A 57,671-nucleotide genomic window follows, 5' to 3' on the forward strand; every position below is an offset into this window, starting at 1 on the left:
GCCAGCCGGCGCGCCTCGATCTGGGCCGGGTCGCCGCCCGCGTACACCGTCTCCTCGCGTCGCCACCGCTCCAGCAGGTAGAGGGAGGCCGCGTCGCAGAAGCCGGGCGTCAGCGCGTGCACGACATGGCTGCCGGTCAGGCCCAGGTCGAGTTCCGAGCCGATGACGTCGGCCGCGGGGGAGAAGGCCGTCCGACGGGGCGTGGGCAGGGCGGTGGGGGTGTCGTCGGAGGGGCTGTGCGGTTCGTTCCGCAGGATCGTGGTGCCTTTCCGGGTGGGGGTCCGGGCGGGGACGGGGACAACTGATCGCCGGGCGTGAACGGCAACTATATGATGAGGCGTCAAGTAGCTTGACCGGAAAGGACGTTCTGGTGAACGACACGGATTCACTGCCACCAGGGGCCGATCCGGACAAGGCGAGCGTAGCCCGCATGTACGACGCGATGCTGGGCGGGGAGCACAACTTCGCCATCGACCGCGAGGCGGTGGCCGCCGTCACCGCCATCGACCCCCAGGTGCGCATGCTGGCCCGGGCCAACCGCGCCTTCCTCGGCCGCGCCGTCCGCTTCCTGGTCGGCGCCGGGGTACGGCAGTTCATCGACCTGGGCTCCGGCATCCCCACCCAGGGCAACGTCCACGAGGTCGCGCAGGCGGAGCACCCGGGGGCCCGGGTGGTCTACGTCGACAAGGACCCGGTGGCCGTCGCCCACAGCACCACGCTGCTCGCCGACAACCCGGACGCGGGCATCGTCGACGCCGACATCCGCGACCCGGCCGGCGTGCTGTCCTCGCCGCAGGTGCGGGCGCTGATCGACTTCGACGAGCCGGTCGCCGTGCTGATGGTCGCGATCCTGCACTTCGTCACGCCCGAGGAGGACCCGGCCGGCATCGTCGCCGCCTTCCGGGACGCCCTGCCCGAGGGCGGCTGGCTGGCCCTGTCCCACGCCACCGACCAGGACCGCCCGGACACGGCCGCCGCCGTCACCCAGCTGTACCGCTCCAGGGCCACCTCACCGGTCACCGTGCGCTCCCACGACGAGATCCACGACCTGTTCACCGGCTTCGACCTGGCCGAACCGGGCCTGGTCCACGTCCCCCTGTGGCGCCCGGACGCGCACGAGCAGGTCCCGGAGAACCCGTCGGAGTTCTGGGTGTACGCGGGAGTGGGCCGCAAGAGCGGCTGACCCGACGGGGCGTTCAGCGCTCGGAGTTGAGCGTGTCCACCGCGCCCCGGGCGTCCCCGATCGTCGTGTAGTCGACCGCGACGAAGTTGACCGGCCGGCCGCGCTCCCGCTCGCAGCGGTGGACGCGGTCCAGCACGTACCGGCGGGCGTTGACCTCACCGGCGTCGATCCGGCTGCCACCGCTGTTCGTGATGAAGTGGTTGAGCAGGAACAGCCGTTTGCCGGTCCCGCCCCGATGCGGCACACAGCTCATCTCGCCGGGGCTGCGGAAGGCGAACGGCGTCTCCATGCCGTACCGGTAGAAGTTCCGGTACCAGGCGGCCGGACCGTCCGCCTGCTCGGCGAAGACCACGAGCCGACGGCCGCTGTCGATCATCTCGCCCAGCGTCGGCCAGGCCCGGTCGGGATCGGGGTCCGGGGTGCGGACCAGGTCCGTGAGACCGGCCTGCTCGAACGCCTTCGCCGTGTCCTCGGCGCTGATCGCGTCCTGGACGATCAGCGTCACGACCTCGGTCGGATGGTCGCGCATCCAGTCCCCGATCTCCCGCAGGCTCGGCACCAGTTGAATCGCCCCCGCCCGGCACACGGCATGACACAGCCACAGCCCGTCGCGCGGCGGGTTGACCTTGTTGACGGCCGCGGTGATCAGGGTGCGCTGCTCGGGCGAGAAGTCGGAGTCGGCCAGCCGGGCGGTGATCTGGTCGGGGCTCTCCCAGCGGTAGGTGTCGAGCTGGAGGCCGCGCACCCCGTCGTCGAGCTGAGCGGTGATGCCGGGGTCCTGGAGCGGCCCGATGAACTGGTCGACGGTGGTCGACATGGCGTTGTGCGAGGTCAGGTAGGCGACCTCGTCGTAGGGCCGGTCGCACAGCTCCGCGCTGCCCTGGCACCGGCGGGGCGCGGAGGGGCTGGCGGCCAGCGGTACCAGGACCAGCCCGGCCAGGACCACGGCACTGGTGCCGACCGCGAGGAGACGAAGACGGGAGGAGGGGACGCTCAGGTGCGGCCGTACCTGGAGGAACCAGCCGGCCCCGACCAGCAGGGACCCGGCCGCCAGCGGGACGAGTGCCGTGGCCAGCGCCGCCGCCGTCATGTCGTCGAACGCGGTGTGCTGGAGGTCGTCGACCAGCCGCCGGATGCTCGGCGCCCCGCCCGTGGGCGGACTCATCACCCGCCCGCCGCTGATCAGCCGCGCGAGCACGGCCAGGAGCGCGGTGAGCAGGCCCCCGGCCGCCAGCGACCAGCCCAGCAGCATCGACTTCCGGCCCGCCGAGGCAGGACCGGTCACCCACAGACACGCCAGCGCGGCGACCAGCAGGGCAGCGCCCAGGGCCTCCACGAGCCCGAGCCCCGTCGAGGTGTAGGCGCGCACCCGGTGCAGGGCCGGGAGGTCTTCCCCGGAGGAGTCCAGGGTCCGGGTGACGTTCCAGTCGTAGCCCCCGGCGACCGCGCGCAGCCGAGCCGCCGCCTCACGGGTGTGCTCGGACACCGCTACCGGTGCCACGGTGGCCAGCGCGGTGGCGACGTCCCCGCTGCCCAGGGCCACCTCGACATCGGCACGCAGTGCCTCCCGCTGCTTCTCCGGTACGACGAGCAGGACGCGCTCGGTCGCCGTGGCGGCCTGCGTCCCGGAGAGCGGGAGAGCGGGCAGCGCCTTGGGCACGCGCCCGGCGACCAGCTCGTGGAGAGCGGTGTTCAGGTCGGTCGAGAACGCCGCGAAGTCCGGCTCCTTCTTCTGCTGCACGGAGGAGACGAGGTCCCCGAAGTAGGTGTGCGCCAGGTCGTTGAGGTTGGCCAGTACCGGTCGCAGGTCGACGTTCAGGGTGAGGGTGTCGCGGTCGCCGTTGAGATAGCCGACCACGGCCTCGATCTGCTCGTGGGTGAGTTCCCGGGCCGTCTCCGGCGGCAGCACCAGCTTGAGATTGGAGGTGATCACCGCCTCCGGCACCGGCAGCCGCGCCAGCAGGCCACGGGTCACGGGGGCCGTGCCCGGATCGACCAGCACCTGGTCGTAGAGCCGGTCATAGGCCGACTCCTCGTCCAGCACGGACTGGTAGAACGCCGGTGAGACGAGCGTGGCGCGGGCCGTGGCCGCCGCCGTGACGATCACCGTGCAGAGCACGGCTGTGACGAAGGCGGCGACACGCATCCACCTTCGGACTCTGACGGCACGGACGGTCTCGATGCCATCCATCGTCACCTCGCTCCCCGCGGGCCGCCACTGTTCATGTCCTTGAACATTGCTCATGTGGGTGTACAGCTGTGTCACGGCTGTGCAAGGCTCGGCCAACTCCCCAGCCCCGTCATCGAGTTGGAGGCGTGACCATGAGTGTTTCCCGCCGCACCCTGCTGGCCACGGCGACCGGTGCCGCCGTCGCCGGCGGTTCCGCGACACCCGCAGCGGCCGCACCCGACCCGCACGCCCTGCGCGCGGCGGCCGACTACGCCGTCGAGAAGCTCCGCACCGTCGCCCCGACCGTGACCGCCTTCCCCGTGGGCACCAGGTTCGAGAAGTGGACCTACTCGCAGAACGGCGACTGGGTCGGCGGCTTCTGGCCCGGCACCCTGTGGATGGCCTGGCTCCACACCGGGGACGACGCCTTCCGCACCTGGGCCCTCGACTCGGCGCGGAAACTGGCCCCGCGCCAGTACGACACCGGCACCCACGACCTCGGCTTCCTCTTCACCCCCTCCTGGGTCACCGCCTGGCGGCTGACCGGCGACGAGACCTGGCGGACCGGCGCGCTCCGGGCGGCCGACTCCCTCGTCCGGCGCTACAACCCGCGCGGACGCTTCATCCGGGCCTGGGGCGCGCTCGCCGATCCGAAGAACGCGGGCCGGGTGATCATCGACACGATGATGAACCTCGACCTGCTGGCCTTCGCGAGCCGGGAGACCGGCGACGCCAGGTATCTGGACATCGCCGTCGAGCACGCGAGGACCGCCCGGCGGGTCTTCCCGCGCCCCGACGGCTCGACCCCGCACGTCTACGACTTCGACCCGGACACCGGCGCCCCGATCGGCCCGGGCACCGTCCAGGGCTACAGCCCCGACTCCTGCTGGTCCCGCGGCCAGGCCTGGGGGATCTACGGCTTCACCACGATGTACCGGCGCACCGGCGAGCGGGAGTTCCTCGCCACCGCCCGCGGACTCGCCGACTTCGCGGTCCGGGCGCTCGGCCCGGACCACGTCCCGGTGTGGGACTACCGGGCACCGCAGCAGCCGTACGACATCAAGGACGCCTCCGCCGGAGCGATCATGGCCTGCGGCCTCCTCGACCTGGCCAGGGTCTCCGGCAGGGCCTCCTACCGCGAGGTGGCGCTGCGGCTGCTCACCGCCCTCGCGGAGACCTGCCTGACCCGGAACTCCGCCCGCGCCGAGGCGGTCGTCGCCCGCTGCACCCGCAACCGCCCGAACGAGGACGGCGTCGAGATCTCTCTCCCGTACGCCGACTACTACCTGCTCGAAGGCATCCTGCGGGTCCTGCGGCCCCACGACCTCGACCGGGCGATCGACCTGTCCTCGGTGGGCTGACAGGACCTTCGGCCGACAAGGGCCTCGGGTCGACCGGGGCCGGGCCGGTGGGCTGACCAGGGCTTCTCACCCCGCGATGGAGTCCAGCTGTTCCGCCGCCGGACGCAGCGCCCACAGGTCACCGCCGGGCGGCGCCTCCAGCGACGGAACGGCCCGCCGCGCCCGCACGTCACCCGCGTCCGCCGCCGCGTGCACGACATCGGTCGCCGCGTACCGCAGGAACTCCAGCTCCGGATGCGGCCAGGCGGCGGCCCCGGTCGCGGCGGGCAGCAGATAGTCCACCGCCTTGAACAGGCTCTGCCCGTCCGGCCCCCGGTACGCCCACAGGTCCACGCCGACGTGCCGTCCCACGGCCGCGAGCCGCGTGTAGGCGACCAGGTCGAAGGTCGAGTAGTGCCAGCTCCGGGTCCGGGTCAGCTCCTGGGGCTGGCTCCCGTCGGCCGCGATCTGCGGTGCGACGCGCTTGCCGCGGGCGTCCAGGACCGTCCGGCGCGCCAGGGCCCGGTCGCCGGTCGCGTAGGCGAGACCGGCGAGCAGCATGTCGTAGAACGTGCCGTGGTTGTTGGCCGCGGCGCCCTCCTGCTTGCCGAACTCGCCGTCCTTGAGCCAGCCGAGGAAGTCGGTGTTCCAACGGGCCATCTCGGTACGGTCCTTGCGACTCCAGCCCGGTGCCCCGGTCTCCAGCAGGGCGACGGCGTCGAGCACGCTGGTGTACGACTGCGAGAAGTCGATGATGCCGATGGCCCGGCCGTCGTACTTGCAGGGGATGAACTGCGCGTGGTTCAGGTTCGGGTTCATCCGCGTGGCTGGGTCGAGGAACCAGCTGCGCAGCACCTGCCCGGCCTTTCGGGCGTACCGCTTCTCGCCGGTGTAGTACCAGGCGAGCGATAGGTCGTAGGCCGAGTCGAAGGTCTTCTCCACGTCCTGGCGGTCGGTGCCGGAGTCGACCTCGGGATTGCGCTCGCCGTCCCGCTGCACGTACGGGCAGCCCCACGGGTTGTCGGCGGTCGGTGTCCGCGACGGCCACCAGTAGGGTGCCTGGCTGAGGTAGTCGTGGACGTCGCCGCCGGGAGCGGGCCGGGGCTTGTCGACCACCGTCCAGGGGCCCTGGTCCAGCCACTTGTCGGCGCGGGCCGTCAACTGCGCGACGGATCGCCGTAGTTGCCGGTCACCGTGGTCGAGGCGGACCTTCGTCTGCTGGAGGCGGACGCCGTCCAGGACCGCGGTGTGCGGGACGCGGGGCGGTGGGGCCTGCGCCACGGCGGGCGCGCCGACCCCGGTGGCGGCGAACGCGGCCAGGGCGGTCAGGAGCGTGCACAGGCGACGGCGTGCGCTCATCGGTCCACTCCGTTCGGGAAGGCGGCCCCGCGGACGATCCCGCGCTGGGCCTCGTGGAGGTTGCGCGGCCGCACCGCGCCCGGACTGCCGTACGACTCCAGCCGCGTGTGCAGATCGCCCGTGAAGTCCGGCACGTCGATCTGGTCGAACTCCCTGACCTCGTCGATGCCGACGGTCGCCGAGTACGGCGCCAGACCGTCGATCCGCACCAGCCCCGCCCGGCCGTTGGTGACCCGCACGTTCCAGTGCGTGAACCGCGCCCCGAACAGGGGACCCGCGCTCGCGTCACCGCCGTGCCGGCCGTTGTTGTTCAGGGTGATGTCGGTGCGGACATCGGCGAACGGCAGACCGCGATGGCTGTCGAAGGTGCCCATCCGCATGTCCCCGCGCGACCAGACGTTGTACGACGACAGCCCCTCCACGTTGATGCCGTGCAACTGGGTGCCCGCGGGCGCGGGGCGGGTGCGCTCCTCGATCGTGAAGTCCTGGACGAGGTTGTCGTGCGACCCCTCGCGGCAGAAGTAGGGGTGATGGGAACCGCGCCCCGCGACCCGTGTCCGGCGCAGCGTGCACGCGGAGGCGGCCACCAGCCCGAACCCGTTGTCGACATGACGGACCGTCACGTCGTCGACCCAGCAGTCGTAGGCGCACTGGAGCACGACACCGTTGTGCCCCTGGTCCAGCAGATGCGGCTGCTGCGGGGTCTCCACCGCCTCCAGGGTCAGCCCCTCGACACCCGAGCCGCTCAACTCGGGTACGTGCGTGGTCAGCAGCGGCCGCCACTCCGGACGCAGGTCCAGCGGGAGCGGACGCTCCAGGGTGACCTTGCGGCCGTGGACGCGGGCGATGCGGACGGGCCACTCGTAGGGGACGTACGACGTCAGCTTCGTCTTGTCGTCCCAGACGTAGGCCTCGGGTCCCGGACCGCCCCCGCACATGTGCTCCAGCAGGGTGTGCCCGGGGTCGTCGGAGAGCCGCAGCAGCACCAGCCTGCCCGGACGCAGCCGGGACGCGTCCGCGACCGTCACCGTCCAGGAGCCCTGCCGGGCCGGGGCGAGCGCCGTGAGCGTGCGCCATTCGTCCCGCCGGTTCCCCGTCCAGCCCTCGAACGGCCAGGCCCTCGCCCTGATCGCGGTGACCAGCGACTCCCAACGGGCCCTGGGCGCCGGCCAGATGAGCCCGCCCGCCCACGACCACGACGACTTGTCCCCGCCGTAGCGCGAGCCGTACACCCCGATCAGTTCGGTGAGGTTCTTCGTCGCGTACAGAGTCGTACGACCGCTGCCGGCGCCCCTCAGGACGACGTTCGAGCGGTCCACGCGCACGACGTCGTCGATGCGGAACGTGCCCGGCGGGAGGGTGACCGTGCCGCCGCCGGCCCTTCCGGCGGCGGCGATGGCACGGTTGATCGCGGGGGCGGAGTCGGTCGTGCCGTCCGCCACGGCGCCGAAGTCCCGTACGTCGGCCACGACCGGGCGGCGGGGGAAGCGCTCCGCCCCGCCGTGGCAGCCCGCCCGGCCGATGTACGGGATCTGCGGATGGGTGAAGGGAGTCCGGGTGAACTCCCGCCACAGCCGCGGGACTTCGGCCGCGTGCGCGGTCGGCGTGGCCATGGTGCCGGCCGCGACGGCGACCGCGCTTCCCAGCAGGGTCCGTCTGGTCATGGCGGTCACGGCGGTCGCGGCGGCCATGTCGGCCGTTGGGGTCATGCTCATGACATTCAGGGGTGCAGCGGTACCCGTGTGCGCATTGCTCATGTCCGTTCGCCCTTCCCATGCGGTTTCATGGATATGAACGACGTTCAGAAGTGCGTTGGCCGGTGAGCATGCCACGGGGTTCGTCAGCGCGAAAGAGGTTGTGCACGGGTTGATGGGCCACGTCCGTGAACAGGCACCAACGCCGAGCCCCGCCGACGAGGTGTCTGTCGGCGGGGCTCGGCGCTGGACGGGCCGGGGTCTAGCGTCGGACCTGGCCCACGGAGACGGTCCCGGTGATCTTCGATCCGGTGGTGTTGTCGTAGACGACGTCTCCGCCGGACTTCTTCCAGATCCTGATGCGGAACGTGTCCGGCTTGTCGGTGGCGGTGACGCGGAAGGCGTAGCCGCGGGTGCCGTTGACGGTGCCGGAGCCCTGGTACACGGCCTGGGAGCCGCTGACCACGAGCCAGTCGGAGCCGGTGGACCGGAACTTCAACTTGGCCGGGCCGAAGTCGAAGGTGACCTTGCCGACGGGTGCGGCGAGAGCCTTCGTGTAGAGGGCGGCGAAGGAGAAGGTGGCCTTTCCGGTGAGCTTCGGCTTGGCGGGACAGGCCCCGGCCGGGGAGGTGAGGAGCCCGGAACCGTTCGCGGGGCCCGCGGTGCGGTCGTAGACGATCAGCTCGGGCAGCGTCCTGCTGTCCGAGGCGCCGTCGTCGTCGGTGACGGTGACCACCGGGCGGCGGATACCGGCCTTGGTGTAGACGTGCTCGGCACGGCAGCCGGACGCGGTGACCTTCCCGGCGCGCGGTGCGCCGCCGTCCTTCCAGTCGACCACACAGGTGTGGGTGTCGCTGCTGCCCGGGTCGGTGAACTCGGCCGTGACGACCGTGCGCTTGCCGACCTGTACCGGGGACTGCGAGCCCTTGGCGGAGACGACGACCGGCGCCGCGTTGGCCACCTTCACCGTCACCGTGTCACTGCTGCGGCCACCGGTCAGGGTGAGCGTGTAGGTGCCGTTGTCCGTGCAGGTCACCGTCGTGGCGGCGGAGCCGGGGTCGGCGACGGTGCAGGGTGCTCCGGCCCCGACCTTCCACTTCGGGCTCCCCGCACCGGAGATCGTGCCCTTCAGCGCGATCGCGGCGCCTTCCTTGCCGCTGTTGTCCGGGCCGGCGTGCACGATGCTCACCGGGTCGATGCTCGTGAGGGTGGGCACGACCTTCTTGATCAGGCCGTTCGAGTCGAACTCCAGCTTGTCGACGGTCGTTTCACGGTGCATGCCGTCACCGCCGGGGATCGCGAACCGGTGGTAGGCGATGTACCAGTCGTCGGTGCCGGGCACCTGGACGATCGAGTGGTGGCCGGGACCCTTGATGCCGAGCGAGAGGTCCTTCTCCAGGATCACGCCCCGCTTGGTCCAGGGGCCGGTGGGGGAGGGGCCTGTGGCGTAGGCGACGCGGTAGTTCTCGTCGCGGGTGTCGTTCTCCGACCACGTCAGGTAGTAGGTGCCCTGCCGCTTGACGACGAAGGAGCCCTCGTTGTAGCCGCTGGGCGTGATGTCCTTCATCTTTGTGAGGTCGAGGGAGGTCATGTCGGCGTTCAGCGGGGCCACGTAGGCGTGTCCGTTGCCCCAGTAGAGGTACGACTGCCCGTCGTCGTCCGTGAACACCGCCGGGTCGATCATCTGGCCGCTGAACTGGCCCGCCTTGAGCAGCGGTTGACCCAGCGCGTCCTTGAACGGACCGGTCGGCGAGTCGGACACCGCGACACCGATGTTGGCGTCGGCGCAGAAGTAGAAGTAGTACTTCCCGTTCTTCTCCGCGATCGTCGGCGCCCAGGCCCTGCTGTCCGCCCACGAGATGTCCGGACCGAGGTCGAGGATGACCCCGTGGTCCTTCCAGTGGACCAGGTCGGTGGAGGAGTACGCCTTGAACTGCGTACCGCTCCAGCCCTCGAAGCCGTCGGTGGTCGGGTAGAGGTAGAAGGTGTCACCGAACCGCACGATGTTCGGGTCGGCGTTGAGCCCCGGCAGGACCGGGCTCCTCATGACGAGCGCCGACACCGTCCAGGTGCGCTTCTTCCCGTCCGAGCCGGTCACCTGGTACGTCACCGGCTTGCTGAAGTCCTGCACACTGCCGGAGGCGGGGCTGATCGCCGCTCCGTGCGCGAGCGTGAACTCCGGGGCCAGCACGGTGAGATCGGTGCCCTCCTTCATCGGCAGCGTGACCTTGCCGTCCGCGTCGTCGATGATCGCGTCGACCTTCAGCGCCGGGTGCGTCGCCTTCGCGATGCCCGCCGTGTTGCCGCTGAGCTCCATGACCTCCGCGGCCGTGAGGGCACGGTCGTAGATGCGGAAGTCGTCGACCTCGCCGGCGAAGGCAGGGTCGGCCGCGTACAGGGACTTGCCGATGTAGCCGCTGTAGTCCTTGTTCGCGTCGTACAGGTCGGACGGCTTGATCGTGGTCGTCGTCCGGGCCGCCTCGACCCCTTCGACGTACAGGACCATCGTCCCGGTCGCCCCGTCGAGGGTCACCGTGACGTGCCGCCACTCACCGGGCGTGAGCTGCGAGCCCGCCGTCAGCTTCGACTCCGCCGACCAACTCGCCTTCGTGATCGCCGAGTAGAGGCTGTTGCCGCCGTTGGAGGGCGTGGCGAACAGGTACTTGTCGCTGTCCGGGCCGAGCCCGAACAGCCACTGGAAGCTGCTCCCGCCCTTCCACTTCGCGTACGTCGACACGGTCACGCTGCCGGCGTCCTTCAGCACCCCGTTCGGGATCTTCACGTACGGCGACCCGGAGTCGCCGGACATCTCGAACGAGCCGTCCTCCACGCCGGTCCCGAAGGCGGGCGTACCGACGTACGTGCCGTGGTAGCCGTGGCCGCTGGAGTCGACCGCGATGTTGCCGGACTTCTCGTCGAAGCCGTAGTGCAGCAGCAGGTCGGCCGGGACGTCGGGGCCCTCCTCGTCCACGGTGACCTCGGCCTCGACCGGGATCGCGGCGCCGTCCGGCAGACTGCCGAGCACCGTGAAGGTGCCGGCCTGCGCGTACTTCGAGGCCGGGACCCTCTCCCAGGTGACGGCGACGGGACGCTTGACGCCGTCGGCATAAGTGGCGACGACGGTGGCCGGGAGGACCGGGGCCTCACCGATCCGCGTCTTCACCGAGATGCCCTCGACGCTCTCGACGAGCTGGTCCGGCTGGTAGGAGCGCAGGAGACGGTCGTACTCGGCCTGTGTGACCGGCAGGACCGTGCCGTGGCGGGGCTTCGCCGGAAGGTCGTAGTCGGCGACCGGCGTCCACTTCCCGGAGTCCAGGTCGGTCGTCTCGAACGGGATGTAGCCGCGCCCGCCGAACTCGTCGAGGAACGCGTACCACTTGTCCTCGGTGTTCGACTTGAACACCAACGGCCCCTCGGCCGCGTTCATCGCGCCCTTGCCGATGCCCTCGGCGACCGCCGTCCAGTTCCCGAGGATCGAGTCGCTCTTCTCCTCGAAGATGAACTTGCTGTTGGGCGTGGAGGAGGTGTTGTTCCGCTCGTCCTTCGACAGCCGGTAGTAGGTGCCGTCGTGCTGGATCATCGTGGAGTCGATGACCGAGTAGCCGCGGTCCACCCAGACCTTGGGCTCGCTGAACGTGTAGAAGTCGCGGGTGGTGGCGTACATCATGCGGTTGTACGTGTCGCCGGAGTGCGCCTCGTTGTCGTACAGCTTCGACGCCCAGAAGACCACGTACTCGCCGAGCTTGCTGTCGTAGTACGCCTCAGGCGCCCAGGTGTTGCCCGCGCTGTCCGGGGAGATCTTCACCAGGCGCTGGTTCGTCCAGTGGACCAGGTCGGTGGACTCCCACACCATGATGGACTTGCTGCCGCTGCGCTGGGAGGCGTCCCAGTCGCCGTTGCCGTAGATCCTCAGGTCGGTGGCGATCTGGTAGAACTTGTCGCCCTCGGGGGAGCGGATGATGAACGGGTCCCGCAGGCCCTTCTCGCCGAGCGTCGAGGTCAGGACCGGCTTTCCGTCGTTCAGCTCCCGCCACTTCAGCGGGTCGTCACCCTTGCTCAGCGCGGCGTAGAGCTGCTCGCCGTCCGAGGTGCCCTCGCCGGTGAAGTAGCTGAACATGTAGCCCTTGAGGGCCTGCTTCGCGGGGAGTTCGGGGACCTTCGCGGTCAGGACGCGGGTCGCCTTCGCCTCGCCCTTGGCGACGGTGGCGGTCAGCGCTACGGTGGCGGCGCCCTCGCCGTGCGCGGGGCGGTGGACCTTGCCGTCGTCCCCGACGACGTCCGCATTCGCGGAGGACCAGGTCACGGTGGTGCCGTAGTCGCCGGCCGCCGGGAGGGTGAGGTTGCCGCGGACGTCGTCGAGGTTGTGGACGGCGAGGCCCTGCGCGGCCTTCTCGGCGGCCGTGCGGTCGTCGAAGTCCGGCAGGACCGTGACGTCGAAGCGCTTGGTGTCGGTCACGGAACCCTTCTTCAGGGTCGCCGTGAGGGTGGCGTGGCCGTCCGGCGCGTCGGCGGCGGGGCGGGTCACCTTGCCGGTGTCGCTCACCACGTCGGCGTTGTCGCTGGCCCAGGTGAGGGCGGACCCGCCGGCCGTGCCGGTCTTCGGCAGGTCCAGGTCGGCGGTCACCCCGCTGGTGTCGCCGAGGCTCAGCGCGGCCTTGTCGTCGCTGACACCCTGCGTGGCGACGGGGAGGGAGAGCTGCCCGACCTCGCCGGCGTCCAGCGCGCGGTCGTAGACCCGGAAGTCACGGATGCGGCCCTTGAAGAGCTTGTCGCCCGAGTAGACCGACTTGCCGATGTAGTTGGCGGTGGTGGAGCCCGAGCCGATGGCGCCCGGTGTGATGGTGACCGCCGTGTTGCGGCCGACCTCGACGCCGTCCTCGTACAACACACCCGTGTTGCCGGTCTGGGTGTAGGTCAGCTGCTTCCACACCCCGCGGGTCAGGTTGTGCGAGTCGGCGGGCTTGGTGGTCTGCTCCGTCGACCAGTTGCCGGTCGCGATCGAGGTGCGCAGGGAGTTGCCGGTGGCGAACAGGTAGCCGTTGCCGTTGCCCCCGCTGGAGTTGCCGAAGCCGTAGACGAAGTACGGGGTGGTCTGGGCGGGGTCGAGCAGCACGTCCGTGGAGACGGTGATCGAGTCCATGCCCTTCATGACGTCGTCGGGCACCTTGACATAGGTGTCGGAGCCGTTGAAGGCGAGCCCCTGCCCGGAGTCCGACCAGTCGGCGGTCCCGTTCACCGTGCCGGTCCGGTCGTGGCCGGAGGCGTCGGTGACGGTGCTGCCGGAGGCGGCGTCGAGCTTGTACCAGAGGGCCAGTCCATCGGTGACGTCCGCGGTGTCCGCCGCCTGGGCGGGGAGCATGGGCGCGGCTAGGCCCAGGAGCAGTGACGCGGCGGTCAGACCGGCGAGGCGGCCCGCCCTGCGTCTCGCGCGGGTGCGCGGACGTGCGATGTACGTCATGTGGTGTCCCTGCTGAGGCGTGGCGGGGCCTCGGCCGTGGGCACCCTGCCGTGTCGGCTGTGTGACGTCGTGTTGCGAGAGTGTCAACTGGCTTGTACCGGGGCGTCAAGAGGTTTCGAACAATGTCCGACAGGCCGAACATGCTGGTCCCGGGCGCGTCAACGCTCGCGGGCCCGTGCCGGGTTGAAGCCGCCGCATGGCTCGACGAGTCGGGGGCATTCGGGTGGTACACAGCGTGACGGCCCTCGTCACGGGAAGCCATCTGAAGGGATGGGCAACATGCTCGCCATCATCTCCGCGGTCCTGTTCTTCATCTCCTTCCTCATCAACGCGGCGGACATCTCGACCAACGACACGTTCACCTCGACGAACATCATGCTGCTCGGCCTGATGGTGCTCGCCCTCCATGTGGCAGGCGTCGGCAGCGGCTGGAACGTGCGCGGCCGCCGGTGACGAGGCTCCTCAGACGCGGGGCAGCCCCCACCGGGGAGCCTCCGCGTTCGGGCGCACCGGCCCGACGGTCAGGTCGGGCCGGTCGCCCCTGGCGGTGATCAGCGCCGACTCGCCCTTGCGCAGGGTGACCTGGACGGCACCGTCACCGGCGTCCCGGTGGTGCAGCGGGCGGCCCCGTCCGTCCCGTACCTCGACGGGCCCCGCGATCCCGTGCCGTACGACGCAGGGCGCGCCCGCCTCGCTGACCAGGCGGACCCAGCGGGTGGTGCCGCGCCTGCGGACCGCGCTGAGCAGGAAGGCCCCCTGGGTGCGGAAATCGTGTACGACCAGGTCCGCCCAGGCGGCGGGCAGCGCCGGGAAGACCCTGATGACCCCGCCCCACGACTGGCACACCATGTCGTGCAGCGACTGGGCCGCCGACAGGGGCGTCTCGATGACCGGCCCCGACTCCTGGTACATCGTGTTGGGCTGGATGAACCGGGTCATGAGTTCGCCCAGGTACTGGAGGGCGTCCTCACCCTTGCCGAGGAGCGCCGACATGGAGGCGGCCCCCGTGAAGGTGTAGCCCTGGAGGGCGCCCTCGAAGCCCACCCAGTGTGCCAACGACCGTTCGATCAGGGCCCGTTCGTCGGGCGTGCGGCCGGTCACCTCGTACAGCGGATACACCGCGAGCAGGTGCGAGTAGTGGCGGTGCGACTTCGCGAAGGGGATGTCCGCGCCGATCATGAAGCCGTCGGCGTCGGTCGGGTACGGCACCCGCTTCGCCAGCACCTCGCGCCAGCGCGGCGCCGACGGGTCCCTGATGCCGAGGAGTTCGGCGGATTCGAGCAGGGTGCGGCAGCCCCAGGTCAGGAGCATCAGGTCGTAGTTGCAGTCGCGTGAGTCGCCTCCGTACTCCGGTGAGAAGGTGGCGGGCAGATGCAGTCTGCCGTCCGGGCCGGGCTCCAGGAAGTGCAGGTAGTAGTTGACCGCCTTGCGCAGGAGCGGGAACAGGACGTCCCGGAGGATCGACTTGTCCATGGTGTGCCGGTAGCTGAGCCAGACGTTGTGCAACGCCCAGGTCAGATTGCCGACTTCGGGGGTCGGCGGGTCCTGCCCCGGGATGCCGACGCCGTACCCCATGAGGGTGCTCGCCGCGCCGTTGACCAGCTGGGGATCGGTGGTGCGGGGGATGCCCAGTGAGTCGCCCCGGTAGGGCGCGGGCGTCTCCTGGGCGAGGTTGTCCCGGAACTCGCTCAACGCCCGGGTGATCGCGTCGAGTTCGAGGTGGTTGGAGCCGTGGATGAGCCAGTACTCCAGCTGGGCGTTGAGGTTCCACCAGGTGTTGGGCCAGGGCGTGGGCTCCAGCCAGGGGCCGCTCGTCGCCATCACGGGGGCGTCGCGGCGGGCGGCGGAGGCGGTCTTGTACAGCTGGATCCAGTAGAAGCGCTGGATACGGGCGTCGGGCAGGGACAGGAAGCTCTTTCGGTAGAAGGCGTGCCACCATGCGCGGTGGTCCACCGCCAGGGCCGAGTACGGCAGTTGTGCCACGGCCCGGACCGACTTCAGGGCCCTGCCCAGGGCCGTCGACCTCGGGTACGAGTGAGCGACGTGCGCATACAGCGTCCGCGTCCGGCCCCGCGACCGCTCCCGCCATGCCGTGACGTGCTGCCCGCCCGACAGGAGCGGCTGCACGGCGGCCGTGGTCCCGTCGTGGTCGGCGACCTGCGCGGGCGGGTTGCCCCGGTAGCCGTCCGGCAGCGGTTTGAACGCGGCTCGCGGGCTGATCGCGTCGGCCGGATGGAACACCCAGCGGAAGCCGCGCTCGCCCTCGCTCGCGGTGACCTCCACGGCGAGCACCGAGCGGTCGTTGTGGACCAGCGCGCGCAGGGCGAGGGTGCCCTTCTCGGTGGTGAGCGTGCCGGTCAACTCGGCGTCGTGCAGCGACAGTCGCCAGTCGACGCCGGTGATCGCGCCCACCGGCTCCAGGGTGAAGTACCCGATCGGAAGCCGGGCGAGCCCGAACAGTGAGCCGAACTCCGGGCGGTGGTCCTGCACTTCGGAGTGCTGCACATTGAAGCGCACGGCCGTCGTCGTCGCGCCCGGCTCGGCGTAGATCCCGGAGCCGAGGAAGCCGTTGCCGAGGAACGGGCCTTCGTACCAGGCCGTCGGCATCCGCTGCCAGACCAGGTCGGCGTCGTCGAGAACGGTCCGCCAGGGGTCGCCGCCGGGTTCGCGGGGCTCGGCCGCCGCTGACTGCGTCGGCAGACCCGAGGTCAGGAGTGCGCCTCCCACGGCTGTTCCGGTCGAGAGGACGGTACGTCTGGACGGATCGGGCAGGGCGGGAGAGGGCACGGTGCCTCCAGGCGGGCTCGTCGATTCATCGGAGCTATCCCGCGATGCAACTTAGGGAAGTGGAGTGGGGGCGTCAATGAAAAGGGATAGATCCGATGTGTAGGCGTCGAGTCGGTCGCGGTGAACGCGGCAGAGCCCGACGCGCTCAGTCGCCCCGCATCCCGGCCCGAATCCCGCCCCCGCGTCCCACCGCGCATCCCGCCCCGCTTCAGGCCCGCACCCGGCCCGGCACCCCACCTCGCATCCAGGCCCGCGTCCCGAACGAGGCGCACGCCCGTGACGCCACCTCGGCCGCACCCCGCAGCGCCTCGGCGAAGTCCTCCGACGTCAACGGGCCCTGGGGCGCGAGCAGATGGGTGAGCGCCCCGTGCAGCACATCACCCGCGCCCAGCGTGTCCGCCACCCGCACGGAAGGCACCTCCACCGTGCCGCCGCCGTCGGGCCCCGCCCACACGAGAGGCCGCCCGCCACGGCTGACCGCCGACCACCCGACCCCGTGGTCCGCGAGGAGCCCCAGGACCTCCGCCGGCGTACTCGTCCCGGGCGGCCGGAAGTCGGCGGAGCACACGGCCACGTCGACCGACTCCAGCAGTTTCTCCGTTCCGGGCTTCCAGCTGCCCCCGTCCAGGACGGTCCGGCGCCCGGCGGCACAGGCGGACCGTGCGGTGGCGATCGCCAACTCCATGTGGTGGCCGTCGAACTCGACGATGTCGCACTCCGCCACCCGCGCGTCGAGATCCTCGGGCGGGGCGAGCCGGTGCCCCGTCGCGTTGGTCGAGGCGACCGCGCGGTCCCCGGTGGACGCGGTGACCAGGACGGACGACACAGCGGGCGGATCGACCGAGTCGGCCGCCAGATCCACCACGGTCACCCCGAAGGCCTCCAGGTCCGCCGTGACCGCGAGCCCGAGGGGATGCGAGCCGATCGCCGTGAGCAGGGTGGCCGCGCCGCCCAGGTGCGCGAAGGCGACCGCCGCGTTCGCCGCCGGACCGCCCGCGGCCACTACCTGCTCACGAGCCGTCAGCTTCTCGTCGGAGCCCGGCACCCGGTCCACGAGCTGGATGACGTCCAGTGTGCACAGGCCGACGAACAGCCCCCTGGAACGTCGGCTGTCCGTCGGCCTGCGCACACCGCCACCTCTTCCCGTCAGCGGCCTCAGCCCGCCGCCCTCTTCACCAGCTCGCCGATCCGGGCCTCGTCGGCGCCGGTCAGCCTCGTCAGCGCGAACGCCGTGGGCCACATGGTGCCCTCGTCCAGGCGCGCGATGTCGTTGAAACCGAAGGTCGCGTACCGGGCGTTGAACTTCTGCGCGCTCTGGAAGAAGCACACGACCTTGCCGTCCTTGGCGTACGCGGGCATCCCGTACCAGAGCTTCGGCGCGAGTTCCGGCGCGCTCGCCCTGACCAGCGCGTGGATCCGCTCGGCCATCTCGCGGTCCGCGTCCTGCATCTCGGCGATCTTCTCCACCACGGCGGCTTCGTCCGCCGCCGCCTTGTCGGCCCGCGAGCCGCGCCGCGCGGAGGCCCTGACCTCCTTGGCGCGCTCCTTCATCGCGGCGCGCTCCTCGTCCGTGAACGTCTCGACCGTCGTCGTGCTCTTCGTGCTCCGCCGGGTGGTGCTCATGGTGATTCCTCCAGGTCTACGGGCTGCCGGGCGAGCGTTACGTGCCGCGTCCCCCGCCTCATCCCCAGGCGCCGGCGATCTGCCGGGTCGTGGCGTTGAGCCGGTTGAACAGGTTGGTCACGCCGATCATCAGGACGATCGCGGCGAGCTGCTTCTCGTCGAAGTAGGTGGCGGCGGTGTCCCAGATCTCGTCGTTCACCGCGTCGGGCCGGTCGGCGAGGCGCGTCGCGGCCTCCGCCAGCGCGAGCGCGGCCCGCTCCTCCTCGCTGAAGTACGGCGCCTCCCGCCACGCGGCGACCGTGGCCAGCCGCACGTCGTCCACACCGGACTTGCGGGCCGTCCTGGCACCGCCGTCGACACAGGCGCTGCACCCGTTGATCTGGCTGACCCGCAGATGCACCAGCTCCAGCGTCTGCCCGTCGACCCCGCCGGTGTGCACGGTCTTCATGAGCTGCTGGATGGGCTGCATCGCGTCGGACAGGACGACGGCGGGGTTCTGCATACGGGACTGCATCTCGGTTCGCTCCTCTGCGGGTCCGTGCCCCGTTCTCCCGGGGCGTGACTCCATGACAGCCCGGCCCGCTCGCCCCGGCCACGGCGATGGGACACCATGGGACAGCGGCAACGGCCTTGACCAGCGACGACCCGCCCGGAAAGACTTCTGCCGAGGCGGGACGGGGAAGGCGGGGGACGCACGATGGACGGGTACGAACGGACGGCGACGGCCGATCCGCAGCAGGAACTGGCGGCCCGGCTGCGGCTGCTCCAGGAGCTGTCCGGACTCGGTGTCCGGGCCCTCGCCAAGGACACCGGCCTCAGCTCCTCCTCGCTGTCCCGCTACCTCAACGGACAGACCGCGCCGCCGTGGCCCGCCGTGGTCGCCCTGTGCCGCCTGGTCAAGCGCGACCCCCGGCCCCTGCGCCCGCTGTGGGAGCGGACCTCGAGCCCGTTGCCCGCGCCCCCGAGGAGCAGCCGCCAGGTCAGGCCCACGCCCCGCAACGACCTGCCGCGCGACGCCGCCGACTTCACCGGACGCGTGGACGCGCTCGCCGCCGTGCTCGCCGCGATCGACAGCCACCGGGCGGTCTCCGTCGACGGCATGGCCGGCGTCGGCAAGACCTGCCTCGCGGTGCACGCGGCCCACCGGCTCGCCGTGGCATTCCCGGACGCCCAGCTCTACGTGGACCTGCACGGGTTCACCGAGGGGCGGCCCCCGCTCGACCCCGACTCCGCGCTGCGCATGCTGCTCGGCGCGCTCGACGTCCCCTCCGAGCGGGTCCCGCGGGAGGGCCTCGAACAGCTCGCCGCCTGCTGGCGCTCGGAACTGGCCCGCCGCCGGGTCGTCGTGGTCCTCGACAACGCCGCCGACGCCGACCAGGTCCGCCCGCTGCTGCCCGGCGCCGGTCCCTCCGTCGCCCTGATCACCAGCCGCAACCGGCTGCTCGGCCTGGACGAGGTGCCCCCCGTCTCGCTCGACGTGCTCGACCCGCGGGACAGCGCCGAACTCCTGGCCCGCGCGAGCGGCGACACCGGCCCCGACGGCAGACTCGCCCGCGACCCCGAGGCCGCCGCCGAGGTGCTCCGCCTGTGCGGCCGGCTGCCGCTGGCGCTGCGGCTGGCCGGAGCCAGGCTGCGGCACCGGCCGGGCTGGACCGCGGGCATCCTCGTCGAGCGCATGTCCCAGGGCGCGAGCGAACTCGACGCCGTGTTCGACGCGGCCCTCGCCATGTCGCTGCGTCAGCTCGACCGCACCCAGGCCCGCCTGTTCCGCCTGCTGGGCCTGCTGCCCGGCGAGTCCTTCGACGAGTACGTGGCCGCCGCCCTCGCGGACGTCCCGCTCGGCAGCGCCCGGTCGACGCTGGAGGACCTGCTCGACGCCCACCTCGTCCAGCAGCCCACGGCCGGCCGCTACCGCCTCCACGACCTGGTGCACCAGCACGCCCGCCGGGCCACCGCAGAACAGGACCCGGCCACCGAGCGGGAGCGGGCCCTGACCCGCGTCCTCGACTACTACGTCCACGCGGCGGCCGCCGCCGACGCCGCGATGCCGTTCGTCGCCCCCGGCCGGGCCGCCGCCGCCGCCCCCCCCCCGCCCGCCCTGCCGCCCTTCCCCGACCGGAACGCTGCCTTCGCCTGGCTCGTCACCGAGTACGGCAACCTCATCGCCGCCTTCGAGACGGCCGCCGCCCTCGGCGCCGACACCCACGTGAGCGAACTCCCGCGCTTCCTGCGCTCCTACTTCGCCCGCCGCTGCGGCACGACCCATCTCAACGTCCTGTTCGAGCGGTCGCTCGCCGCCGCCGAACGCCTGGGCGACCCGCTCCGACTGGCCGAGGCACACAGCGATCTGGGCTTCGCGCGCTACAACGCGGGCCGGATGCCCGAGGCGGCCACCGCGTACGACGCCGCCGCGATCCGGATCTCCGAGACCGGGGACACCCGGGCCGAGGCCGAACTCACCCTGCGCCGCGGCTACCTCAGCTGGGACGCGGGACACGTCGAGGAACCCCTGGAACTCTTCGGCCTGGCCGGGAAGCTGTACGAGCGGGCCGGCTGCCCGACGGGCGCGGCCCACGCCGCCGCCTCGGAGGCCTGGGCGCTGCTGCAACTCGGACAGCGCCAGGAAGCGGCGCGACGGGCCCGCGAGGTGCTGGACACGCCCCACACCGACCCCGCGTGGCCACCCGCGTTCACCGCCCGGATCACCCTCGGCGTGGCCATGGCCCTCGACGAACCCGACGAGGCGGCGCGGCACCTGCACCGGGCGCTGGAGTCCGCCCGTGACGACGGACACCTCCACAACCAGGCGTGGTGCCTCAACTGCCTGGGCGTCGCCCTGCGCCAGACGGGCCGTCACGAGGAGGCCCTGGCCGCCCACCGCGAGGCGTTCGCCCTCCTCGACGAGCTGTTCGAGGAACACTGGAAGATCCACTTCATCGACGGCTACGCCGAGACCTGCCGCCTCGCCGGCCTGCCCGACCAGGCCCTGCGACTGCACCGCCAGGCCCTCGAACTGGCCCCGAGGCTCGGCAACCGGCCCGCGGAGGCGCTCGCCCACGAAGGCATCGCGGCCCTGCTGGACGCCACGGACCCGGCCGCTGCCGCCGAACACCGCGCGGCGGCGCAGGACCTGCGCAGGGGACCGGACGCGGGCCCGGGTCACTTCCAGTCGTAGGCGTACGCCGCCACCCAGGTGATGTCGAGCTGGGCACTGCTGCCCGGGGCCGCCCCGGGACCCTCCAGCGCGCTCTCGTTCTGGAGCACCCAGGACAGCGGACGGTCCGGCACGCTCCGGGTGTCCTGCCCCGTCTCCCGGCCGTCGACGAAGAACCGCACACGACCCGGCGTCCACTCGGTGGACACGGTGTGCCACTCGGTCCAGTCGTCGCTGCCCTCGTAGGAGCCCTGCTCCCCGCCTCCGCAGGGATGGTGGAAGGCCATCAGGGCACCGGTCCACTCACCCTCGGGATGGTCCATCTCGCAGCCCCCGCCGTAGTGCAGCCACGCGGACTTGTAACCGGGCGCCAGCTTCGTCACTTTGATGCGCGCGCTGTACTTGCCGTACTTCATCTGCATCACCGCACGCGGCACCACCGCGGCGGCGTGCACGGGACCGCCGTCGGCGGGCCGCCACATCCGTACGGTCATCCGCCCGTCGCCGTCCGCGGCGGGACCGACGCTCACGGTGTCCTCCGGGTGGTAGACCCCGACCACGTCCCGGCCCCGGCTGTTCGCGGTGTCGGGCCAACCGGTCGGATAGGCCCACCAGTTGTCGCGGTACTCGCCCTTCAGACCGCCGCAGTAGGCGCCGGACGTGTCGACCTGGTGCTCGCAGTCGCTGAACGACCCCAGCGGCACCCGGTCGCCGTTGAAGTCCTCGGCGAGCACCTGCCAGAACGGCCCGCAGTCACCGCGCGGCAGCCGCGTGCCCGTGCCGTGGCAGGCGTCGGCCGCGGCGGGCGCGCCGTCGGCCCGGGGGAGACCCAGCAGACCGCTCGCCAGGAGCAGGAGGCTCGCGGACATCACCAGGACGCGCCTGTCGTGGTGCGGCGCTGCGTGTGACCCCATCGCGAGGCTCCTTCGGGCTCAGCGGCCGGGCAAACATCCTCGCCCGCCCGCCCGCGCGACGCCATCCCCGCGGCCGGCGCACTTCAGAACTCGCTGTCGATGCCGGTCACGATCGCCGCGCCCAACGGGGCCTCGTCCTCGCCGAGCCCGCTGTCCCGCAGCGCCTGGGCGACCAGCCGTACCGCCTCGGCCTCGGCGCCCGACCGGTCGGCCGCCTCGACCTCGACACGGGCGGCGAACATCCCGCCCTCGTCCACCGTCAGCAGACTCAGCTCCTCGCTCTCGCCCAGGTCCGTGTTCCGTGGGTCCCGTGGCCGCAGCCTCCGTCCGACGTCCGAGCACACGCTCTCGGAGACACCCCGGACGAAGGTGCCGGGCACGGTGATGACGTACGTGGACACGACGCTCCCTTCCGCGCCCCTCGCGGGACGCAATGGCGTACCCGTACGCCTACCCGGTCCACCGCCACTTGTGCCGCGTGTGCCCCGGCATGATCACGCCCGTCCCGGGTAGACGCGGCCAGGACCAGCACACTTCCGGGAGGAACCGACGATGACCACCGACCTGCGGAGCACGGCGTGAGGACGCACCGCTGAACGGGCACAGAACCGCGGCACGACGCTCCGACCATGCCCCTGCGGCATCGGTGAGGTCCGGTGGCGGACGAGAGGTACGGGGTGGGAAGGGCGGGACCATGGTGATGTCGGGGACCGGCGCCGCCGAGTTGATGTCCACGACGGAAACCGGTGCCGAGACGGCGTGGGAGCAGTGGGCGCCGTCGGTGCTGCTCGTGGAGGACGACCCCGGCGACGCGGTGCTCGTGGAGGAACTGGTCGCCGACGGCACGCTGAAGATGCGGCTGCGCTGGGCGCGGTCCATGACCGAGGCCGCCGAGGTCCTCGCCGACGAGGTGCCCGACTGCGTCCTGCTCGACCTGCACCTGCCGGACGCGCACGGGCTGGAGGCGGTCTCCCTCGTGCAGGGACTCGCCGACCAGGTCGCCGTTGTGGTCCTCACCGGGCTCGCCGAGGAACAGACCGGCCTCGCCGCGGTCGCCGCGGGCGCCCAGGACTACCTGGTCAAGGGGCGGGTGGAACCGGAGCTGTTCGGACGGGCGGTGCGCTACGCGATCCAGCGCAAGCAGACCGAGCAGGCCGCCGTCGCCCTCCAGGCCGGTGCGCTCCAGGCCCAGGAGAACGCCCGCCTGGAACGAGGACTGCTGCCCCGCCCCCTGCTGCGCGGCGAGGGCGTCCGAGTGGTGGCCCGCTACCGGCCAGGACGCGCCCAGACCCTGCTGGGCGGCGACTTCTACGACATCGTGCAGAGCGCCGACGGCACCGTCCACGCCCTCGTCGGCGACGTCTCCGGGCACGGCCCCGACGAGGCGGCCCTGGGCGTCGCCCTGCGCATCGCCTGGCGCACCCTCGTCCTCAGCGGCATCACCGGCGCCGAACAGATGGGCCGGCTGGAGGAGTTGCTGATGGCCGAGCGGGCCCGCGACGAGGTCTTCGCCACCCTCGTCAGCCTGGCCGCCGTACCCGGAGAACAGCGGGCCGGTGTCGTACGGGCCGGTCATCACGGGCTGATCCAGCGCACCGGACCGGACGTGGAGTGGGTGGAGGTGCCCGGCGGACCGGCCCTCGGCATGGTCCCCGGCGGCGCCCAGTGGCCCACCGCGGAACTGCCGGTCCCGACGGGGTCGTCGGTCGTGCTCTTCACCGACGGCCTGTTCGAGGGGCACGTCGGCCGCGGCACCGAACGCCTCGGCGAGGAAGGGCTGCTGGGCCTCGCCCGCGAAGGCGCCGGCCTGGACGCGGAGGCCTTCGTCGACCGGCTGATCGGCAGGGCCGAGAGCCTCGCCGAGGCCCGCGGCGGCCTGGCCGACGATGTGGCCGTCGTCCATCTGAACTGGAACTGAGCGAACGGTGGGACATGTGACAGGCGCGGCACGGATCGCACGCCGGCTGACGGTGCAGGGCTGGTTCTACCTGGTGCTGGCGGTCATGACACTGCTGGTCCTGTTCGGCAGCGTGGTCGGCGCGAACCTGCTGCACCGGACGGCACAGGTCAGCGACCGGCTGCTGCTGGGCGTCCAGCCCGCCCAGACCGAGGCGTACCGCCTCCAGGCGGCGCTCGTCGACCAGGAGACCGGCATCCGCGGCTACGCCATCACCGCCGACCGGCAGTTTCTCACCCCGTACACCGAGGGCAAGCGGGACGAGGCGAACTCGGCCGCGAGACTGCGCGCGTTCCTCGGCGACCGCCCCGAACTGCTCGCGGACCTCGACGCGATCGAGACCCAGGCCGCCGACTGGCGCCGCACCTACGCCGAACCGCTCACCGCCTCGGTCACCCCCGGCAGCCCAGAGCCGCTGGGCCGGCTCAAGGCGGACACGGGCAAGAAGGAGTTCGACCGGCTGCGCACCCTGTGGACCCGACAGAACACCGAGCTGACCGAGGCGGTCCAGGACGGCAGGGCCCGGCTGGAGCACGAACGGACCGTGCGCGACTCGGTCCTGGGCGGCATGGTCGCCGCCTTCCTGCTCGCCGGCATCGTCTGCGCCGTCCTCGTCCGGGTGCTGGTGACCCGCCCCCTGGAGGCCCTGCGCACGGCGTCCAACCGGGTCGCGGGCGGCGACTTCGCGTACGTCATCACCGGCGGCGGTCCGGCCGACCTGACCGCGCTCGCCCGCGACGTCGAAGGCATGCGCAGGCGCGTGGTGGCCGAACTGCGGGCCTCGCAGGACCAGGAGGGCATGCTGACCCGGCAGGCCGCCGATCTGGACGCCCAGGCCGTGGAGCTGCGCCGCTCCAACGCCGAACTCGAACAGTTCGCCTATGTCGCCTCCCACGACCTCCAGGAACCGCTGCGCAAGGTCGCCTCGTTCTGCCAGCTGCTGGAGAAGCGCTACGGCGACACGCTCGACGACCGCGCACGCCAGTACATCGACTTCGCCGTCGACGGGGCCCGGCGCATGCAGGTCCTCATCAACGACCTGCTGACCTTCTCCCGGGTCGGCCGCGTCAACGACACCCGGGTGCCGGTCGGCCTCGGGAAGACGCTCGACAAGGCCCTGGCCAACCTCGGCACGGCCGTCGAGGAGTCCGGCGCCCGCGTCGACCGCCCCGAGCACCTGCCCGAGGTCGTCGGCGACCCCACCCTGCTGGCGATGCTGTGGCAGAACCTGGTGGGCAACGCCCTCAAGTTCCGCGACCCCGACCGCGTCCCGCACGTGTCCATCACCTGCGGCACGGACCCTGACGACCCCGACAGCCTGCTGGTGTCCGTCGAGGACAACGGCATCGGCATCGGCGAGCAGTTCACGGAGAAGGTCTTCATCATCTTCCAGCGGCTGCACAGCCGGGACGCCTACGGCGGTACCGGCATCGGCCTGGCGCTGTGCAAGAAGATCGTGGAACAGCACGGTGGCAGGATCTGGATCGACACCGACCACACGGACGGCACGCGCATCCGCTTCACCCTCCCGTCCCCCACAGAGAACCCGGAGGCGTCCGGAATCGACACCGAGGAAAAGGCCCTGACATGACCACCCCAGCCGCGAGCCCCATCGACGTGCTCCTCGTCGAGGACGACCCCGGCGACGAGCTGATGACCCGTGAGGCGTTCGAGGACAACAAGATCGGCAACACGCTGCACGTCGTCCGCGACGGCGAGGAGGCACTGGACTTCCTCTACCGTCGCGGCGACCACACCGAGGCGCCCCGGCCCGATCTGATCCTGCTCGACCTGAACCTGCCCAAGTACGACGGCCGTCAGGTCCTGGAGAAGATCAAGTCCGACCCGGAGCTGTCGCACATCCCCGTGGTCGTCCTCACCACCTCGGCGGCCGAGGAGGACATCCTGCGCAGCTACAAACTGCACGCCAACGCGTATGTCACCAAGCCGGTGGACCTGGACCAGTTCATCGCCGCGGTCCGCCAGATCGACGACTTCTTCGTCCAGGTGGTCCGGCTGCCGCGCCACGGGATCTGACTCCCGCCCCTTCTTCCAGGGCTCAGTAGAACTCCGGTTCTACTGAGCCCTTTTTGTTCGAACATCCAAAGTTGCCGCGTGGTGGGTTACTGATCGCTCCGCACACTGGTAGGAAACATTACTAACAATCAGGTCTGGACCAACTCCCCACCCCCCACCTCCCTTTGGAGTCTCCGTGGAACCTGAAGCAGTGACCCCTGCCGCCCACACGTCCCGTCGCACCGTCCTCGCCCTGATGGGAGCGGTGGCCTGCGTCGGCATCACCGGCCTCCCACGGGCCGAGGCGGCGCCCGCGGCCTCGACGACCCCGCGAAGAAGGAGATCGCCATGAAGCTGGTGTCGAGCGCGGAGAACTCCTCGCTCGACTGGAAGGCGCAGTACCAGTACATCGAGGACATCGGAGACGGCCGCGGCTACACCGCCGGCATCATCGGCTTCTGCTCCGGCACCGGGGACATGCTCGACCTCGTCGAGCTCTACGCCGACCGCAAGCCCGGCAACGTCCTCGCCAAGTACCTGCCCGCCCTGCGCCGCGTCGACGGCACCGACTCGCACTCCGGCCTCGACCCGAACTTCCCCGGCGACTGGCGCAAGGCCGCCCGGGACACCGCGTTCCAGCAGGCCCAGAACGACGAGCGCGACCGCGTCTACTTCAACCCCGCCGTCCGGCAGGGCAAGGCGGACGGCCTGCGCACACTCGGCCAGTTCACCTACTACGACGCCATCGTCATGCACGGCGACGGCGGCGACCCGACCAGTTTCGGCAGCATCCGCAAGCGCGCCCTGCGCCAGGCCAAGCCCCCGGCCCAGGGCGGCGACGAGACGACGTACCTCAACGCCTTCCTCGACGCGCGGGTGTGGGCGATGAAACAGGAGGAGGCGCACAGCGACACCAGCCGGGTCGACACCGAGCAACGCGTCTTCCTGCGCAAGGGAAACCTCGACCTGAACCCGCCGCTGGACTGGAAGGTCTACGGCGACAGTTACCACATCGGCTGACCTGGTCCCCGGGGCGGTCCGGTGCTCCCCGGCACCGGGCCGCCCGCCGGAACGTTCGACGGAGCGTGTTTGCCGACGGAGCGAGCGGTAACGCGATGTCCATGAGTGAATCGAACGAGCAGACGAACCAAGATTCCGTGCCCGCGCGGGCCGCGGCGTCCAAGGCCCGGCGCACCACGGCGAAGGCCACCGCCCCCGCGACCAAGGCGGCGGACAAGGCCGCCGGCAAGACGGACCACGTCGCGTCGGCCGGCAAGGACGCGGCGCAGCGCACGGCGGAGGCGAGCAGCGGAGCCGCGCACACCGCGGCCAGGAGTGTCGAGGCCGGACGTCAGACCGTCATCGCCGCCTCCGGACAGGCCGCGGCCGTCGCCAAGACCGCCTGGACCGTCATCGCCCAGCGCAAGCTCATCGCCGCGGGCGTGGGCGCGGGCCTCACCGCGCTGACCGCGACGTCGTACGCCGTCGGCCGCCGCGCGGGGCGCCACACGCACGGCCCCCTCACCCGCATGACCGGCGGTCGGTTCTGACGACGAGGCCCACCGCGCCGGGCCGACGGCGCGTCACCGGCCCTGCGACAACAGGTCGCTGAGCCGCGTACCCGCCGCCCAGCGGCGCAGGGCGGAGCCGTCGAGCAGCCGGATCGACTCCTCCCGCCGCGCCCACCGGACGTCACGGGCGGTGAAGGCACCGCGATGCACGATCAGGCGCAGATGCGACTCCTGACGACCGCGGTGCAGCCGGGGATGCGGCAGATCCTCGTCGGGCAGGGGCTCCGCCACCGGCCGGAAGGCCACGTCGATCCGGTGACCGGCTGCGTCCCGGGCACACAGTCGCGGCCGGTCCGGAGCGGGCAGCAACCGCACCCGCCACCCGTCCCGGCGCAGCATCCGCGCCACCGCCAACGCCAGTCCCTGGGTGTCGAGTTCGAACAGCTCGTCCGGGGTGTAGTAGCCGAGCCGCCGGCGCGCGCCGGGACGCCCGTGGCGAATCCCGGCCAGGACGAGCACGGCCAGGAACGCGATCCCCGCGACGGGTACGACGACGCCGGCGGCCCGGTACCCCGCGGCGAGCAGGGCGGCCACCGCGCACACGGCCGCCACCACGCCGGTGAACGCCGGGAGCACGTCACGCAGCCTGGGCCCGTAGCGCCCCTGGGCCCGCAGCTCACGCACGACGCGCCGCCTGCGCGACCGGCGCGACGGGAGGAAGCCGGACGTCCCCGATAGGCGTGCCACAGCGCGAGCCCTCCCCATGCCGCCTGTCTCCACCCGTAGTTCCACGGATACCCAGCGCGCCGCCAAGTCCCTTGAGAACAGCGGGGATTCGGCCAGAAAGCCCCCGGCGCACAGGAGCGCCAGGGGCGCGCGTCGGAAGAAATCCGCCTCCCGGGACACGGGCCGGGAGCAGGCCGGAACCGGCGGGACCGCCCCGCCGGACACCGCGACCACCCACTTGACCTGGGTACCCCGCCGCACCCGCCCGCTGGCGCGCGCCGCCCCCGGTTTCGGGGACAGGATTCGAGGGCGAGGCTGGATTCGTCCGTCCCGGGGCACTCGGGAAGGGCAGCGAGAAGCACCGAACGACCATGCCGTCGGCCGACAGGCCCGGCGGCCGACCGCCGAGGAGAGGAAGACATGGCAGGGCCGGAGGACACGGAAACCCCCGGGAGACGAACCCCGGAAGCGTCCACGACGGCGCTCACCGGGGCGCTGGACGCCATCGGGACCGCCGGATACGTCGTGGACGAGGAAGGCCACGTCATCGCCGTGAACGCCCGCGCCGAAGAGCTGCTGCTGCGCCCCGCCGCGGAGCTGCTCGGCCGCGACGCGCACGACCTGCTGCACCGCGACAGCCACGGCCACCCCCTGCCGAGAAGCCGGTGCAGCATGCGCCAGGCCTTCCACGACGGGCGCACCGCCCAGGGCGAGGAGGACTACTTCGAGTGCGGGGACGGCTCCTTGCTGCCCGTCTCCTGGCTGATCACGCCGTACGACGTGGGAGGCGGCGAAACCGGCACGCTCGTGCTCGTGCACGCCCGGCAGCCGCACGCGACCGCACAGCGGACGGCGATGTGGACCGGGCCGCTGCCGGAGCTCGAACGGCTGGCCCTGCTCGCCGAGACCACCACCCAGCTGGCCTCGACCCTCGACGTCGAGGAGGCGCTGAGCCGGCTGGTCTCACTGGTCGTGCCCCGGCTCGCCGACTGGGTGGTCGTCGACCTGATCACCGAGCGTGACGAGGTGTGGCGGGCCGCTGTGGTGCACGCGGAGGGCGACGCCCTGGTGCGCCACGAGGATCTCCAGGGGCCCATGCCCCCGGTACCCGAGGAGTCGCCGATGCCCCTGTCCAGGGCCCTGCGCGGAGTCGCCTCCACGCTGGCCGGACCGCGGACCTACCAGCGGGAACCCGACTCGGGCATCGCGGTCGAGCAGCGGCGCCTCTTCGAGGCCACCGGCATCAGCTCCGCCGCCATCGCCCCCATCCGCAGCCCGCGCGCGGTCCTGGGCGCCCTGACCGTGGGCCGCTCCGGGGAGCCGGGCGAGTTCACCACCGCCGACCTTCCGCTGATCGAGGACATCGCGCGCCGCGCGGGCCTGGCCCTGGACAACGCCCGCCTCTACCAGCGCCAGCGCAAGGTCGCCGAGACCATGCAGAACCACCTGCTGCCCCAGCTGCCCGGAGTGCCGGATCTGCAGATGACGGCCCGCTACCTGCCCGCGCCGGACGCCTCACAGGTCGGCGGCGACTGGTACGACGCCTTCTCCCTGTCCGACGGCGCCACCGCACTGGCGGTCGGCGACGTCGTCGGCCACGACCTGGAGGCCGCGGCCGGCATGGCCCAGGTGCGCAACATGCTGCGCGCCTACGCCTGGGCCCATCAGGAGCCCCCGAGCCGGATCGTCGACCGGCTCGACGAGGCCGTCATGCACATCACCGACGTCACCATGGCCACCCTGATCCTGGCCCGCATCGAGGCGGACGAGGCCGGAGACTGGCAGCTGTCCTGGACCAACGCCGGCCACCCGCCACCGCTGCTGATCAGCCGCGACGGCCTCGCCCACTACCTCACCGACGGCCACGGCCTGCTCCTGGGCACCGGAGTGCGCAGACCCCGCACCGACGCGACCGCGCCGCTGCCGCCCGGCTCGACCCTGGTGCTGTACACCGACGGCCTGATCGAGGCGCCCGGACACAGCCTCGACGACGGCCTCCAGCGGCTGCGCCGGCACGCCGCCGCCCTCGCCCACCGGCCCCTGGCGTCCTTCACCGACCAGTTGCTGCGCCGGGTCAGGCCCGACGCCAACGACGACGACGTCGCCCTCCTCGCGGTGCGGGTGCCGACCCGGACCTGACCCGGGCGGGCCGTGCGGGACCGTGATAGACAACGCCCGTGACGGTACGGCTGTTCGTGCCCGCCCCGGGCCATCGCCCCATGGACAGGACTTGGTGCAAGTGATTCTGAAGACCTTTCGCTGGGCGTTCGCGGTCACCGCGCTCGGCCTCGCCGTCGGAGTGCTGTACGACGGCTGGGCCGCCTTCGGCATCGTGGCGATCCTGGCCGTCCTGGAGATCTCGCTGTCGTTCGACAACGCGGTGGTCAACGCCGGGGTCCTGAAGAAGATGAACGCCTTCTGGCAGAAGATCTTCCTCACGGTCGGCGTCCTGATCGCGGTGTTCGGGATGCGGCTGGTCTTCCCGGTGGTGATCGTCGCGATCACGGCGAAGCTCAATCCGTACGACGCGGTCCAGCTGGCGGTGACCGACAAGGACCGCTACCAGGAGCTGGTCACCGACGCGCACCCGGCGATCGCCGCGTTCGGTGGGATGTTCCTGCTGATGATCTTCCTGGACTTCATCTTCGAGGACCGGGACATCCAGTGGCTGCGCTGGATCGAGCGGCCGCTGGCCAGGCTCGGCAAGGTCGACATGCTGTCGGTCTGCATCGCCCTGATCGTGCTGCTCATCACCGCGTTCACCTTCGCGACCCACGCCCACCAGCACGGCGGCACGCATGTCGACAAGGCCGAGACCGTCCTGATCTCCGGCATCGCGGGCCTCATCACCTATCTGGTGGTGGGCGGCATGTCCGGCTTCTTCGAGAACCGGCTCGAAGAGGAGGAGGAACGCGAGGAGGAGGCGGCCGAGCGCTCCGGCGGCGGGGGCTCGGCGGTCCTCCTGGCGGGCCGGGCCGCGTTCTTCATGTTCCTCTACCTGGAAGTGCTGGACGCGTCCTTCTCCTTCGACGGCGTGATCGGCGCCTTCGCGATCACCAACGACATCGTGCTGATGGCGCTTGGCCTCGGTATCGGCGCGATGTACGTCCGTTCGCTGACCGTGTACCTGGTCCGTCAGGGCACCCTGGACGACTACGTCTACCTGGAGCACGGCGCCCACTACGCGATCGGCGCCCTCGCGGTGATCCTGATGGTCACCATCCAGTACCAGATCAACGAGATCATCACCGGCCTCGTCGGCGTGATCCTGATCGGCTGGTCCTTCTGGTCCTCCGTCCGCCGCAACAAGGCACTCGCGGCAGCCGAGGGCACGACGGAGACCTCCGACTCGGTCAGGGTGCCGTAGAGCGGACGAAGGCGGTACCGCTGCCGCCGCGCTGTCATGGCTGCGGCGACCCGGGGCACCCGTCCGGGCATGAAGCCGAGCCGGCGCCTGACGCGCCTGATCGTGACCCTGTCGCTGCTGCCCCTCGCAGGGGCGTGCGGCGGCGGCCACGACACGGACTCCGGCGGCCCTCGGGCCGAGGGAGCACTCCGTACGCAGGCCCCCGGAGACCACCTGCTGATCGCCACGGACAACGGCGTACGGCTGCGCCCGGCCGACGGCCACGACGTGACCGTCGACCACCGCGTCGACGCGCACTGGTCCTACCGCGACGACGTCCGCACCCTCGACCTGTCCTGCGACGGCGACTGCCCCCGCATGCCGTACGTCGACGTCCCCGACGGCGTGGACGTCACGGTCACCGCGCGCAACGCCGGTGTCGACGTGGCGGGCGTCGACGGCGCCCTGGACGTCACCACCGTCAACGGCGATGTGACGGCGACCCGTTCCGGCTCCGGCCACGGCACCGTACGGCTCGCCACCCGCAACGGCTCGGTGCGCGCCACGGGCGTGGCGGCGGACCGGGTGCACGCCGCCACGGTCAACGGCGACGTGACTGTGGGCTGCGCGGCCGTACCGTCGGCCGTGACCGCGACGACCGTCAACGGCTCGGTCGAGGTCACCGTCGCGCACGACAGCCCCGCCTACCGGGTCACCGCCACCACGGACAACGGCCGCGCCACGACCGCCCTGCCCACCCGCGGCGCCGACCGCGACCACGGCATGACGCTCACCACGGTCAACGGAGACGTCGCGGCCCGCCGGGAGTGACCCCGGCGGGTCCGCTCGTCACTGCCCCGGCGCGAGGACGTAGGTGTTGAGCGCGCCCACCGTGGTGAGCGGGCTGGGGGAGCCGAGGTCGTAGCGGTCCACCGCCAGGTAGTTGGGCTTCTTGCGGGCGGCCGGCGTGCAGAAGTTCTGCGCGCGGTTCTGGAGCTTGCCGTTGTCGGTCTCGACGGTGGAGCCGATCGTGTAGTCCCGGAAGTGGTTCATCACGAACAGCGGGTGGAAGGCCGACGAGTCCGTGGTGAGCGGCCTGCCGGTGCCCCACCGGCTGTAGCAGGACCAGTCGGAGCCGCCGATGCCGCCGCCCATGGACCAGTAGTTCTCGACGGTCCACTCACGCTGGTACATCACCCCGAAGGTGTCCCGCGTGGACCATCCACTGGAGGTGTCGCTCGCCCGCGTCCGGTCGCTGAAGATCAGCAGCTGCTTGCCGCGCGCGGCCAGGTCGGCCATCGTGGGCCAGCCCTTGGTGGCCACGCCCTCCTGGTCGGGCCGGTACAGCACGTCGGACAGTCCGCTCACCGAGGCGAGCGAGGACTTCAGCACGTCGGAGGAGGCGTAGTCCTCCAGGAACACGGTGACGAACTGACCGGGGTTCGCCTTGAGGAAGTCGACCATGCGCTGGAGGTCGGTGGCCAGCGGCACCGGGCTGCCGACCCCGTCGCAGCTGTTGTGGCAGAGCACCGCCTGTCCGTTCACGGTGTAGTCGTCGAGCATGAACCCGCGGACCCCGTCGGCCAGTTGACGGCTGACACCGTAGTTCTGGTTGGGGAACAGACTGACCGGGAAGGAGGCGAAGTTCCCGTCGGCCCCGTTGGCGAAGGCGTTGTGCGCGGTCAGGAAGGTCACCTGGTCCAGCGTCCGGGTGTCCGCGGAGGGCATCGCCGAGGTGGCGTAGGAGACCGGGGTGAGATACCAGCGGGCCAGGTCACCGGACGAACCCAGCTGCACGGCCGCGGAGTCCGAGGAGGAGCCGGTGAGGTACTGCGAGGTGCCCGGCACGGAGACGGTGTACGTGCTGTTCGCGCCGGCGGTGACGGACCAGGTGGTGCCGTCCGCGCCGCAGGCCGCGGTGACCGCCGAGGTGCCGCTGCGGCCGAGGCATCTGCCGGACTCGTCGGAGTTCCGCAGCTGATAGCCGCCGTCGACCGAGACCGGCGTCCACTGCTGATGGTCCTCGTTGCCCTTGGGATTGTGGGCGGCGACGGTACCGCCGCTGTCGGCCGTGTTGAGACCGGTGGCGTAGTTCTGGAGATAGACCGAGGAGACGGGCACCGCCGCGGCGGCCGTGCCCGGGAGCAGGGCGGGCGCGGACAGGGCGAGGGCGGTGGAGCAGACCAGGACGCGCAGAGGGCGCAGGTGCACGGGGGTATCCCTTCACTCCGGCACGGAGTGCCGATGATGTCAGTGGCATGACATACCGGGTGGGACGTGAGGTGCGCCAGTCCCCGGACATGAACTCCCGGTCCGTTGTCCTAGAGTGACTCTGATCTGATCCGGCGACTCAGTGATCTGCGAGGGACACGCCCACCATGCCGACCGAAACGTTTGAGTTCCAGGTAGAGGCCCGTCAGTTGCTCCAGCTGATGATCCACTCGGTCTACTCGAACAAGGACGTCTTCCTGAGGGAGCTCGTCTCCAACGCCTCCGACGCGCTCGACAAGCTGCGTCTGGCCGCGCTGCGGGACGACAGCCTCGACGCCGACACCTCCGACCTCCACATCGAGATCGAACTCGACCCGGACGCCCGGACGCTCACCGTCCGGGACAACGGCATCGGGATGTCGTACGAAGAGGTCGGCAGGCTCATCGGCACCATCGCCAACTCCGGCACGGCCGCCTTCCTGAAGGAGCTGAAGGAGGCCCAGGACGGCGCCGGGGCCGAGGGGCTCATCGGGCAGTTCGGCGTCGGCTTCTACTCCGGCTTCATGGTCGCCGACGAGATGACCCTGGTGACCCGGCAGGCGGGCGAGAGCAAGGGCACCCGCTGGTCCTCGCGCGGCGAGGGGACGTACACCCTGGAGAGCGTCGACGACGCCCCGCAGGGCACCTCCGTCACCCTCCACCTCAAGCCGGCCGACCCCGACAACCAGCTGCACGACTACACCTCGGTGTGGAAGGTCAAGGAGATCGTCAAGCGGTACTCCGACTTCATCACCTGGCCGATCCGGCACTTCCCGAAGGCCGGCGAGGGCCAGGAGACGCCCGACGCCGAGACCCTCAACTCGATGAAGGCCCTGTGGGCGCGCTCGCGCGAGGAGGTCTCCGACGACGAGTACCACGAGCTGTACAAGCACGTCGGCCACGACTGGCGCGACCCGCTGGAGACGATCCGCCTCCAGGCCGAGGGGACCTTCGAGTACCAGGCCCTGCTCTTCCTCCCGGAGCACGCCCCGCAGGACCTGTTCACCCGGGACTTCCGGCGCGGCCTCCAGCTCTACGTCCGGCGCGTGCTCATCATGGACGACTGCGAGGCGCTGCTGCCGCAGTACCTCCGCTTCGTCAAGGGCGTCGTGGACGCGCAGGACCTCTCGCTCAACGTCTCCCGCGAGATTCTCCAGCAGGACCGGCACATTCAGATGATCCAGCGGCGGCTGACCAAGAAGGTCCTCGCCACGGTCAAGCGGATGAAGAGCGACGACACCGACAAGTACGCCACGTTCTGGCGGGAGTTCGGCGCCGTGCTCAAGGAGGGGCTGATCAGCGACTCCGGCAACCGCGACGCCCTCCTCGCCGTCGCGTCCTTCGCCAGCACCCGTGCCGAGGACGAGCCGACCACGCTCCAGGAGTACGTCGAGCGGATGCGGGACGGCCAGGACGACATCTACTACCTGACCGGCGAGTCCCGGCAGAGCATCGCGAACTCCCCGCACATGGAGGCGTTCGCCGCGAAGGGCGTCGAGGTCCTGCTGCTCACCGACCCCGTCGACGAGGTGTGGGTCGACGCCGTGGGCGAGTTCGAGGGCAAGCGGCTGCGGTCCGTCGCCAAGGGCGAGATCGACCTCGGCGCCGAGGACGACGAGGAGGCCGACGCCGAACGGGAGAAGCGGACCGAGTCGTACGCAGGACTGCTGGGCTGGATGACGGAGCACCTGAAGGAGGACGTGAAGGACGTCCGCCTGTCCACCCGGCTCACCGTCTCCCCGGCCTGCGTGGTCTCCGACGCCCACGACCTGACGCCCGCGCTGGAGCAGATGTACCGGGCGATGGGCCAGGAGGTCCCGACCACCAAGCGCATCCTGGAGCTCAACCCCGACCACCCGCTCGTCCAGGGCCTGAACCGGTCCTACGACGAGCAGGAGGACCGCACCGGCCTCGGCGAGAGCGCGGAGCTGCTGTACGGGCTCGCCGTCCTGGCGGAGGGGGGCCAGCCCAAGGAGCCCGCGCGCTTCGTGAAGCTGGTCGCCGAGCGCCTGGAACACACCCTGCGGTCCGAGTGACGCTCAGGACGTGGCCGGTCCGCCCCGGTCCGTACGACGGTGCGACGCGTCCTCGGCCGCCTCGGCCAGCCGCGCGATCCTGGCCCTCTTCGCCCTGATCCCGCGTGTGATGAGCCGCAGGTGAGCCGCCGACTCCGGCACGGCCGCCTCCAGTTCCGCCAGCCGTCTCCGCTCCGCGGCGAGCTCGGCCCTGAGCCGGGCCGCGCGGTCCGGGGGCGGCGGCGGGCGGCGGCCGTTGAAGACGACGTTGTACCGGGGCCGTTCGGACCACACGGCCTCCCGCTCGGCCGCCTCGGCGTCGTCGGGATAGTCGATCCGGATCCCGATCACCTGGGACCGCCAGCGCTGCTCCCGCAGATGGGTGCGCACCCGCGTCAGCGGACAGGTCGAGATCCCGACGTACAGCAGGCCCTCCAGGCCGTACAACCGGTACAGCGCGGTCCGGCCCGCCGCGTGCAGGCTGCCCTCCTCGTCGAACAGACCGCGCAGGAACCGTGCGTCGGCGTCTCCCATGACACGGCCTCCTTCCCCTCCCGCTTCCACGCTCCCACGCGGGTCCGACACCGGCCCCGAAGCCGGTGGTGGAGCGGCGAAGTCGATCAGTGCCGCGTCCGCCGTGCCGTGCCCGGCGGACGCGTGAGATCGTTGGGCGACCGACCCCCGGCACACGACGTCGCCACGTCACCGGCCTCGGGGACACGATCCGGGGTACCGGACCAGCGGGCCGCGGTGACCATGGAGGGGAGTGGCAGGGCAGGGCCCGGATCTGCCAGGAGGCCGATGGCTCGCACAGCTGCCACGGAGCCCTGGGAGGTCGCCCGCAGCATCATGAATGCGACCCGAACGAAGAACGAGGCACAGCCGGACGACTCCGGCACCGAGGCACACACCCTGGCCCGGCTGGCACTGCTCTGTCTGGCCGGTGTGGTCGCGGCGGTGGTGTCCGCAGGACAGTGGCTGCTCCTGCTCCTGGGCCTGGTGGGCCTCGCCCTCGCAGGGGCGGGCCTGTGGTGGGCGCTGGCCCACCGGGGCGTGGCACGCCTGTGCGGCGCCCTGCTGGCACTGGCCGCACCCGTCGCCGTCCTCGTCCTGTACGCCGTCTCCGGACTCTGGCCCTTCGCGGCGGCCGCACTGGGACTGTGGGTGGCGGCACTGGGCTGCGCCCGCAGCGCGCTGCGCCGCCTCCGGGCCCCGCGCGGCATGCACTCCCACTCCGCCCGGCCGCCCCGCAGACCGGTGCTGATCATGAACCCGAAGTCGGGCGGCGGCAAGGTCGGCAAGCACGGACTGGCCGAGCGCGCCGAGGCCCTGGGCGCCCGGGTGATCCTCCTCGACCTCGACAGCAGCCCCGACCCGGCGGCACTGGCACGCCAGGCCGTCGCGGAGGGCGCCGACCTGCTCGGGGTGGCGGGCGGCGACGGCACACAGGCCCTGGTGGCGGGGGTGGCCGCCGAGCACGACGTGCCGTTCATGGTGCTGGCCGCCGGGACCCGCAACCACTTCGCGATGGACCTGGGCCTCGACCGCGACGACCCGACGAGCGGCCTCGACGCCCTGTCGGACGGCGTCGAGATCCGGGTCGACCTGGGCGACGTGGCCGGCCGGCCCTTCGTCAACACCGTCTCCTTCGGCACCTACGCGGAGATCGTGCAGAACCCCGAGTACCGCGACGCCAAGACGGTCACCACGCTCGACCGGCTCCCCGACCTGCTGGCGGGCGGCGCGGGCGCGCGCCTGACGGCCACGGCGGACGACCAGCGGCTCCAGGCCCCGCAGGCCCTGCTGGTGAGCAACAACCCCTACGTGCTGGCCGACCCCCTCGGCGTCGGCCGCAGATCACGCCTGGACGGAGGCGAACTCGGCGTGCTCAGCGTGCGCATCGAGGGCGCGGCCCAGGCCGCCGAACTCGCCCTGCTGGGCGAACGGGCCAGCGGGATAACGTCGTTGACCTCGCGTCGCGTGACCGTCGAGGCCGACACGGAGACGATCCCCGTCGCGGTGGACGGCGAGGCACTGCAACTGCCCCAGCCCGTCGTCTGCGCCGTACGACCGCGAGCGCTGCGGATGCGGGTACCGAGACACCGTCCCGGCGCGCCCTACATCGCGCCCTCCGTGGACTGGCGCCGGGTCGTCCGCCTGGCCCTCCACCGAACCCCCCGTCCGACCGCCAAGAACCAGGAGCAGAGCGATGCTTGACCGACCGCAGCCGCAACAACTGGCCCCCCGAGAGCTGTTGCGCGATCTCGCCGCCCTCGACCAGGCGCTGTACGAGGCCGTGACGGTCACCCGGACCCCCACCCTGGACCATGCCCTGCGGCGGCTGTCCGCCGCGGCGGACCACTCCAAGATCTCCTTCACGGTCGCCGGACTGCTCGCCCTGTGCCCCGGCCGCCCCCGGCGCGCCGGCCTCCTCGGCGTCGCGGCCATCGGGGTCGCCTCCGCGAGCGCCAACCTGCTCGGCAAGCGCCTGGTCCGCCGCACCCGGCCGCACCGCGCCGAGGACTCCCCGTTCCCGGGACGGCACGTGCCCATGCCGAAGTCCGCGTCCTTCCCCTCGGGCCACACCGCGTCCGCGGTCGCCTTCGCGGCCGCCGTGGGTCCCACGCTCCCCGTCGCCACGGTCCCGCTGGGCCTGCTGGCCTGCGCGGTGGGTTACTCCCGGATCCACACCGGCGTCCACTACCCGGGCGACGTGGTCGCGGGCGCCGTACTGGGCACCGGAGCGGCGGCCGCGGTCCTCGCGGCGGCCGGCCGGCGGGGCTCGGCCAGGAGCGCCTGAGCCGGGCACGGCTCGCGGCACGGACGAGCGAGCGCCCCGCACCCGGTCACTGGAGCCGGGTGCGGGGCGCTCGCTCGTGTCGGGCCGGGCCCGACGATCCGCTCAGCTCGTCGCCGTGCAGGTCCTGCGACGGCGCAGGGTGAACACCGTGGTCGTGGCCGCGGCGGTGAGGAGACCGGCCCCGAGGACGATCGGCAGGGCGGGGGAGGTGCTGCCGGTGTCGGCGACGTTCTGCGCCTTGAGGTCCGCGACGTAGGGCGCGTACGGCGTCCTGTCCGAGGTGGCCGAGGCCGCCTGGGAGTAGTGCGGGATCCGCTTGACCGACTTGACCGAGCCGTCGGAGTTCAGCAGCACCTGCTTGTCGTTGGGGTGCCGGAAGTCGAACATGCCGGTCAGGCTGCCCGCCCGCTGGTCGAAGGAGGCGTCGCCGATGCGGCCGGTGCGCCAGTTGTTCTCGATGAACCGGGTGATCGACGCCTGCTCGGTGGCGGTGTGGTCGATCGAATTCACCTTGCTGTAGGGGGAGATGACCAGCAGCGGCTGCCGGGTGCCCGGTCCGCAGCGGTCCGCGTAACCGCTCGCGGCGGCGTGCCCTGACTGGCAGGCGGGGCTGTCGAGGGCCTTGCCGTTGGAGCCGACGGTCGAGTCCTTGGAGCCGTTGAGGACCTTGGAGGTGACGTGGTCGTACCAGCCGTCGGAGTCGTCGTAGGCGAGCACGACCGCGGTGGACTTCCACTCCGGCGACTGCTGGAGGGCGTTGATCTCCTTGACGAGGAAGTGCTGCTCGTCGATCGGGTCGGAGTAGCCCGCGTGGCCGTCCTGGTACTCACCGGCCTTCAGGAAGCTCACGGCGGGCAGGTTCCCGGCCTTGACCGCGGCGTCGAAGTCGCTCAGGTCGTAGTTGTGGTTGGCGCGCCCGCTGTGGCCGATCTCGGCGACGCTCTTGGGCGCGAGGTGGTGCGGGTTCGCCGTCGACTTGTAGTAGGCGAACGGGTTGTGGTGCGGGCTGTAGTCGACGGCCGCCGCGCCGCCCACGTTGGCGTGCGTGGTGTCGCACTTGGCGTAGTCGCTCTGCTTGCCGTCCCACGCGGTGCTGGGCCGGAAGCCGCCCTGGAACCAACCCCAGCTCACGCCCTTGGAGTTGAGCAGGTCACCGATGTTCTTGCCCTGCATCGCGGCGAGCGCGCTGGTGCTGGTGTGGTCCTTGTCCGCGCAGTCGTCGTAGGCCGGGTCGGGGTCGTTGACGACCGTGCCGACGCCCTTGGCGTTCGGCGAGATCACCGCGTACGAGTCCGGCGTGGTCGTCTGCTTCGGGTGCTCCGTGCCGGAGGACGGGTCGGTGGAGATCACGCCGTGCGTCTGACCGGAGATCAGGTTGAGGGCACCGGGCGTGGAGGGGCCGTAGACCGAACTGAAGGAGCGGTCGTTCAGCGAGTAGTTCTGCGCGTAGTTCCACAGCGCGGTGACGGTGTTGCCGTCGTAGTAGTCCATCACCAGGCCGGGCTCGCCGAACAGCCCGGTGCACTTGTTGACCTCGGTGTTCTCGACGTACTTGTCGGCCTTGCCGCCGTTCGCCGCGTACTGCTCGGGGCCGTAGGAGTGGTTCTGGTCGCAGGTCACCGCCTGTGAACTGGCCAGTCGCTTCGGGGTGTACAGGTTCGGGTTCTTCTTCAGCAGCCCGGCGTTGAGAAGGTTGTTCGCCTTCGGGGTGTGCTTGGCCGCGGTGAACTTCGTGCCGTCGGTTCCGGTCGCCTTGGGGTAGGTGGCGAAGTAGTGGTCGAAGGAGATGTTCTCGTCGTAGATGACCACCATGTGCTTGATCGGCGTCGCGGTCCGCGCGGCCGAGGGGCTGTGGTGTGCGGGGGCCGCAGAGGCGGGCACGGCGCCCGCCGCCGCGACGACGAGGGCGCCGAGCAGGGCACCCACGGTTCTTGCTGTGGTGGAGCCGATCATGCTGTGTTGCCTTTCCAGGGAGCACGTTTGCAGGGAGCACGGGAAGGGGCTGCTGCCGGAACCCTCGGCCATGGTGACGGCAGCTCAGGGCAGAGGCGATGACGCGCGAGCGAATGTTCGGTCAGGAAAATCTCATGGGATTTTGAGCCGTTCTTGACTGGTATCGAAGAGGCGGTGTCAGGCCATGAGGGCGCGTCCCAGCCAGTCGGAGGCGTCCCGCACCCCGGGCAGCGCGAAGAAGTAGCCGCCTCCGAACGGCGAGATGTAGTCGACCAGCGGTTCACCGGCCAGCCGCTTCTGCACGGTCTCGAACTGCCGGGCCGGATCCTGCTGGTAGCAGCAGAACACCAGCCCCATGTCGAGGTTGCCGTTGCCGTCCGTGCCCCGGTCGTAGTTGTAGCCCCGGCGCAGGATGCGCTGCTCGTCGGTGGCGCCGGTGCGCGGGTTGGCGAGCCGGATATGGCTGTCCAGCGGGATCACGTCACCCTGCGGATCCTGCGCGTACCGCGGCTCGTCCTTCTCGTGCCGGCCGTCCAGGGGCGCCCCGGTGTCCCGGGCGCGCCCGAACATCCGCTCCTGCTCGGTGATCGAGACGCGGTCCCAGAACTCCACCAGCATCCGGATCAGCCGTACGACCTGGTAGCTGCCGCCGACCGCCCAGTCCGGCTCCCCGCCGCCCGTGCCCACCCACACCAGCCGGTCCATCGCACGGCCGTCGGTCACCTCGGGGTTGGCGATGCCGTCCTTGAACCCCAGGTGGTTGCGCGGGGCCCCGGACGGCCGCGAGGGGCTGACGAACCCGTCCATCCGCCAGCGCACCTGCATCCCGCCGCGCGTGTGCCTGGTGAGGTCGCGCAGGGCGTGCAGCACGGTGTCGGTGTTGTCGGCGCACAGCTGCACGCTGAGATCGCCGTGGCACCAGGCCGCGTCGAGGTCGTCGTCGGGGAAGGACGGCATGGCGGTGAGCCGGTGCGGCTTGCGGGCGGCCAGACCGTAGCGGTCGTCGAAGAGGGAGGCGCCGACGCCGACGGTGACGCTCAGCCGGTCGGCGGGGATCTGCGGGCCGAGGGTTCCGGAGTCGGCCGGCGGGGCGGTGATGCCGAGGGCGTCCGGGGTGCCTCCGGCGGTCAGGAAGCGGGCCCGCTCGGTGACCGTGCGCAGCAGGTCGGTCAGTTCGGCACGGCCGTCCGCCGTCGCGTCGAAGGACACGAACGCCGTGGCGCGCTGTGCCGGGGTGAGGATGCCGGCCTGGTGGGGGCCGTGGAAGGGCACGCCCTGAGTGTCGCTCCCGGCGCCACCGGCGCTGTCTGCGTTCTCGGGGGCGGCGGCCGCCACCAGCCCCGTACCTGCCACGGCGGCCGCTCCCGCCAGGAATCCCCGGCGGCCCACCTGCTTCGCGGATGTCACGCGGTTCTCCGTACGTCGGTCAGGGCGGCGACCTCGGCCAGCCGCTCCACGAGTTCGCTCAGGTCGGCGTCGACCTTCTCCCGCTGGCTGCGTGTCAATCGGGCGAGCGGGGTCCAGTGGCCGCCGTGGTCGAAGGCGTCCAGGGTGTGCTGGGCGCGGTCCGTCCAGGTGTCGATCCCGGTCAGCCCGGCGGCGCGGGTCTTCAGCAGCGGGCGCAGGTAACCGAGCAGGGCCCGGGTGCCGTCGAGGTTGGCGCGGGCGGTGGCGAGGTTGGTGCCGCTGCCGTAGTCGGTACGGCCGGTCAGCTCGAACTGCACGGTGTTCTCCAGGATCTCGTGCGCCCGCAGGCCGACGTCGGCCGGGTCCATCCGCTGGTCGGGCCAGCTGTCCCGCAAGGCGTGCACGGCCTCGGCCAGACGGTCGGCCGGTCCGCGCAGACCGCTCGCGGACTCGCCGTGCCACAGCCCGTACTCGACCCGGTGGAACCCGGCGAAACCCGGATCGCGCACCCCGTCCGGCAGCCCGGCCGTGGTGCCGTTGATCTCCCCGTCGGCGTCCCCGAAGGTGCCGTAGGCGGCGCCCATCCGCTCGTACACCAGGTGCGCGGGCAGCCAGGCGGCACGCGCGGCGGCCAGGTCACCGCGGTCGACGGCGGCGCGCAGCACATCGGTCCTGCGGGCCAGTTCGACGGTGCGGGCCTGGATCCACTTCTGGTAGGCGAGGGTGGGCGGGATGAGTTCCTGCTGGGTGACGGGCATCGCGGCCGGACCGCTCTTCACGCCCCCGCCGCCGGTGATCCGCACGGTGGGCCCGGTGACGGCGTCGGCGTCGTCGGGCAGGCACTTGAAGGCGTAGGAGCCGTCGCCGAGGGTCACCTGAAGCGGCCGGGTGGTGCCGGGACCCAGGCCCTCGACCTCGCCGTAGACCGCACCGGTCCGGGCGTCGGTGAGATACGCCTCGGCCGCCGTGGCGGAGGTGTTGCGCAGGTCGAAGACCTGGCGTCCCGCCGCCGCGTGGGTCCAGCCGTGTCCGCAGCCGCTCGTGCCCACGTCGACGGTGGTGTGGCGCAGCCCGTCGGAGGCGACCGACCGCACGCCCCTGCCCTCACCGGGGTCCCGGGTGACCACCACGCCCGCCGTCACCGCCGCGGCCACGACGAGTACGGCGGCCGTGAGCAGCACGGGGCGCCGTCGCAGGAGCGGGACGGGCGCGGCGGTCACGGCTCCGGGCTCGGGTGGGGACACGCCGGGGCTCCAGTGGGTCGTACGGGATGCATCGCTTGCGCTGCCGATGCTAAGCACCCCGCAGGGCCGGAAACCGCCTTCCTGACCAGGTCCTGACCGGAGGAAAAGCCAGAATTCGTCGGCAGTTCACTCTCGGCGCGCGAGGGGCGTCGAGGCCGGGGCGCCGGTGCGCGTCTCCAGGGCGCGCAGCACGGCCACCATGTCCGCGCCGCCGTGGCCCTGCTCGACGGCCTCGCCGTACAGGGCGTGGCAGACGTCGAGCAGGGGAGAGGCCAGACCGGCCTTGCGGGCGGCCTCGGCGATCAGGCGGTTGTTCTCCAGCACGTTGTCGGCGGCGGCCTGCACGGCGAAGTCGCGGGCCAGCAGCTTGGCTCCCTTCACCCGCGAGACGGCACTCGCCATCGGTCCCGCGTCCAGGACGTCCCGGAGCAGGCCCTGGTCGAGGCCGTGCCGGTCCGCGAAGTGGAACGCCTCGGTCAGCCCGGTGACCAGGGTGATCAGGAAGAGGTTCACGGAGAACTTCATCAGCAGCGCGCCCGGTACCGCGCCGCAGTCGAACGTCTCCCGGCACATGGCGGCGAGCAGCGGACGTACGGCCGCGACGGCGTCCGCGTCCCCGGCGGTCATCCCCACGAGTTCCCCTTGCTCGGCGGGGATCCGGGACCCGGAGACGGGAACCTCCGCGTACCGTCCGCCCGCCGCCCGGACGGCGTCCTGGAGACCGGCGGAGAACTCCGCCGAGGTCGTGCCCATGTGGACGACCGTGTGTCCGGCGACGCGGGCGGCGAACTCCGGCGTGCCACGCCCCAGCACGGCGTCCACGGCGGCCTCGTCGGCCAGCATCAGGATCACCGTCCCTGCCCGCTCGAAGACCTCGGCGGGGAGCGCGGCGACCTCGGCCCCGGCGGAGCGCAGGGGCTCGCACCGGCCAGGGGAGCGGTTCCAGACCACGAGCGGCGTCCCGGCGCGGGCGAGATTGAGGGCCATGGGCTGCCCCATGGTGCCGAGACCGATGAATCCCACGTTCACGAGGTACCGCCTTCTCCCGCTCTGACATCATTTCCGCGCACTATGACAGCGGTCATAGCGGCTCCAGTCTATGACAGCGGTCATAGACTGGACCCCACACCACCGGACCAGGAGGTCGGCGATGACGGCGCCCGAACGGGGAGCGCGCGAACGGATGGTCTTCAGCGCGGCCCAGCTCATCCGGCGCGACGGCGTCGCCGCCACCGGCATGCGCGAGGTCGCCGCGCACGCCGGCGCACCGCGCGGCTCGCTCCAGCACTACTTCCCCGGCGGCAAGGACCAGCTGGTCGACGAGGCCGTGGAGTGGGCGGGCCGGTACGCGGGCAACCGGGTGGCCCGCTTCCTATCGGACCTGCCGGAGCCGACCCCCGGCGGCCTGTTCGCCCGGATGGTGCGCCAGTGGACCGACGAGTACGAGACCACCGGCTTCGCGGGTGGCTGCCCCGTCGCCGCCGCCACGGTGGACCGCGCCGAGTCCAGCCCGTCCACGCGCCGGGCCGCGGCGGCGGCGTTCACCACCTGGACCGGCCCGGTGGCCCGCGCCCTGACCGACATGGACGTGCCCGAGGAACGGGCCGCCGCGCTGGCCACCCTCATGGTGAGCGCCCTGGAGGGCGCGATCCTCCTGGCCCGCGCCGAGCGGGACGTACGCCCGCTGACCACCGTGGCCCGCGAACTCGCCCCCCTCCTCGACGCGGCCGTACGCCGGGACACCTGACCCCGGCGGGGCGATTCAGGCCACGCGGATGCCCACGATGCAGGTGTCGTCGTCCGTGTCGGACCTGCTGTGCGTGAGCAGACCGTCCAACTGCTGGTCCAGCGCGGGCGGAACCGCACGCGCGAGCGCCAGCAGCTGCGCCAGGGACTCCTCCACGGACCGGTCCCGGCGTTCGATCAGCCCGTCCGTGTACATCAGCAGCGTGTCGTCCACGGCCAGCTGGACCTCGTGCTCCTCGTACACCGCCTCCGGTACGGCCCCCAGCAGCAGCCCCTTCACCAGCGGCAGCGGCGCCGCCTCCGAGCCGCGCACCAGCACTGGCGGCAGATGCCCGGCCCGCGCCCAGCGCAGGGTGTTGCTCTCGGGGTCGTACAGGCCGCAGACCGCGGTGGCGGTGACCGCGCCGGTCAGATGGTGGGCCACCATGTTGAGCCACGACAGCAGCTGCCCGGGCCCGGCCCCGGTCACCGCGAGTCCCCGCAGCGCGTTGCGCAGCACGACCATGCTGGTGGCCGCCTCGATGCCGTGCCCGGCGACGTCGCCCACGCACAGCAGCACCAGCCGGGACGGCAGCACGACCGCGTCGTACCAGTCGCCGCCGACCAGATGCTGGGTCTCCGCGGGCCGGTAGCGCACCGCCACGTCCAGCCCCGGAACCGCCAGCGGCGCCTGCGCGGGCGGCATGATGGCGTGCTGCAACTGAAGGGTCAGCCGGTTGCGTTCGCTGGCCTGCTGCTCGGTGTGCGCGAGCTGGTCGCGGGTCGCGGCCAGGGCGACCTCCGTCCAGTGGTGGGCGGAGATGTCCTGGTAGGCGCCGCGTACGACGTACAGCCGGCCGTCCGAGTCGAGCACCGGCTCGGCCACCACCCGGATGTGCCGGGTGATCCCGTCGGGGCGCAGCAGCCGGAACGCGGTGAACGCGGGCCGCCGGTGGTGCAGCAGGGTGCGCAGGAACCGGCCGATGGCCACGGCGTCGTCGGGATGGGCGTGCGCGGGCAGGTCCACCAGCGCCACGGGGGCGCCCGAGGACGGCTTGCCGTAGAGATGGTAGAGCTGGCCGTTCCAGGTGATCTCGCCGGTGAGGACGTTCTCCTCGAAACCGCCGATGCGGCCCAGGCGCTGGGCGTGCTGGAGCAGGCTCGCCAGCCGGGCCGTCTCGTCCTCGACCCGCCAGATGAGCAGGACACTGCCCCCGTGCCGGCTGATGTTGATGTCGGCGACCGCCGCCAGCGGAACGTCGTCCACCAGCGCGGTGAGCCGCATCCGGCGGGTGCGGAAGGGCTCGCCGGTGGCGTAGACGCGCTCGATCCGCTCGAACAGCTCACTGTGCCCGGCGGCCATCGGATACGCCTCAAGCAGCAGCGCCCCGCTGACCACCCCGCGCGGCCGCCCCGCGGGGTCCAGGAAGCGGCTGTTGACGTGGTGGATGCGGAAGTCGACGAGATGCCCGTCGGCGTCCAGATGCGGCACCAGCACCAGGGCCGGGTCGTGCAGCCCGTCGGCCAGGTCCATCAGCTCCGTGACGTCCGGCACCATCCGCGGTCCCGTGTCGCCGTCGCGGCGGTCCAGGGCGCAGCTCTCCAGGGTGTGCCCGCACAGCTCGGCCAGGGCCTCGATCTGCCGGACGATCGGCGGGGGAGTGGGCTCCAGCGGCGCGGGCCAGGCGATCTCCAGGACGCCGTGGATCCGCCCGCCGGTCCCGGCCGGTACGGCGACCCGGCCGCCGGCGCCGTGGTGGTGCTGGCCGATGGACGGCAGGCCGGTCTCGGACAGGCTGTGGATCCACTGACCGGTCCGCTCGGCCAGCCCGCGGCGGGCCACGGTGGTCACGCCCGGTGGGACGTGCCGCCAGCGACCGGCCTCCGCGGCGGAGAACCCGGCACAGCCCGCCAGGGTGAGCGAGCCGTCGGCCCCCAGCGCCCAGATGGCGACCGCCTCCGCGCCCAGCGGGGTCAGCGCGTGCTCCAGCAGCGAGTCGGCGACGGCCTGGGTGTCGTGGGCGGCCAGCGCCCCGCTCTCGGCGGCACGCAGCCGTACGGCGGAGTCGGCGTCCGGAGAGCCCGCGGTGGCGGCGAGGAAGGCGCTGGTCACCTCCGACAGCCGGTCGCGCGAGGCCTGGTTGATGACCTCCACGGCGAACTCCAGGGGCGTCACCCCGGCCTGCTCGGCGAGCTCGGTCAGCTGCCGCGCGGCCTGCGCGGGACCGCAGCCCAGCCGCTCGACCAGGATGCCCTTGGCCAGTTCGATCAGCGCCCGCCCGTCCGCCTCGGCCTGCGCCGCCCGCACCTCTCGGCGCAGCCGCTCCACGGTCGCCGCCAGCCTGCCCACGGGGGACGGCTGCCCGGTGCCGTCGTTTCCGTCGGCGGCACCGGGCGGTGCTCCCTGGCGGGTGCCCTGCGGTTCGGGCGGCTGGCGGAGATCACTCACGATGGGCCTGTTCCTCGGCTGGGACGACACGCGAACGGCTGACGGTCTCGCCGCCCCCTCACCCGGGCAGCCAGCGCCGGACGCGGCCGATGAGGTCGTCCGTGTCGACGGGCTTGGTGATGTAGTCGTTCGCACCCGACGCCAGGCTCTTCTCCTGGTCGCCCGGCATCGCCTTCGCGGTGACCGTGATGATCGGCAGCTCCGCGTACTGGGCCATCGCCCGGATCTCCGAGGTGGCGGCGTAGCCGTCCATCTCCGGCATCATCACGTCCATCAGGACCAGCGAGACGTCGGGATGGGCCAGCAGCATCTCGATGCCCTTGCGGCCGTTGTCCGCGTGCAGCACCTGGAAGCCGTGCAGCTCCAGCACCCCGCTGAGCGCGAAGAGGTTGCGCGCGTCGTCGTCGACCACCAGCACCGTCCGGCCGAGGAACGAGTCGTCCACCACCTGCGCGGCGGGCCGCTGCGACTCCTCAGGACGCACCAGCGACAGCACGTCGCCCGGCTGCTCGGCGGACAGATGCAGGGTGATGCGCTCCCGCAACTCGTCCAGACTGGACAGGAAGTCCAGCGGCCGGTCGCCCGCCAGGGCCCGCAGCCCCTGCTCCTGGGCCAGGTTGATGTGATGCCCGGTGTGCACCAGGACGGGCACACTGGCCAGCGCCGAGTCGCCGCCCATCGCCTGGAGGAAGTCGGCGCCCTCGTCGTGCGGGATGCCGAGTTCCAGGACGACGCAGTGGCACGGGTCGGCCGCCAGCGTGCTCGCCGCCTCCTGGGCCCCGACGGCCGTGATGATGTCGATCGAGCCGTGCCGGTCACCGGAGTCGTACGTGATGTCCGCGACCGCCCGCTCGGCGACGAGCGTGAGCAGCCCGCGCGGCCGCTCCTCGATGACCAGCAGACGGCGCCTGCGCTGCTCCTGGGCGGGCGCGGGCCCGGCGACGGGCGGACGGGCCGCCGAGGGCGCCTCGGACTCGTCGGGGGAGTACGGCAGCTCCACCGGCCGGCCACCGCTCTCCAGCAGCTCCTCGAAGTCGGCCCGGGCGACCGGCAGATGGAGCGTGAACGTACTGCCCTGGCCGGGAGTGCTGTCGACGGTGACCGCGCCGCCCAGCAGCTGGGCGATCTCCCGGGTGATGGACAGACCGAGGCCCGTGCCCCCGTACTTGCGGCTGGTCGTCCCGTCGGCCTGCTGGAACGCCCCGAAGATCGTCTCCAGTTGCTGCTGCGGAATGCCGATACCGGTGTCCTTGACCCGGAACGCCACGACCGGCCCGCCCCGGTACACGCCCGGCGGCACCTCCCGGTCGGCGGCGGGCTCGATCCTCAGCTCCACCCCGCCCTGCTCGGTGAACTTCACCGCGTTCGACAGCAGGTTGCGCAGGATCTGCCGCAGCCGCGAGTCGTCCGTGAGCAGGTCGACCGGCGTACCGGGGGCGGTGGCCACCGTGAACTCCAGGCTCTTCTGCGTCGTCATCGGCCGGAACGTGGCCTCGACGTACTCCAGCAGCTTGCGCAGCGGCACCCGCTCCGGGGCGACGTCCATCTTGCCCGCCTCGACCTTGGAGAGGTCCAGGATGTCGTTGATGAGCTGGAGCAGGTCCGAGCCCGCCGAGTGGATGATGCCCGCGTACTCGACCTGCTTCGGGGTGAGGTTGCGCGAGGGGTTCTGCGCCAGCAACTGGGCCAGGATCAGCAGGCTGTTGAGCGGGGTGCGCAGCTCGTGGCTCATGTTGGCCAGGAACTCCGACTTGTACTTCGAGGCCAGCGACAACTGCTGCGCCCGGGTCTCCAGCTCCTGCCGCGCCTGCTCGATCTGGAGGTTCTTCGCCTCGATGTCCCGGTTCTGCGAGGCCAGCAGCGAGGCCTTCTCCTCCAGCTCGGCGTTGGAGCGCTGGAGTTCGTCCTGCTGGACCTGCAACTCCTCGGAGCGGGCCTGGAGTTCACCGGTCAGCCGCTGCGACTCGTCGAGCAGTTCGTCGGTGCGCACGTTGGCCACGATGGTGTTCAGGTTGACGCCGATCGTCGGCATCAGCTGCGCCAGGAAGTCCTGGTGGATCTGCGTGAAGCGGGCGACGGACGCCAGCTCGATCACCCCGAGGACCTGCTCCTCGACCACGATCGGCAGCACCACCAGAGCGGTGGGCGACACCTGCCCGAGACCGGAGGAGATGGTGACGTACCCCTCGGGCAGCTCCTCCACGGTGACGGTACGGCGGTTGCGCGCGGCCTGGCCGACCAGCGAACGGCCGACCGGGATCCGCGTGGGCCGCTCCTCGTCGTCGGGATAGCCGTACGACCCCACCAGCCGCAGTTCGGGCCCGCGCTCGGTGTCCTCCGCCAGGTAGAAGGCGCCGTACTGGGCCGAGACCAGCGGTGTGAGCTCGTCCATGATCAGCTCGGCGACCACCGGCAGATCGCGGTGGCCCTGCATCAGGCTGGAGATCCGCGCCAGGTTGGTCTTGAGCCAGTCCTGCTCCTGGTTGGCCCGGGTGGTCTCGCGCAGGGACTCCACCATGGAGTTGATGTTGTCCTTGAGGTCGGCGACCTCGCCGGAGGCCTCCACCGTGATGGAGCGGGTCAGGTCGCCCTCGGCGACGGCACTGGTGACCTCGGCGATGGCGCGGACCTGCCGGGTGAGGTTCCCGGCCAGTTCGTTGACGTTCTCCGTCAGCCGCTTCCAGGTGCCCTCGACGCCCTCGACCTCGGCCTGTCCGCCGAGCCGGCCCTCGCTGCCGACCTCGCGGGCCACCCGGGTGACCTCGGCGGCGAACGACGACAGCTGGTCGACCATCGTGTTGATGGTCGTCTTCAGCTCCAGGATCTCGCCGCGGGCGTCGACATCGATCTTCTTCGACAGGTCGCCGTTGGCCACCGCGGTCGTCACCAGGGCGATGTTGCGGACCTGCCCGGTGAGGTTGTTGGCCATCGAGTTGACGTTGTCGGTGAGGTCCTTCCAGGTGCCGGCCACGTTCGGCACGTGCGCCTGGCCGCCGAGGCGTCCCTCGGTGCCGACCTCGCGGGCGACGCGGGTGACCTCGTCGGCGAACGCGGACAGCGTGTCGACCATTGTGTTGATGACGTCCGCCAGCGCGGCGACCTCACCCTTGGCCTCGACGGTGATCTTCTGCGAGAGGTCACCGCGGGCCACGGCGGTGGCCACCTGGGCGATCGAGCGGACCTGCCCGGTCAGGTTCGACGCCATCACGTTGACGTTGTCGGTGAGATCCTTCCAGGTCCCCGACACGCCCCGCACGATCGCCTGCCCGCCGAGGTTGCCCTCCGTGCCGACTTCGCGGGCGACGCGGGTGACTTCGTCGGCGAAGGCGGAGAGCTGGTCGACCATGGTGTTGATGGTGTTCTTGAGTTCGAGGATCTCGCCGCGGGCGTCGACGGTGATCTTCTGGGAGAGGTCGCCCTGCGCGACCGCGGTCGCCACCTGGGCGACGTTGCGGACCTGCGCGGTGAGGTTGCCGCCCATGAAGTTCACGGAGTCGGTGAGGTCACGCCAAGTGCCCTTGACGCCCTTCACGTCGGCCTGCCCGCCCAGCCTCCCCTCGGTGCCGACTTCGCGGGCGACGCGGGTGACTTCGTCGGCGAAGGCGGAGAGCTGGTCGACCATGGTGTTGATGGTGTTCTTGAGTTCGAGGATCTCGCCGCGGGCGTCGACGGTGATCTTCTGGGAGAGGTCGCCCTGCGCCACCGCCGTCGTCACCTGGGCGACATTGCGGACCTGGGACGTCAGGTTTCCCGCCATGAAGTTGACCGAATCGGTCAGGTCCCGCCAGACCCCGCCCACCCCGGGCACCTGCGCCTGCCCGCCGAGCCGCCCCTCGCTGCCGACCTCGCGGGCGACGCGGGTGACTTCGTCGGCGAACGCCGACAGCTGATCGACCATCGTGTTGACGGTCTCCTTCAGCTGAAGGATCTCCCCGCGCGCCGGCACGTCGATCTTCTGGGACAGATCGCCCTTGGCCACCGCGGTCGCCACCTGGGCGATGTCACGGACCTGCGTGGTCAGGTTGCCCGCCATCGCGTTGACAGAGTCGGTGAGGTCCGCCCAGGTGCCCGAGACCCCCGGCACCTCGGCCTGCCCGCCCAGCGTGCCCTCGGTGCCCACCTCGCGGGCCACGCGCGTGACCTCGGACGTGAACACGGACAGCTGATCGACCATGCCGTTGAAGACCGTGGCGATGTCGCCCAGCAGACCCTGTCCGTCGGACGGCAGCCGGGTGCCGAAGTCACCGTCGCGCACCGCGGTCAGCCCGGCCAGCAACTGCCGTAGCTCCTGCTCACCCGGAGCCTTCTCCCGGGCGTCCGTCGACGTGCTGCTCATGCGCACCCTCGTTCCGCTCCCCAAGAGCCCTCACCCCGAGGACTCGGAACCGCGCCGGCCCCGCGAAGGGCCCGCTCACCAGCGGCAATTCCGTACCCCACGAAGCTGCCCGATGAGAAATCGGTCGAAGGTTAACCCAGTTGCGGAGCGGCGATCAAAGGCTCGTGGGAGCGGTTTCGCACGGTGAAAAACAGTGCCACGAACATGGCATGGCGGACGTGATCCAGGGTACTCGGAGCGGTTTTCCGTGCTCCGGTTCAGGACAGGCGCGGAGGTGCGTCACGCGTCGAGGGCGTCCCGCACGGTCGGATGACAGCTGAGGAGGGTGTCCAGCCCCACGATCTGCACCGTGCGCAGCACGGCCCCGTGCATCCCCGCCAGCCGCAGCCGGCCGCGCGCCGCCTGAGCGGCCTGATGGGCGGTGATCAGAGCGTTGACACCGCTGGAGTCCATGAAGGTGACCCCGCTCAGATCGAGGACGACGCTGGGTCCTGCGCCGGTGTCCGCCGGGGGCAGGGCCCGGGTGAGGGTGCCCACGCTCTGGTGGTCGACCTCGCCCCGCAGGACGAGCACCGTTGTGCCGTCGGCGTCGGTGCGCGTCACGGACAGCCCGCCGTGACTCACCGCTTCCTGGTTGTCTGCCACTGGCGTCCTCTGCGCACTCGATGGGGACCGTGCCACGTCTCTGCCCCCACCGGTGCCCCGGCAGACCCGGTGCGATGCACGCAGTTCCCCATTTATATGCTCACTGCACAGGAGTAGTGCGTGACGCGCGGGGTAGACGCGCGCCCATGAACGGGGTTTTGGAGATGGTCGGCAGGGAGCCGGTCCCGCCCGAGGAGTGGTCCCGGATGCCGGATGCCGCACCCGCCGAGATGACGGTCGCCCTGGACGGGGCCGACGGCTGTATCGCCGACGCCAGGAACCAGGCGTCGCAGTTTCTGGGCCGGGTCCAGGCCGAGCACGGCCTGCCCGTGTCGGCCCGGACCATGGACCTGACGCAACTCGTGGTGAGCGAGCTGGTCACCAACGCGCTGAAATACGCGCCGGGACCGGCCCTGCTGCAACTGCGGCTCGTCGGCGGCACGGTCGAGATAGCGGTCTGGGACAGCGACCCGACCCTCCCGATGGCACGGGCCGCCGACGCCGGACGGGTGGGCCAGCACGGTCTGGAGATCGTGATGGCGGTGGTGCAGGGCTTCGAGGCCCGACAGGAGCCCGTCGGCAAACGCATCACCGTACGGCTCGCCCTGTACGACGATCCGCTGACGGGCGGGACCGGCTGAACCGGACCGCGGCGGGGCCGGAGCTCTCCCGGCGGACAGGAGCGACGCCCGGGCATGCCGGGGCTGCCCGTCGGGTAGGTTGTCGGCCGTGTTGGTGGGCACGGAGGAAACGCGGCTGATCGTCCTGCGCGGCAACTCGGCCTCGGGCAAGTCAACCGTCGCCGCCGCCCTCCGCGACCGCTTCGGCCGCGGCCTCGCCCTGGTCGGCCAGGACAACCTGCGCCGGATCGTGCTCCGCGAGCGGGACCGCCCCGGCGCGGCGAACATCGGCCTGATCGAACTGACCGCCCGCTACGCCCTGGACGCCGGATTCCACGTCGTGGTCGAGGGCCTCCTGTACGCCGACCACTACGGCGAGATGCTCGCTCGCCTGCGCGCCGACCACCCCGACCCGACCCACGGCTACTACCTCCACGTACCCTTCGAGCAGACCCTCCTGCGCCACGCCACGAAGCCCATCGCGAACGAGGTCAGCGAACTCCAACTGCGCGACTGGTACCGGGAGCTCGACCTGCTGCCCGGCGGCATCGAAACCGTCGTCGGCGCGGACAGCACCATGAGCGAGACGGTCGACCGCATCATGCTCGACAGCGGCCTCGCGGGCCTGCCCGCGGTGGACCGCTGAACGGCCGACCGGCCCGCCGTCACTCCGCCCGGGGTCTGCGCGTGGTCCATCCCCAGGTACCCGGGGATGCCCGCCACCAGCTTCTCCATGCGCGCGTTGGTCTCGCCGTAGCCGCTCTGGTCCTGGGTGCGCACCGTGGTGAACACGGCGACGTAGTAGGGCGGTTCGAAGGCCTCGACGGGCGTGACAGGCGTCACGGAGTGATCGCTCATGGCGTCACTGTATGGCAGGTTCTAGGGTGTGGTGGCTATGCGACTGATCGAGACGGAGATCGCCCGGCAGGACTGGAAGGGCATGCTGTGCGGATGCGGTGATCAGGCCGGGCATCTCGCCGGGCAACTGCTGCGGCTCGCGGGGCGCGGCCCTGAGCAGAGGCCGGTCCGGGTCAGCTTCGAGGAGCACGTCTGGTCTCCGGCGGTCCTGTGGGAGCCGGCTCCCGCCGTGACGTCCGTCGCGCTGGCCGCCCTCGCGGACGAGGTGGAGCCGGTCGCACGCGAAGGGTTCCTCGAACTCCTCCACCTCCTGGTCGCCGGAGAGGGGACGGACCGGGAGAACGCCCGACGGGGAGTCGACCTCCCGGCCCGCTGCCGGTCCCTCGCCGCGCAAGGCATCTGGCTCCTGTACAGGGAAGTGATGTCCAACCGCTCGCCCGGCCCCGCCGGCAGCGCGTTCGAGATTCTGACGGTGATCGAACCCGACCGGGCCCGCCTCCAGCGGGTGCGCGAGATCGCGGCCGAGTGGCTTCCCGTGTGCTGCCGAACCGGCCTGTGCGACGACGACTTCGACGACGGCACCGGCCGGGCGTGAACGACCGTACGGCGATGCCGGCCGCCGTCCGTCTCCGGGCCCCCGGCACCCCGCTCGCCGTCATGGCCCCTCCGGGCTCCAGCTGGGGCGGCGCTGCGGAGGCCCGGCGAGGATCAACTGCTCGATACCGGCGTACCGTTCGCGGGCCCGGTGGGCGCTGCGGCGGCCGCTGAGGAAGGTGCCCAGCCAGCCGCAGGCGAAGCCCACCGGCACGGAGACCAGGGCGGTCGTGGTGAAGGGGAACCAGTTCAGGTCGGCCTCGGGGAAGGCGGACGCCGGTGACCCGGAGACCAGCCGGGTGCCCGACATCAGGACCAGGACGGCGAGCGAACCGCCGATGAGGGTGCTCAGGAGCCCCGCCTTGCCGAAGCGCCGCCAGAACAGCGAGTAGACCAGCGCGGGTGCGATGGCGGAGGCGCCCATGCAGAACGACAGGGTGGCCAGGGGCTGGAGGCTGCGGTGCTGGGCGAGGGCGGCCAGCAGGACCACCGGGATGCCGACGACCAGCGCGGAGACCCGGGCCAGGGTCATCTCCCGCAGTGGGGGCATGCCCTGGTGCCGGGAGGCGATGACGTCGTGCGCCAGGGAGTTGGCGCAGGCCAAGGTCATCCCAGCGACGGACGCCAGCAGGGTCAGGAAGATCGCCGTCGTCACGGTGCTGAAGACCAGGCTCTCGGCGCGGGACACGTCGGGGCCGAACACGGCCCGCGCGCCCAGCAGATAGGCGGTGCTGCCGTGCGGGTCGGCGGCGGTGATCCGCTCACGGCCGACCAGCGCGGTGGCACCGAGGCCGACGACGGTGATCACCAGCATGAACAGGGCGACCGTGGACACGGCCCAGGACATCGTGCGCCTCACCTGACGGGCGTTGCCCGCGGTGTACATCCGCATGGTGACGTGCGGGAGACAGGCGCCGCCGAGCACGATGGCGACCTGCGTGCTGATCATGTCGAGCCCGGGGTGCGGTCCGTCGGCGAACTGGAGACCGTACCGGAGGAACGCCTGCCCCGTCCCGCTGCGCTGTGCGGCGGTGTCGACCATGGCCGCCGGGTGCCAGCCGAAGGTGGCGAGGATCAGCACGGCGACGACGAGGCCGGAGCCGAGGAGCATCACGGTCTTGATGATCTGGATGAGTGCGGTTCCCCTCATCCCGCCCAGCGCGGCGTAACTGATCATCAAGATGCCCGCACCGGCGATGCAGCCGGTCTGCATGGCGCGGTCGGAGAAGCCCAGGATGAACGCCAGCAGCTGTCCCACGCCCGCCAGTTGGACGATCATCATCGGGATCAGCGAGAGCAGGGTGACCGTACACGCGGTGATCCGTACGGCGCGGCCGGGCACGCGGCGGCTCAGCGCGTCGCCCATGGTGAACCGGCCGGTGTTGTGGAGGGGTTCGGCCAGCAGGAACATCAGCAGGAGCAGGGACAGCAGGGTGCTGAGAGCCAGCACGATGCCGTCGTAGCCGCACAGGGCGATGACCCCGCCGATGGTGAGCACGGTCGCGGCGGAGATGTAGTCGCCGGCGACGGCGAGGCCGTTGCGCAGCGGGGACAGGGACCGGTAGCCGGTGTAGAACTCCTCCAGGTCGTCGCGGTCGGGGCCGGTCACCACGCACAGCAGGAGCGTGAGGGTGACGACACTGCAGAACGCGACGAGGGACCAGGACTGCGCGGGGCCGCCGAGGTCGGTCATGCCTGGCTCCGCCCGTCACCGGTGGCCGGGCGGGTGTACCGGCTGACTCTGCGGGCGAGGGGGTCGACGAACCGGCGGGCGGTGTACTCGAACAGCAGGACGGCCAGCCAGGTCACGGGGATCTGCGCGAGGGCGAGCAGCAGGCCGGTCGGCAGTCCACCGAGGGACGGGCGGGACATGTAGGCGGGGGCCTTGACGGTGAGGGTGAGGAAGACGCCGAAGTAGCCGAGGGCGGCGAGGGTGGCCACGCGCCGCTGCCAGCGGCAGGCGCGGCGCAGGACGCGCAGGGAGCGGTGGTAGCTGGACCACGAGCGCTGGCGGTGCCCGTTGCCCGCGGGGGCGGGCTGTCGGTGTGCGGTGGGGGAGGAGGGGACCCGCCCGTTGTGCCGCGGCAGGGGTAACTCCGAGCGGTCGTAGGACATCCCAAAACTCCTAGCGCGGCTGGGGTCCGGAGGAGCACGGACCGCAAGAAGGTGGGGGCGGAGGCGGTTCGGGTCACCGCACGCTATGCGGGTGTCCGGGCAGTGGATGTGTGTTCCGTTGAACTTTCCGGAGGGAGTCCCGGAGGCGGTCCGGCCGCGGCGGGTGCCCAGGGTGAGCGTGGGGCGGAAGTGCCACAGGTGTCGCCTGGGGTCGCGGGAGTTCCGATTCGGTCGTGCGTATGTCGTACACCAGTGCCTGTCGGCATCGTCCGCGCGGGCGCAGGCGTCTCGGCCGGTGGGGCGATGAGTCGTACGTCCGTTGCGGCAGTGGGGTGGGGGCCATCGGGCGGGTGGTACTGCTGGCATATGCCGTTCGGGTATCGCGCCGTCTGAACGTGACCGGAGCGCGCAGGGGGACGCGGCTGCCGTCAGGCCTCGTACGCCGAAGGCGGCATGTCTCCGCCGAGGGGCAGATCCAGCCGTTCGGCGACGGAGGTCAGGGCGGTCCCCAGCGGGAGGCCGACCCGGGTGTGGGCGAACTGGTCACCGCGGGTGGGGTCCCGGTTGACGATGAGGACACGCGTGTCGGCCTGCGCCGCCTGGCGGACGAACCGGAGTCCGGACATCACCGTGAGCGAGGAGCCGAGGACCAGCAGCGACCTGGCCTCCTGGACGAGTCGACGGCAGTGCTCGATCCGCCGCACCGGCACCGACTCGCCGAAGAACACCACGTCGGGCTTGAGGACGCCGCCGCACTCCGCGCAGGGCAGGACCCGGAAGCCGGCGACCTGCTCGTCGGTGAGATCGGCGTCGCCGTCGGGGTTGACCGCTGCGGCCACCGGCGCGAAGCCCGCGTTGGCCTCCTCCAGCCGTACGGCGAGGTCGTGCCGTGGCGTGATGTTCTCGCAGGCCAGGCACCGCACCCGGGCCAGGCTCCCGTGCAGTTCGACGACACCCTCGCTGCCCCCGGCCTGGTGCAGGCCGTCGACGTTCTGGGTGATCACACCGGAGAGCAGGCCGTGGCGGGCGAACGCGGCGACGGCCCGGTGCCCGGCGTTGGGCAGGGCGCGGCCGAACGTACGCCACCCCAGATGGCTGCGGGCCCAGTATCTGCGCCGTGCCAACGGGTCTGCGGTGAACTCCTGGTACGTCATCGGTGTGTGCCTGCTCAGGCTCCCGCCCTCACCCCGGTAGGCGGGGATGCCCGACTCCGTGGAGATGCCCGCCCCGCTGAGCACCAGGACACCTCCGGCACGCAGCGCTTCGGTGACCGGCTGGAGGTCGGTGCCGGCCGGCGGCAGGCCGGGGGGAGGGGTCCAGTGCAGGGTCGGACGGGTGCGCATGTGGGCCAGGGTACGAAACCGGGGCCCGCCGACGGGTGCCGTGCTCCAGTCGAAGAAGCATCTGCCTGCTGGCTCAGGC

43 protein-coding genes and 2 pseudogenes (2 of these 45 running past the window's edge) are annotated in these 57,671 nt (G+C 71.6%); 19 read left to right on the forward strand and 26 right to left on the reverse strand.

Annotated features, from left to right (window positions below; translation table 11 throughout):
* Window positions 1-344, reverse strand: partial view of a SpoIIE family protein phosphatase gene (locus G3I78_RS34165; protein ID WP_239158209.1) — the start only. It extends 1,111 nt beyond the left edge of the window; 344 of the gene's 1,455 nt are visible here — the first part of the coding sequence; its start codon is at window positions 342-344; its stop codon lies beyond the left edge, outside the window.
* A 26-nt stretch (window positions 345-370) separates the two neighbouring features.
* Here G3I78_RS34165 and G3I78_RS34170 point away from each other — a divergent pair, with 26 nt between their 5' ends.
* Window positions 371-1,183 carry an SAM-dependent methyltransferase gene (locus G3I78_RS34170; RefSeq protein ID WP_164431864.1) on the forward strand — a complete coding sequence of 271 codons (813 nt, stop codon included), beginning with the start codon at window positions 371-373 and terminating at the stop codon, window positions 1,181-1,183.
* 13 nt (window positions 1,184-1,196) lie between these two features.
* On the opposite strand, the gene G3I78_RS34175 is transcribed toward G3I78_RS34170, so the two are convergent.
* Window positions 1,197-3,329, reverse strand: coding sequence for a PI-PLC domain-containing protein (locus G3I78_RS34175; RefSeq protein ID WP_239158210.1), 2,133 nt, complete (start codon window positions 3,327-3,329; stop codon window positions 1,197-1,199).
* A gap of 176 nt (window positions 3,330-3,505) precedes the next feature.
* On the opposite strand from G3I78_RS34175, the gene G3I78_RS34180 reads away from it, so the two are divergent.
* A complete protein-coding gene (locus tag G3I78_RS34180) occupies window positions 3,506-4,714 on the forward strand; it encodes a glycoside hydrolase family 88 protein (RefSeq protein ID WP_164431868.1) in 1,209 nt (402 codons plus the stop codon).
* Window positions 4,715-4,780: 66 nt separating this feature from the next.
* Here G3I78_RS34180 and G3I78_RS34185 read toward each other — a convergent pair whose 3' ends face one another.
* The 3 genes from G3I78_RS34185 to G3I78_RS34195 form a co-directional block, all read right to left on the reverse strand.
* The gene (locus G3I78_RS34185) at window positions 4,781-6,052 is read right to left on the reverse strand and encodes an alginate lyase family protein (protein ID WP_164431870.1); all 1,272 of its coding nucleotides are present in this window, start codon (window positions 6,050-6,052) and stop codon (window positions 4,781-4,783) included.
* Complete coding sequence (locus G3I78_RS34190) at window positions 6,049-7,767, reverse strand: glycosyl hydrolase family 28-related protein (protein WP_343243926.1); 1,719 nt, start codon at window positions 7,765-7,767, stop codon at window positions 6,049-6,051. The genes G3I78_RS34185 and G3I78_RS34190 overlap by 4 nt, the downstream gene beginning before the upstream one ends.
* Window positions 7,768-8,008: 241 nt before the next feature.
* Window positions 8,009-13,204: a family 43 glycosylhydrolase gene (locus G3I78_RS34195; protein WP_164431872.1), complete on the reverse strand. Its 5,196-nt coding sequence runs from the start codon at window positions 13,202-13,204 to the stop codon at window positions 8,009-8,011.
* A 279-nt stretch (window positions 13,205-13,483) separates the two neighbouring features.
* On the opposite strand from G3I78_RS34195, the gene G3I78_RS51320 reads away from it, so the two are divergent.
* Window positions 13,484-13,657: a hypothetical protein gene (locus tag G3I78_RS51320; RefSeq protein WP_203615882.1), complete on the forward strand. Its 174-nt coding sequence runs from the start codon at window positions 13,484-13,486 to the stop codon at window positions 13,655-13,657.
* Between the two features lie 9 nt (window positions 13,658-13,666).
* Here the strand turns inward: G3I78_RS51320 and G3I78_RS34200 are convergent, their stop codons facing one another.
* The 4 genes from G3I78_RS34200 to G3I78_RS34215 form a co-directional block, all read right to left on the reverse strand.
* Entirely contained in the window at window positions 13,667-15,991 is a 2,325-nt protein-coding gene (locus G3I78_RS34200) for a Tat pathway signal sequence domain protein (protein ID WP_164431874.1), read from the reverse strand.
* A 208-nt stretch (window positions 15,992-16,199) separates the two neighbouring features.
* Entirely contained in the window at window positions 16,200-17,120 is a 921-nt protein-coding gene (locus G3I78_RS34205) for a PfkB family carbohydrate kinase (protein ID WP_164431876.1), read from the reverse strand.
* 26 nt (window positions 17,121-17,146) lie between these two features.
* On the reverse strand, window positions 17,147-17,614 hold the full coding sequence (locus tag G3I78_RS34210; RefSeq protein ID WP_164431878.1) for a DUF1801 domain-containing protein: 468 nt from the start codon (window positions 17,612-17,614) through the stop codon (window positions 17,147-17,149).
* 58 nt (window positions 17,615-17,672) lie between these two features.
* A complete protein-coding gene (locus G3I78_RS34215) occupies window positions 17,673-18,128 on the reverse strand; it encodes a carboxymuconolactone decarboxylase family protein (protein WP_164431880.1) in 456 nt (151 codons plus the stop codon).
* A 183-nt stretch (window positions 18,129-18,311) separates the two neighbouring features.
* On the opposite strand from G3I78_RS34215, the gene G3I78_RS34220 reads away from it, so the two are divergent.
* Complete coding sequence (locus G3I78_RS34220) at window positions 18,312-20,789, forward strand: XRE family transcriptional regulator (RefSeq protein WP_164431882.1); 2,478 nt, start codon at window positions 18,312-18,314, stop codon at window positions 20,787-20,789.
* On the opposite strand, the gene G3I78_RS34225 is transcribed toward G3I78_RS34220, so the two are convergent.
* Both G3I78_RS34225 and G3I78_RS34230 read right to left on the reverse strand, forming a co-directional pair.
* A complete protein-coding gene (locus G3I78_RS34225) occupies window positions 20,774-21,682 on the reverse strand; it encodes a glycoside hydrolase family 16 protein (RefSeq protein ID WP_164431885.1) in 909 nt (302 codons plus the stop codon). The two genes, G3I78_RS34220 and G3I78_RS34225, sit on opposite strands and share 16 nt — an antisense overlap.
* Before the next feature lie 83 nt (window positions 21,683-21,765).
* Window positions 21,766-22,083 carry a hypothetical protein gene (locus G3I78_RS34230; protein ID WP_164431887.1) on the reverse strand — a complete coding sequence of 106 codons (318 nt, stop codon included), beginning with the start codon at window positions 22,081-22,083 and terminating at the stop codon, window positions 21,766-21,768.
* A 293-nt stretch (window positions 22,084-22,376) separates the two neighbouring features.
* On the opposite strand from G3I78_RS34230, the gene G3I78_RS34235 reads away from it, so the two are divergent.
* From G3I78_RS34235 to G3I78_RS34255, 5 genes and pseudogenes are all read left to right on the forward strand, one after another.
* Window positions 22,377-23,600 (forward strand): fused response regulator/phosphatase, encoded by a 1,224-nt coding sequence (locus tag G3I78_RS34235; protein ID WP_164431889.1) that lies wholly within the window; start codon window positions 22,377-22,379, stop codon window positions 23,598-23,600.
* 85 nt (window positions 23,601-23,685) lie between these two features.
* Entirely contained in the window at window positions 23,686-25,230 is a 1,545-nt protein-coding gene (locus G3I78_RS34240; RefSeq protein ID WP_203615911.1) for a sensor histidine kinase, read from the forward strand.
* A complete protein-coding gene (locus tag G3I78_RS34245; protein WP_164431891.1) occupies window positions 25,227-25,676 on the forward strand; it encodes a response regulator in 450 nt (149 codons plus the stop codon). The genes G3I78_RS34240 and G3I78_RS34245 overlap by 4 nt, the downstream gene beginning before the upstream one ends.
* A 235-nt stretch (window positions 25,677-25,911) precedes the next feature.
* A pseudogene (locus tag G3I78_RS34250) lies at window positions 25,912-26,675 on the forward strand (chitosanase).
* Between the two features lie 95 nt (window positions 26,676-26,770).
* A complete protein-coding gene (locus G3I78_RS34255; RefSeq protein WP_203615884.1) occupies window positions 26,771-27,205 on the forward strand; it encodes a hypothetical protein in 435 nt (144 codons plus the stop codon).
* A gap of 33 nt (window positions 27,206-27,238) precedes the next feature.
* Here G3I78_RS34255 and G3I78_RS34260 read toward each other — a convergent pair whose 3' ends face one another.
* Entirely contained in the window at window positions 27,239-27,850 is a 612-nt protein-coding gene (locus G3I78_RS34260) for a hypothetical protein (protein WP_343243927.1), read from the reverse strand.
* A 462-nt stretch (window positions 27,851-28,312) separates the two neighbouring features.
* On the opposite strand from G3I78_RS34260, the gene G3I78_RS34265 reads away from it, so the two are divergent.
* The 3 genes from G3I78_RS34265 to G3I78_RS34275 all read left to right on the forward strand — a co-directional run bounded on the left by G3I78_RS34265 (window position 28,313) and on the right by G3I78_RS34275 (window position 32,069).
* Window positions 28,313-30,031 carry a SpoIIE family protein phosphatase gene (locus tag G3I78_RS34265; RefSeq protein WP_164431899.1) on the forward strand — a complete coding sequence of 573 codons (1,719 nt, stop codon included), beginning with the start codon at window positions 28,313-28,315 and terminating at the stop codon, window positions 30,029-30,031.
* A 100-nt stretch (window positions 30,032-30,131) separates the two neighbouring features.
* Window positions 30,132-31,259, forward strand: a complete 1,128-nt coding sequence (locus tag G3I78_RS34270; RefSeq protein WP_164431901.1) for a DUF475 domain-containing protein — start codon at window positions 30,132-30,134, stop codon at window positions 31,257-31,259.
* A 36-nt stretch (window positions 31,260-31,295) separates the two neighbouring features.
* Window positions 31,296-32,069 carry a DUF4097 family beta strand repeat-containing protein gene (locus G3I78_RS34275; RefSeq protein WP_239158211.1) on the forward strand — a complete coding sequence of 258 codons (774 nt, stop codon included), beginning with the start codon at window positions 31,296-31,298 and terminating at the stop codon, window positions 32,067-32,069.
* Window positions 32,070-32,087: 18 nt separating this feature from the next.
* On the opposite strand, the gene G3I78_RS34280 is transcribed toward G3I78_RS34275, so the two are convergent.
* On the reverse strand, window positions 32,088-33,449 hold the full coding sequence (locus G3I78_RS34280) for an RICIN domain-containing protein (protein ID WP_343243928.1): 1,362 nt from the start codon (window positions 33,447-33,449) through the stop codon (window positions 32,088-32,090).
* Window positions 33,450-33,616: 167 nt separating this feature from the next.
* Between G3I78_RS34280 and htpG the strand changes: the two genes are divergently transcribed.
* Window positions 33,617-35,524, forward strand: a complete 1,908-nt coding sequence (htpG, locus tag G3I78_RS34285) for a molecular chaperone HtpG (protein ID WP_164431905.1) — start codon at window positions 33,617-33,619, stop codon at window positions 35,522-35,524.
* A gap of 3 nt (window positions 35,525-35,527) precedes the next feature.
* Here the strand turns inward: htpG and G3I78_RS34290 are convergent, their stop codons facing one another.
* Window positions 35,528-36,037 (reverse strand): GIY-YIG nuclease family protein, encoded by a 510-nt coding sequence (locus tag G3I78_RS34290; protein ID WP_164431907.1) that lies wholly within the window; start codon window positions 36,035-36,037, stop codon window positions 35,528-35,530.
* 267 nt (window positions 36,038-36,304) lie between these two features.
* Between G3I78_RS34290 and G3I78_RS34295 the strand changes: the two genes are divergently transcribed.
* Together G3I78_RS34295 and G3I78_RS34300 are read left to right on the forward strand one after the other, a co-directional pair.
* Complete coding sequence (locus tag G3I78_RS34295; protein WP_239158212.1) at window positions 36,305-37,720, forward strand: diacylglycerol kinase family protein; 1,416 nt, start codon at window positions 36,305-36,307, stop codon at window positions 37,718-37,720.
* Window positions 37,713-38,303 (forward strand): phosphatase PAP2 family protein, encoded by a 591-nt coding sequence (locus G3I78_RS34300; protein ID WP_164431909.1) that lies wholly within the window; start codon window positions 37,713-37,715, stop codon window positions 38,301-38,303. Before G3I78_RS34295 ends, G3I78_RS34300 begins: the two co-directional genes overlap by 8 nt.
* A 102-nt stretch (window positions 38,304-38,405) precedes the next feature.
* Here the strand turns inward: G3I78_RS34300 and G3I78_RS34305 are convergent, their stop codons facing one another.
* The 4 genes from G3I78_RS34305 to G3I78_RS34320 form a co-directional block, all read right to left on the reverse strand.
* The gene (locus tag G3I78_RS34305) at window positions 38,406-40,256 is read right to left on the reverse strand and encodes an alkaline phosphatase family protein (RefSeq protein ID WP_164431911.1); all 1,851 of its coding nucleotides are present in this window, start codon (window positions 40,254-40,256) and stop codon (window positions 38,406-38,408) included.
* Between the two features lie 177 nt (window positions 40,257-40,433).
* Window positions 40,434-41,663 (reverse strand): iron uptake transporter deferrochelatase/peroxidase subunit, encoded by a 1,230-nt coding sequence (efeB, locus tag G3I78_RS34310; RefSeq protein ID WP_164431913.1) that lies wholly within the window; start codon window positions 41,661-41,663, stop codon window positions 40,434-40,436.
* Entirely contained in the window at window positions 41,660-42,907 is a 1,248-nt protein-coding gene (locus G3I78_RS34315) for an EfeM/EfeO family lipoprotein (protein WP_343243929.1), read from the reverse strand. Before G3I78_RS34315 ends, efeB begins: the two co-directional genes overlap by 4 nt.
* Window positions 42,908-43,033: 126 nt before the next feature.
* Window positions 43,034-43,936, reverse strand: a complete 903-nt coding sequence (locus G3I78_RS34320) for an NAD(P)-dependent oxidoreductase (protein WP_164431915.1) — start codon at window positions 43,934-43,936, stop codon at window positions 43,034-43,036.
* A gap of 121 nt (window positions 43,937-44,057) precedes the next feature.
* On the opposite strand from G3I78_RS34320, the gene G3I78_RS34325 reads away from it, so the two are divergent.
* A complete protein-coding gene (locus G3I78_RS34325; protein WP_164431917.1) occupies window positions 44,058-44,654 on the forward strand; it encodes a TetR/AcrR family transcriptional regulator in 597 nt (198 codons plus the stop codon).
* A 15-nt stretch (window positions 44,655-44,669) separates the two neighbouring features.
* On the opposite strand, the gene G3I78_RS34330 is transcribed toward G3I78_RS34325, so the two are convergent.
* From G3I78_RS34330 to G3I78_RS34340, 3 genes are all read right to left on the reverse strand, one after another.
* Complete coding sequence (locus tag G3I78_RS34330; protein WP_164431919.1) at window positions 44,670-47,081, reverse strand: SpoIIE family protein phosphatase; 2,412 nt, start codon at window positions 47,079-47,081, stop codon at window positions 44,670-44,672.
* A gap of 58 nt (window positions 47,082-47,139) precedes the next feature.
* On the reverse strand, window positions 47,140-51,417 hold the full coding sequence (locus G3I78_RS34335; RefSeq protein ID WP_164431921.1) for a HAMP domain-containing protein: 4,278 nt from the start codon (window positions 51,415-51,417) through the stop codon (window positions 47,140-47,142).
* Window positions 51,418-51,696: 279 nt separating this feature from the next.
* The gene (locus G3I78_RS34340) at window positions 51,697-52,062 is read right to left on the reverse strand and encodes an STAS domain-containing protein (RefSeq protein WP_343243930.1); all 366 of its coding nucleotides are present in this window, start codon (window positions 52,060-52,062) and stop codon (window positions 51,697-51,699) included.
* A 206-nt stretch (window positions 52,063-52,268) separates the two neighbouring features.
* Here G3I78_RS34340 and G3I78_RS34345 point away from each other — a divergent pair, with 206 nt between their 5' ends.
* A complete protein-coding gene (locus G3I78_RS34345; RefSeq protein WP_239158232.1) occupies window positions 52,269-52,703 on the forward strand; it encodes an ATP-binding protein in 435 nt (144 codons plus the stop codon).
* Window positions 52,704-52,782: 79 nt separating this feature from the next.
* Window positions 52,783-53,328: a kinase gene (locus tag G3I78_RS34350; RefSeq protein WP_164431926.1), complete on the forward strand. Its 546-nt coding sequence runs from the start codon at window positions 52,783-52,785 to the stop codon at window positions 53,326-53,328.
* Between the two features lie 11 nt (window positions 53,329-53,339).
* Here G3I78_RS34350 and G3I78_RS52310 read toward each other — a convergent pair.
* Window positions 53,340-53,540: pseudogene (locus tag G3I78_RS52310) on the reverse strand (hypothetical protein); the annotation flags it as partial.
* 37 nt (window positions 53,541-53,577) lie between these two features.
* Between G3I78_RS52310 and G3I78_RS34360 the strand changes: the two are divergent.
* Window positions 53,578-54,135, forward strand: a complete 558-nt coding sequence (locus G3I78_RS34360) for a hypothetical protein (RefSeq protein ID WP_164431928.1) — start codon at window positions 53,578-53,580, stop codon at window positions 54,133-54,135.
* Between the two features lie 60 nt (window positions 54,136-54,195).
* Here G3I78_RS34360 and G3I78_RS34365 read toward each other — a convergent pair whose 3' ends face one another.
* From G3I78_RS34365 to G3I78_RS34380, 4 genes are all read right to left on the reverse strand, one after another.
* A complete protein-coding gene (locus G3I78_RS34365; protein WP_164431930.1) occupies window positions 54,196-55,827 on the reverse strand; it encodes a cation acetate symporter in 1,632 nt (543 codons plus the stop codon).
* A complete protein-coding gene (locus G3I78_RS34370; RefSeq protein WP_164431932.1) occupies window positions 55,824-56,249 on the reverse strand; it encodes a DUF485 domain-containing protein in 426 nt (141 codons plus the stop codon). The genes G3I78_RS34365 and G3I78_RS34370 overlap by 4 nt, the downstream gene beginning before the upstream one ends.
* Before the next feature lie 428 nt (window positions 56,250-56,677).
* Window positions 56,678-57,592, reverse strand: a complete 915-nt coding sequence (locus G3I78_RS34375) for an NAD-dependent protein deacetylase (protein WP_164431934.1) — start codon at window positions 57,590-57,592, stop codon at window positions 56,678-56,680.
* 73 nt (window positions 57,593-57,665) lie between these two features.
* A protein-coding gene (locus G3I78_RS34380; protein ID WP_164431936.1) for an HAD family hydrolase crosses the window boundary here: on the reverse strand, window positions 57,666-57,671 show its 3' end. Its footprint extends 642 nt past the window's final position; the window shows 6 of its 648 coding nt (coding positions 643-648); the start codon falls outside the window, past its right edge; it ends in the stop codon at window positions 57,666-57,668.

The sequence above is a fragment of the Streptomyces sp. SID13726 genome, from assembly GCF_010548375.1.
GTDB lineage: Bacteria > Actinomycetota > Actinomycetes > Streptomycetales > Streptomycetaceae > Streptomyces.

Coding starts and splice junctions, on each gene's coding strand:
- G3I78_RS34175 (WP_239158210.1), bottom strand. CDS start 3,329: ATGCGTGTCGCCGCCTTCGTCACAGCCGTGCTCTGCACGGTGATCGTC.
- G3I78_RS34180 (WP_164431868.1), top strand. CDS start 3,506: ATGAGTGTTTCCCGCCGCACCCTGCTGGCCACGGCGACCGGTGCCGCC.
- G3I78_RS34185 (WP_164431870.1), bottom strand. CDS start 6,052: ATGAGCGCACGCCGTCGCCTGTGCACGCTCCTGACCGCCCTGGCCGCG.
- G3I78_RS34190 (WP_343243926.1), bottom strand. CDS start 7,767: ATGAGCATGACCCCAACGGCCGACATGGCCGCCGCGACCGCCGTGACC.
- G3I78_RS34195 (WP_164431872.1), bottom strand. CDS start 13,204: ATGACGTACATCGCACGTCCGCGCACCCGCGCGAGACGCAGGGCGGGC.
- G3I78_RS51320 (WP_203615882.1), top strand. CDS start 13,484: ATGCTCGCCATCATCTCCGCGGTCCTGTTCTTCATCTCCTTCCTCATC.
- G3I78_RS34210 (WP_164431878.1), bottom strand. CDS start 17,614: ATGAGCACCACCCGGCGGAGCACGAAGAGCACGACGACGGTCGAGACG.
- G3I78_RS34215 (WP_164431880.1), bottom strand. CDS start 18,128: ATGCAGTCCCGTATGCAGAACCCCGCCGTCGTCCTGTCCGACGCGATG.
- G3I78_RS34220 (WP_164431882.1), top strand. CDS start 18,312: ATGGACGGGTACGAACGGACGGCGACGGCCGATCCGCAGCAGGAACTG.
- G3I78_RS34225 (WP_164431885.1), bottom strand. CDS start 21,682: ATGGGGTCACACGCAGCGCCGCACCACGACAGGCGCGTCCTGGTGATG.
- G3I78_RS34235 (WP_164431889.1), top strand. CDS start 22,377: ATGGTGATGTCGGGGACCGGCGCCGCCGAGTTGATGTCCACGACGGAA.
- G3I78_RS34240 (WP_203615911.1), top strand. CDS start 23,686: ATGACACTGCTGGTCCTGTTCGGCAGCGTGGTCGGCGCGAACCTGCTG.
- G3I78_RS34245 (WP_164431891.1), top strand. CDS start 25,227: ATGACCACCCCAGCCGCGAGCCCCATCGACGTGCTCCTCGTCGAGGAC.
- G3I78_RS34255 (WP_203615884.1), top strand. CDS start 26,771: ATGTCCATGAGTGAATCGAACGAGCAGACGAACCAAGATTCCGTGCCC.
- G3I78_RS34265 (WP_164431899.1), top strand. CDS start 28,313: ATGGCAGGGCCGGAGGACACGGAAACCCCCGGGAGACGAACCCCGGAA.
- G3I78_RS34275 (WP_239158211.1), top strand. CDS start 31,296: ATGGCTGCGGCGACCCGGGGCACCCGTCCGGGCATGAAGCCGAGCCGG.
- htpG (WP_164431905.1), top strand. CDS start 33,617: ATGCCGACCGAAACGTTTGAGTTCCAGGTAGAGGCCCGTCAGTTGCTC.
- G3I78_RS34290 (WP_164431907.1), bottom strand. CDS start 36,037: ATGGGAGACGCCGACGCACGGTTCCTGCGCGGTCTGTTCGACGAGGAG.
- G3I78_RS34295 (WP_239158212.1), top strand. CDS start 36,305: ATGGCTCGCACAGCTGCCACGGAGCCCTGGGAGGTCGCCCGCAGCATC.
- G3I78_RS34300 (WP_164431909.1), top strand. CDS start 37,713: ATGCTTGACCGACCGCAGCCGCAACAACTGGCCCCCCGAGAGCTGTTG.
- G3I78_RS34305 (WP_164431911.1), bottom strand. CDS start 40,256: ATGATCGGCTCCACCACAGCAAGAACCGTGGGTGCCCTGCTCGGCGCC.
- G3I78_RS34325 (WP_164431917.1), top strand. CDS start 44,058: ATGACGGCGCCCGAACGGGGAGCGCGCGAACGGATGGTCTTCAGCGCG.
- G3I78_RS34335 (WP_164431921.1), bottom strand. CDS start 51,417: ATGAGCAGCACGTCGACGGACGCCCGGGAGAAGGCTCCGGGTGAGCAG.
- G3I78_RS34345 (WP_239158232.1), top strand. CDS start 52,269: ATGCCGGATGCCGCACCCGCCGAGATGACGGTCGCCCTGGACGGGGCC.
- G3I78_RS34360 (WP_164431928.1), top strand. CDS start 53,578: ATGCGACTGATCGAGACGGAGATCGCCCGGCAGGACTGGAAGGGCATG.
- G3I78_RS34365 (WP_164431930.1), bottom strand. CDS start 55,827: ATGACCGACCTCGGCGGCCCCGCGCAGTCCTGGTCCCTCGTCGCGTTC.
- G3I78_RS34370 (WP_164431932.1), bottom strand. CDS start 56,249: ATGTCCTACGACCGCTCGGAGTTACCCCTGCCGCGGCACAACGGGCGG.
- G3I78_RS34375 (WP_164431934.1), bottom strand. CDS start 57,592: ATGCGCACCCGTCCGACCCTGCACTGGACCCCTCCCCCCGGCCTGCCG.